The 57,671-nt window shown below is 40.8% G+C and carries 50 protein-coding genes and 1 pseudogene (1 of these 51 cut by a window edge); 29 read left to right on the top strand and 22 right to left on the bottom strand.

Going from position 1 to position 57,671, the window contains the following annotated elements; translation table 11 throughout:
• Positions 1 to 217, top strand: the 3' portion of a protein-coding gene (rho, locus tag QMA00_RS07785; RefSeq protein ID WP_013463749.1) for a transcription termination factor Rho. The gene continues 1,043 nt to the left of window position 1, outside the view; 217 of the gene's 1,260 nt are visible here — the last part of the coding sequence; its start codon lies off the left edge, out of view; the stop codon is at positions 215 to 217.
• 79 nt (positions 218 to 296) lie between these two features.
• Here the strand turns inward: rho and QMA00_RS07780 are convergent, their stop codons facing one another.
• On the bottom strand, positions 297 to 3,119 hold the full coding sequence (locus tag QMA00_RS07780; protein ID WP_076922615.1) for a tetratricopeptide repeat protein: 2,823 nt from the start codon (positions 3,117 to 3,119) through the stop codon (positions 297 to 299).
• A gap of 170 nt (positions 3,120 to 3,289) precedes the next feature.
• On the opposite strand from QMA00_RS07780, the gene QMA00_RS07775 reads away from it, so the two are divergent.
• On the top strand, positions 3,290 to 3,871 hold the full coding sequence (locus tag QMA00_RS07775) for a DNA-J related domain-containing protein (RefSeq protein WP_024601995.1): 582 nt from the start codon (positions 3,290 to 3,292) through the stop codon (positions 3,869 to 3,871).
• Between the two features lie 9 nt (positions 3,872 to 3,880).
• Here QMA00_RS07775 and dbpA read toward each other — a convergent pair whose 3' ends face one another.
• Complete coding sequence (gene dbpA / locus QMA00_RS07770; RefSeq protein WP_076922614.1) at positions 3,881 to 5,269, bottom strand: ATP-dependent RNA helicase DbpA; 1,389 nt, start codon at positions 5,267 to 5,269, stop codon at positions 3,881 to 3,883.
• Positions 5,270 to 5,463: 194 nt separating this feature from the next.
• Between dbpA and QMA00_RS07765 the strand changes: the two genes are divergently transcribed.
• The 3 genes from QMA00_RS07765 (at position 5,464) to QMA00_RS07755 (ending at position 10,127) form a co-directional block, all read left to right on the top strand.
• Positions 5,464 to 7,539, top strand: coding sequence for a TonB-dependent receptor (locus tag QMA00_RS07765; protein WP_076922613.1), 2,076 nt, complete (start codon positions 5,464 to 5,466; stop codon positions 7,537 to 7,539).
• 156 nt (positions 7,540 to 7,695) lie between these two features.
• Positions 7,696 to 9,099: a M20/M25/M40 family metallo-hydrolase gene (locus QMA00_RS07760; RefSeq protein ID WP_076922612.1), complete on the top strand. Its 1,404-nt coding sequence runs from the start codon at positions 7,696 to 7,698 to the stop codon at positions 9,097 to 9,099.
• Between the two features lie 86 nt (positions 9,100 to 9,185).
• Positions 9,186 to 10,127 (top strand): tetratricopeptide repeat protein, encoded by a 942-nt coding sequence (locus QMA00_RS07755; RefSeq protein ID WP_076922611.1) that lies wholly within the window; start codon positions 9,186 to 9,188, stop codon positions 10,125 to 10,127.
• Positions 10,128 to 10,142: 15 nt separating this feature from the next.
• Here QMA00_RS07755 and QMA00_RS07750 read toward each other — a convergent pair whose 3' ends face one another.
• A complete protein-coding gene (locus QMA00_RS07750; protein ID WP_076922610.1) occupies positions 10,143 to 11,063 on the bottom strand; it encodes a DUF808 domain-containing protein in 921 nt (306 codons plus the stop codon).
• Between the two features lie 122 nt (positions 11,064 to 11,185).
• On the opposite strand from QMA00_RS07750, the gene QMA00_RS07745 reads away from it, so the two are divergent.
• The 5 genes from QMA00_RS07745 (at position 11,186) to QMA00_RS07725 (ending at position 16,746) form a co-directional block, all read left to right on the top strand.
• Positions 11,186 to 11,464 carry an MliC family protein gene (locus QMA00_RS07745; RefSeq protein WP_036980861.1) on the top strand — a complete coding sequence of 93 codons (279 nt, stop codon included), beginning with the start codon at positions 11,186 to 11,188 and terminating at the stop codon, positions 11,462 to 11,464.
• A 67-nt stretch (positions 11,465 to 11,531) separates the two neighbouring features.
• Positions 11,532 to 13,562 (top strand): methyl-accepting chemotaxis protein, encoded by a 2,031-nt coding sequence (locus tag QMA00_RS07740; protein WP_076922609.1) that lies wholly within the window; start codon positions 11,532 to 11,534, stop codon positions 13,560 to 13,562.
• A gap of 71 nt (positions 13,563 to 13,633) precedes the next feature.
• Complete coding sequence (gene ubiD / locus QMA00_RS07735; protein ID WP_290156707.1) at positions 13,634 to 15,100, top strand: 4-hydroxy-3-polyprenylbenzoate decarboxylase; 1,467 nt, start codon at positions 13,634 to 13,636, stop codon at positions 15,098 to 15,100.
• An 86-nt stretch (positions 15,101 to 15,186) separates the two neighbouring features.
• A complete protein-coding gene (gene fre / locus QMA00_RS07730) occupies positions 15,187 to 15,900 on the top strand; it encodes an NAD(P)H-flavin reductase (RefSeq protein WP_069438769.1) in 714 nt (237 codons plus the stop codon).
• 432 nt (positions 15,901 to 16,332) lie between these two features.
• Positions 16,333 to 16,746, top strand: coding sequence for a CBS domain-containing protein (locus tag QMA00_RS07725; protein ID WP_013463737.1), 414 nt, complete (start codon positions 16,333 to 16,335; stop codon positions 16,744 to 16,746).
• A 46-nt stretch (positions 16,747 to 16,792) separates the two neighbouring features.
• Here the strand turns inward: QMA00_RS07725 and add are convergent, their stop codons facing one another.
• The 8 genes from add to cyaY form a co-directional block, all read right to left on the bottom strand.
• Positions 16,793 to 17,794, bottom strand: a complete 1,002-nt coding sequence (gene add / locus QMA00_RS07720) for an adenosine deaminase (protein ID WP_076922608.1) — start codon at positions 17,792 to 17,794, stop codon at positions 16,793 to 16,795.
• Positions 17,795 to 17,916: 122 nt separating this feature from the next.
• Entirely contained in the window at positions 17,917 to 20,607 is a 2,691-nt protein-coding gene (locus QMA00_RS07715) for an ATP-binding protein (RefSeq protein WP_076922607.1), read from the bottom strand.
• Positions 20,608 to 20,655: 48 nt separating this feature from the next.
• Positions 20,656 to 21,765: a heme biosynthesis HemY N-terminal domain-containing protein gene (locus tag QMA00_RS07710; protein WP_076922606.1), complete on the bottom strand. Its 1,110-nt coding sequence runs from the start codon at positions 21,763 to 21,765 to the stop codon at positions 20,656 to 20,658.
• On the bottom strand, positions 21,762 to 23,600 hold the full coding sequence (locus QMA00_RS07705; RefSeq protein ID WP_076922605.1) for a uroporphyrinogen-III synthase: 1,839 nt from the start codon (positions 23,598 to 23,600) through the stop codon (positions 21,762 to 21,764). The genes QMA00_RS07710 and QMA00_RS07705 overlap by 4 nt, the downstream gene beginning before the upstream one ends.
• The gene (hemC, locus tag QMA00_RS07700) at positions 23,600 to 24,538 is read right to left on the bottom strand and encodes a hydroxymethylbilane synthase (protein ID WP_069438765.1); all 939 of its coding nucleotides are present in this window, start codon (positions 24,536 to 24,538) and stop codon (positions 23,600 to 23,602) included. The genes QMA00_RS07705 and hemC overlap by 1 nt, the downstream gene beginning before the upstream one ends.
• Positions 24,539 to 24,609: 71 nt before the next feature.
• Positions 24,610 to 25,515, bottom strand: a complete 906-nt coding sequence (locus QMA00_RS07695; RefSeq protein ID WP_076922604.1) for a DUF2914 domain-containing protein — start codon at positions 25,513 to 25,515, stop codon at positions 24,610 to 24,612.
• Between the two features lie 23 nt (positions 25,516 to 25,538).
• The gene (locus QMA00_RS07690) at positions 25,539 to 26,195 is read right to left on the bottom strand and encodes a dienelactone hydrolase family protein (protein WP_076922603.1); all 657 of its coding nucleotides are present in this window, start codon (positions 26,193 to 26,195) and stop codon (positions 25,539 to 25,541) included.
• Complete coding sequence (gene cyaY, locus QMA00_RS07685; RefSeq protein ID WP_013463729.1) at positions 26,192 to 26,515, bottom strand: iron donor protein CyaY; 324 nt, start codon at positions 26,513 to 26,515, stop codon at positions 26,192 to 26,194. Before cyaY ends, QMA00_RS07690 begins: the two co-directional genes overlap by 4 nt.
• Positions 26,516 to 26,663: 148 nt before the next feature.
• On the opposite strand from cyaY, the gene QMA00_RS07680 reads away from it, so the two are divergent.
• The 7 genes from QMA00_RS07680 to QMA00_RS07650 all read left to right on the top strand — a co-directional run bounded on the left by QMA00_RS07680 (position 26,664) and on the right by QMA00_RS07650 (position 31,719).
• Positions 26,664 to 26,843: a lipoprotein gene (locus tag QMA00_RS07680; protein ID WP_013463728.1), complete on the top strand. Its 180-nt coding sequence runs from the start codon at positions 26,664 to 26,666 to the stop codon at positions 26,841 to 26,843.
• Positions 26,844 to 28,097: a diaminopimelate decarboxylase gene (lysA, locus tag QMA00_RS07675; RefSeq protein ID WP_024601982.1), complete on the top strand. Its 1,254-nt coding sequence runs from the start codon at positions 26,844 to 26,846 to the stop codon at positions 28,095 to 28,097.
• 64 nt (positions 28,098 to 28,161) lie between these two features.
• A complete protein-coding gene (gene dapF, locus QMA00_RS07670; RefSeq protein WP_013463726.1) occupies positions 28,162 to 28,992 on the top strand; it encodes a diaminopimelate epimerase in 831 nt (276 codons plus the stop codon).
• Positions 28,989 to 29,600 (top strand): DUF484 family protein, encoded by a 612-nt coding sequence (locus QMA00_RS07665; RefSeq protein ID WP_076922602.1) that lies wholly within the window; start codon positions 28,989 to 28,991, stop codon positions 29,598 to 29,600. Before dapF ends, QMA00_RS07665 begins: the two co-directional genes overlap by 4 nt.
• Positions 29,597 to 30,541 (top strand): tyrosine recombinase XerC, encoded by a 945-nt coding sequence (locus QMA00_RS07660; protein WP_076922601.1) that lies wholly within the window; start codon positions 29,597 to 29,599, stop codon positions 30,539 to 30,541. The genes QMA00_RS07665 and QMA00_RS07660 overlap by 4 nt, the downstream gene beginning before the upstream one ends.
• A gap of 10 nt (positions 30,542 to 30,551) precedes the next feature.
• The gene (locus QMA00_RS07655) at positions 30,552 to 31,262 is read left to right on the top strand and encodes an HAD-IA family hydrolase (RefSeq protein WP_013463723.1); all 711 of its coding nucleotides are present in this window, start codon (positions 30,552 to 30,554) and stop codon (positions 31,260 to 31,262) included.
• Positions 31,263 to 31,359: 97 nt separating this feature from the next.
• Entirely contained in the window at positions 31,360 to 31,719 is a 360-nt protein-coding gene (locus QMA00_RS07650; protein ID WP_076922600.1) for a HopJ type III effector protein, read from the top strand.
• A 14-nt stretch (positions 31,720 to 31,733) separates the two neighbouring features.
• Here the strand turns inward: QMA00_RS07650 and QMA00_RS07645 are convergent, their stop codons facing one another.
• Positions 31,734 to 32,153, bottom strand: a complete 420-nt coding sequence (locus QMA00_RS07645; RefSeq protein WP_076922599.1) for a GNAT family N-acetyltransferase — start codon at positions 32,151 to 32,153, stop codon at positions 31,734 to 31,736.
• Between the two features lie 41 nt (positions 32,154 to 32,194).
• A complete protein-coding gene (locus QMA00_RS07640) occupies positions 32,195 to 32,500 on the bottom strand; it encodes a DUF6482 family protein (protein ID WP_076922598.1) in 306 nt (101 codons plus the stop codon).
• 91 nt (positions 32,501 to 32,591) lie between these two features.
• Between QMA00_RS07640 and QMA00_RS07635 the strand changes: the two genes are divergently transcribed.
• The 3 genes and pseudogenes from QMA00_RS07635 to QMA00_RS07625 form a co-directional block, all read left to right on the top strand.
• Positions 32,592 to 33,281: a pseudouridine synthase gene (locus QMA00_RS07635; protein WP_076922597.1), complete on the top strand. Its 690-nt coding sequence runs from the start codon at positions 32,592 to 32,594 to the stop codon at positions 33,279 to 33,281.
• A gap of 112 nt (positions 33,282 to 33,393) precedes the next feature.
• Positions 33,394 to 33,768, top strand: coding sequence for a BlaI/MecI/CopY family transcriptional regulator (locus QMA00_RS07630; RefSeq protein ID WP_076922596.1), 375 nt, complete (start codon positions 33,394 to 33,396; stop codon positions 33,766 to 33,768).
• A 21-nt stretch (positions 33,769 to 33,789) separates the two neighbouring features.
• Positions 33,790 to 34,524, top strand: a pseudogene (locus tag QMA00_RS07625) (M56 family metallopeptidase); the annotation flags it as partial.
• A gap of 2 nt (positions 34,525 to 34,526) precedes the next feature.
• Here the strand turns inward: QMA00_RS07625 and QMA00_RS07620 are convergent.
• Entirely contained in the window at positions 34,527 to 34,910 is a 384-nt protein-coding gene (locus QMA00_RS07620; RefSeq protein WP_033103663.1) for an MAPEG family protein, read from the bottom strand.
• A gap of 243 nt (positions 34,911 to 35,153) precedes the next feature.
• Here QMA00_RS07620 and QMA00_RS07615 point away from each other — a divergent pair, with 243 nt between their 5' ends.
• Positions 35,154 to 36,035 carry a DMT family transporter gene (locus tag QMA00_RS07615; RefSeq protein WP_083703532.1) on the top strand — a complete coding sequence of 294 codons (882 nt, stop codon included), beginning with the start codon at positions 35,154 to 35,156 and terminating at the stop codon, positions 36,033 to 36,035.
• A gap of 43 nt (positions 36,036 to 36,078) precedes the next feature.
• Here QMA00_RS07615 and QMA00_RS07610 read toward each other — a convergent pair whose 3' ends face one another.
• From QMA00_RS07610 to QMA00_RS07595, 4 genes are all read right to left on the bottom strand, one after another.
• Positions 36,079 to 36,396, bottom strand: a complete 318-nt coding sequence (locus tag QMA00_RS07610) for a multidrug efflux SMR transporter (RefSeq protein WP_016900225.1) — start codon at positions 36,394 to 36,396, stop codon at positions 36,079 to 36,081.
• Positions 36,396 to 37,928, bottom strand: coding sequence for a bifunctional GNAT family N-acetyltransferase/carbon-nitrogen hydrolase family protein (locus QMA00_RS07605; protein ID WP_076922595.1), 1,533 nt, complete (start codon positions 37,926 to 37,928; stop codon positions 36,396 to 36,398). The genes QMA00_RS07610 and QMA00_RS07605 overlap by 1 nt, the downstream gene beginning before the upstream one ends.
• An 88-nt stretch (positions 37,929 to 38,016) precedes the next feature.
• Positions 38,017 to 38,865: an MBL fold metallo-hydrolase gene (locus tag QMA00_RS07600; RefSeq protein ID WP_036980826.1), complete on the bottom strand. Its 849-nt coding sequence runs from the start codon at positions 38,863 to 38,865 to the stop codon at positions 38,017 to 38,019.
• Between the two features lie 76 nt (positions 38,866 to 38,941).
• Positions 38,942 to 41,230, bottom strand: a complete 2,289-nt coding sequence (locus tag QMA00_RS07595; protein WP_076922594.1) for a penicillin acylase family protein — start codon at positions 41,228 to 41,230, stop codon at positions 38,942 to 38,944.
• Positions 41,231 to 41,386: 156 nt separating this feature from the next.
• Here QMA00_RS07595 and ycaO point away from each other — a divergent pair, with 156 nt between their 5' ends.
• The 7 genes from ycaO (at position 41,387) to folX (ending at position 49,992) form a co-directional block, all read left to right on the top strand.
• Positions 41,387 to 43,147 carry a 30S ribosomal protein S12 methylthiotransferase accessory factor YcaO gene (gene ycaO / locus QMA00_RS07590; protein WP_036980823.1) on the top strand — a complete coding sequence of 587 codons (1,761 nt, stop codon included), beginning with the start codon at positions 41,387 to 41,389 and terminating at the stop codon, positions 43,145 to 43,147.
• 118 nt (positions 43,148 to 43,265) lie between these two features.
• The gene (locus QMA00_RS07585) at positions 43,266 to 46,616 is read left to right on the top strand and encodes an ATP-binding protein (RefSeq protein ID WP_069438756.1); all 3,351 of its coding nucleotides are present in this window, start codon (positions 43,266 to 43,268) and stop codon (positions 46,614 to 46,616) included.
• A gap of 47 nt (positions 46,617 to 46,663) precedes the next feature.
• Entirely contained in the window at positions 46,664 to 47,296 is a 633-nt protein-coding gene (locus QMA00_RS07580) for a YceH family protein (RefSeq protein ID WP_175416126.1), read from the top strand.
• 72 nt (positions 47,297 to 47,368) lie between these two features.
• Positions 47,369 to 48,205, top strand: coding sequence for an ammonia-dependent NAD(+) synthetase (gene nadE / locus QMA00_RS07575; RefSeq protein WP_036980816.1), 837 nt, complete (start codon positions 47,369 to 47,371; stop codon positions 48,203 to 48,205).
• A gap of 127 nt (positions 48,206 to 48,332) precedes the next feature.
• The gene (folM, locus tag QMA00_RS07570) at positions 48,333 to 49,052 is read left to right on the top strand and encodes a dihydromonapterin reductase (RefSeq protein WP_013463706.1); all 720 of its coding nucleotides are present in this window, start codon (positions 48,333 to 48,335) and stop codon (positions 49,050 to 49,052) included.
• Positions 49,053 to 49,077: 25 nt separating this feature from the next.
• A complete protein-coding gene (gene folE, locus QMA00_RS07565; RefSeq protein WP_008108996.1) occupies positions 49,078 to 49,632 on the top strand; it encodes a GTP cyclohydrolase I FolE in 555 nt (184 codons plus the stop codon).
• Positions 49,633 to 49,635: 3 nt separating this feature from the next.
• Positions 49,636 to 49,992 (top strand): dihydroneopterin triphosphate 2'-epimerase, encoded by a 357-nt coding sequence (gene folX, locus QMA00_RS07560; protein ID WP_013463705.1) that lies wholly within the window; start codon positions 49,636 to 49,638, stop codon positions 49,990 to 49,992.
• Here the strand turns inward: folX and QMA00_RS07555 are convergent.
• The 4 genes from QMA00_RS07555 to QMA00_RS07540 form a co-directional block, all read right to left on the bottom strand.
• Positions 49,969 to 50,409, bottom strand: coding sequence for a YqaA family protein (locus tag QMA00_RS07555; protein WP_036980806.1), 441 nt, complete (start codon positions 50,407 to 50,409; stop codon positions 49,969 to 49,971). The genes folX and QMA00_RS07555 overlap by 24 nt on opposite strands.
• Before the next feature lie 90 nt (positions 50,410 to 50,499).
• On the bottom strand, positions 50,500 to 50,865 hold the full coding sequence (locus tag QMA00_RS07550; protein WP_010392586.1) for a DUF4870 domain-containing protein: 366 nt from the start codon (positions 50,863 to 50,865) through the stop codon (positions 50,500 to 50,502).
• 159 nt (positions 50,866 to 51,024) lie between these two features.
• Positions 51,025 to 53,196, bottom strand: coding sequence for a S9 family peptidase (locus QMA00_RS07545; protein WP_076922593.1), 2,172 nt, complete (start codon positions 53,194 to 53,196; stop codon positions 51,025 to 51,027).
• Between the two features lie 128 nt (positions 53,197 to 53,324).
• A complete protein-coding gene (locus QMA00_RS07540; protein WP_076922592.1) occupies positions 53,325 to 56,792 on the bottom strand; it encodes a S8 family serine peptidase in 3,468 nt (1,155 codons plus the stop codon).
• Positions 56,793 to 57,025: 233 nt separating this feature from the next.
• Between QMA00_RS07540 and QMA00_RS07535 the strand changes: the two genes are divergently transcribed.
• The gene (locus tag QMA00_RS07535; protein ID WP_008108981.1) at positions 57,026 to 57,496 is read left to right on the top strand and encodes a DUF2721 domain-containing protein; all 471 of its coding nucleotides are present in this window, start codon (positions 57,026 to 57,028) and stop codon (positions 57,494 to 57,496) included.
• Positions 57,497 to 57,671: the final 175 nt, after the last annotated feature.

The raw sequence follows: 57,671 nt of genomic DNA, 5'->3' as shown, positions 1-57,671 counted from the left end.
AATTGCGGAAAAACGTGTATTCCCAGCTATCGACTTTAACCGTTCTGGTACGCGTCGTGAAGAATTACTTACTAAGCCTGATGAGCTCCAAAAGCTGTGGATTTTACGTAAGATAGTCCATGACATGTCAGAAATTGATGCCATGGAATTTTTAATTGATAAACTATCGATGAGTAAAACCAACGATGAGTTTTTTGATTCGATGAAACGTCAGTAATCTGAACGCTGGTGAAATAAACATTTTTAAATAAAAAAGACACCAGATGGTGTCTTTTTTATTTTTAGAGTAAATCAGCTTATCCGTATTGCTTAAGCAGTACCAGCAAGCCATTTACTAATGTTGTTAACTTTTGAGTGTTAATTTGTGACTGAAGTAATTCGTCATCTAGTGCTTTTGCCGCTAAGGCTATTTCTTTAAACTCAAACATTTGTGCCGCACCTAAAACTCGGTGGCTATCTTTTTGCAGCGATTTATAATCTCCAACTTTAAAATGCTGTTCAATTAGCTCACTTTCTGTAATCAGGCTTTGTTTAAAACTCGCTACTAAATCACTCATATCTACATGGATACTTTCTGTCGATGAATCCTCATTTGCTGAGCTTAAGTATTTAGCTAAAACAGTGTAAAAAGATTCTTTGTCTATTGGTTTTGCTAAATAATTGCTAAAACCAAGTGATAAGTAGTGGTCAATCTCGTGGCTCATGGCATTGGCCGTTAACGCTAAAATAGGCGGCTCATAGCCACATTGTTTGAGTAGTTCAAACGCAGAAATACCATCCATAACGGGCATTTGAATATCTAAAAGCACCAAATCCGGATACAGTTTTAAACTTTGCTCTACGGCTTGCTCACCATTTTCAACGGCAATCACTTCAAGTCCTAGGGAGTGTAAATAACGACTGATCAGTTTGCGGTTATCACTGTGATCCTCAGCAAGCACCACCTTACCGGATAACAACCTATGCCCTGCAGCCGATTTAGCCTGCATATCATCGTGGCAAACTTGCTCTTCAACTTGTATACAGGGCAAATAGAACGAAAACTCACTGCCCTTTTTAAACTCACTCTGCACGCTAATATAGCCACCCATCATCGCTGCCAATTGCTGCGACAAGCTCAAACCTAGTCCTGTACCGCCAAAACGTCGGCTAATGCTGTTATCTGCTTGGCTAAAGCATTCAAAAATAAGCTTAAGCTGTGAGGAGCTCATGCCAATTCCGGTATCTTGAATACAAAAGAGCAGCCCTTGATCCGTTTTGCTAACAGCAATTGTTACGTGCCCCTTATGAGTAAACTTAATGGCATTGGCGCATAAATTAATAAGTATTTGTTTTACTCGAGTTAAATCTAGCCGCGTAAAATAGGTATCACCTAACTGACTCTCTAATATCAGTGACAAGCCTTTCGCTTTAGTTTGTGGAGAAAACATAGCGTGAATATCGTTGATAAGCTTCACTACATCAAAACAACTAATATTAAGTTCTAACCGGTTTGCCTCTATCTTACTTAAGTCCAACACATCATTAATCAAGCTTTTTAAATGCTCACTTTGTCGTTGTATTACCCTAAGCTCATCTTGTAATTGCTCAGCCTTGTACTGGCCACTAATAAGATCGTCAGTTTGCGCCAAAATAGCGGTTAATGGCGTTCTAATTTCATGGCTTATATTCGCTAAAAACTGGCTTTTAACCTCGTTAGCTTCACGCAGTTCTTGCGCCACACTTTGCAGCTCTTTGGTGCGCTGTTCAACTTGCTCACTCAGCTTTAACTTCGCTTGTTTTTCTGTTCGGCGTTTATAAACAGCAATTACCGTAATTAAAATTAATATGGCAACAATCACCAACAAAAACGTTAACTGTGAACGTTTAGCTATTTGCAATTCTTGTAAGTATTGTTGTTGTTTTAATTGTTTAATTTCTTGGTTTAGCTGATTCGATTCAAACTGGATTTGAAATTGACTGACCGCTTTTGAGGCTTCTTCGGTATTAACACTGCGCTGATAATCAACATACTGTTGATGCAAACTTAACGCTTTTTCATAATCCCCTAAGCTAGCATGGATAAGCGCTTCAACCCCCAAACCGTCTTTTATGCGCATGCCATTATTGTACTCTTTGGCAAGCGTAATTGAACGCTCTGAGGTTTCTTTGGCATTTTCTGTATTGCCTTGCACAAATTGAACAGTCGATAACACGTGTAAGGCAGCCGCTAGTAACGACTTATTATCAGCCTCAAGTGCAAACTGTTGCCCTGCATTAGCATGATATAACGCGACATCAAATTTATTTAATTTAAGATTAATTGTGGCTAAATTGGTGTGCTTAGTCGAAAGCTGAAAGGCGTTATTAACACTTTGATAGTAGCGCAAAGCTAATTGGTTGTAATGCAACGCTAACTGGTACTGCCTCGATTCAGTGTACGCCACACCCATGTTACCGTATACCTGTGCAACGCCATCGTCATCACCAAGCTCTTGAAAAACTTTTAAAACCTCACGATACATCTCAAGCGCGGACTCATACCGAGAGAGACGAATATAAATACCGGCGATATTATGTAATATATCGGCTTTATCTTGTGCGCTCCCCTCTTTTTCATAAATGACTTTGGCCTGCTGATAATAATCGAGGGCTAGCTCCATGTTATACATATCAAAGTAAGCGAGCCCAATATTACTGAGTAAGTTAGCCTGTTTAATCGGGCTTTTAAGGGTAATGGCAATGTTTAACGCGCGATTATAATCAACGACCGCTTGTTGCACTAACCCTTGATAATAAAGCACCACGCCTTGCATTTTAATTGCACGAAAATAAAGTTTTGGCTGTTCTTTAAGGGTGTTATTCGCCTCTAGTAATTTAAAATACTTTAGTGCATTAGCTAAATCACTCTGTGTAAACGCCAGCTCCGCTAAGTCACTGTAAATGGTCACGCGTTGTAAATTTGGAAGATCAGGGTTAGCTAATATGTCTGTTGCAAGGCGGTGCTTTTTAGTCCATGTTTGCTCAAGATCGAACTGCTCAAACAAACTTGTCTGCTCATTGGATAAAGCGTCGTTTGATGCACCACTCAGTACAACCAAAAGACCAATAAAGCAGATGCGCTTTAACCGAGTCAGCATAAAAATATCCTTTAATCCTTGCTAGCCATAATAAAATGACACCCAAACAATATGTAAACATCTAATTTAGACCAATATAAAACAGGCATTCACGCCCACTCCTTGGGGTTTAATGTTACTTAGGTGTATGATAATTTGTTCAAGATACACCAATTAATAGATTGTAAACAATGCTTAACCCACTGATAGATGAGATTTTTGAACTATTAATCAATAATAAAGTGTGGATGGTTCATACTTTAGCATCGGAACTAAAAGAACGTGGGTTACTTGATACCTTAGCAGCTGATCCTGGGCGTGATTTATTTAAACGTAATTTTTTAATTATGAATGCACTTTATCAGCTACAGCAGCAAGTTATGCCAAAACAGCAGCTACTGATTAAAAGTTTACACATTGAGCTGGTAAGCGACCCTCGCCAAAACCAACTTCACCCAAACGATCCGCTGCGTGACTACTACTTAAACTGGCAAAACTTTGAAACATCAACAGCAGAAATTAACGCATTATTAGATAGCTTTTGGCAACGTTTCAGTAAGCCTAAACAACATGAAGCGCCTTTAAGTGCTCAGCAACATCAGCAATTAATCGCTCGCTGGCAATTAGTACAACCAATTACATTAAAAACATTACAAAAGCGTTGGCGACAACTAGCCGTTCAGCATCATCCAGACAAACAAGGGGGTGATAATGAAGTGTTTAAACAATTAAAAATGGAATATGAGCAACTCAAGGCGAGCTGCTCATCTTAAAACGTAAAACTAGCGCGTCAGGCGACGAGCACGGATTTTACGCCCTTTAATATTGCCTTCGGTTAATTTACGTAACGCGGGTTTAGATGAGTTACGCTCTACCGCGACAAAAGCCACGTTATCAAGTACATTAATTTTACCCACTTGGCGCCCTGCTATACCATCTTTACCTGTTAATGCCCCTAAAATGTCACCGGCACGCACTTTTTGTTTTTTGCCTGCATCAATCATCAAAGTCACCATTTCTGGCTTGTAAGGAGGCTTATCAAGTAGGTTATATGATGGCATTGGCTCAGGGGTAAAATCACGCTCATAGTGGTCACCAATTTGCGCTACTTTAAATTGCTCAGCATCACCGTAAATAGAACACGCAATGCCTTTTTTGCCCGCTCGCCCGGTACGCCCTACGCGGTGAACATGCGTTTGTGGATCATGCGCTAAGTGATAGTTAATTACCATGTCCATATCATCAATATCTAAGCCCCGTGCTGCTACATCGGTTGCCACTAAAATAGACGCACTCTTATTGGCAAAATGAATCAGTGTACGCTCACGGTCACGCTGCTCTAAATCGCCATGCAATGCAACGGCGCTGAAGCCTTCATCGGCTAAATCATCACATACTTGCTGTGTTTCTACCTTGGTATTACAAAACACCACACAACTTTGTGGGGTAAATTTAAGTAATAGTAATTTAAGGGTTGGATAACGTTGCTTATTATTATCCATTTTATAGAAGTATTGCTTGATAGTGCTTTTTTCTTGCTGCTCTTCTACTTTAATCATTTCAGGGTTGCTCAGAACACGCTTTGCAATGGCTTCTATTGATTTTGGAAAAGTCGCGCTAAATAACAATGTTTGACGATTTGTTGGAATACACTCAATTATGGCATCGAGGGTGTCTTGAAAACCCATATCAAGCATTTGGTCAGCTTCATCAAGTACCAGCGTTTCAACATCATCTAAGCGCAATGTACCTTTACGAATATGGTCGTCAACTCGCCCTGGTGTACCTACAATAATATGCGCACCATGTTCAAGTGAGCCAATTTGAGGACCAATTGATACCCCGCCACACAAAGTTAAAATTTTAATATTATGAATACCGCGTGCTAATTTGCGCATTTCAACCGCTACCTGCTCTGCAAGCTCACGGGTTGGGCACAGCACTAACGACTGAATACGAAAGCGTTTAACATTCAGCTTGGCTAAAACGCCTAAACTAAATGCCGCTGTTTTACCTGAGCCTGTTTTGGCTTGAGCAATAATATCTTTGCCATTTAAAACGGGTGGTAGGCTTTGCGCCTGTACAGGCGTCATTTGGGTGTAGCCGAGCGTTGATAAATTATCAACTAACCCTGAAGGTAAGGCCAACGATGAAAAAGCAGTTGCAGTCACAGTAAATTCCATAGCAAAAAAATAACTTGAGAAAAGTCTCAATAAATATGCGGCTAATAATAGCAGATTTAACAATTAGCAACCATTAACAACGCACGATAAAAAGTGCAAATAAAGATATTGCAAATGATAGTTATTTTTATTAAGATCCGCAGCGTTTTACTATTCTAATAACTCTAAGCCGGAAGCTACTAATGAAACTTAACCCACTTTTTATCGCACTTTTAGCCAGTACCTCTGCAAATGTATTCGCCAACACCGCAAATATAGAGCGCATTGAAGTAAAAGGCAGTTACTTCAACGACTACAAAGTAGATAATGCCAGTGGGCCAATGAGAACCTCAACCTCATTACTCGATACCGCACAATCAGTCACTGTTATTACAGATACAATTGTAAATGAGCAACTAGCAACCACCTTAGGTGAAGTACTAAGTAACGATGCGAGTTTAACGCCAGGATCTAAGCAACGTAATCGTGAAGTATTTAACTTACGTGGTTTTGAGTTAAGTTCATCAACCGGCTACCTGCGTGATGGCCACCAGCATTGGTCGCACTATCAACAACCCATTGAAATTTTAGAGCAAGTTGAAGTAATTAAAGGACCATCGAGTATTTTGTACGGCCAATCGGGCCCTGGCGGCTTAGTAAATATGGTGACCAAAAAGCCAACCGCACAAACGTTATTTAATGCCAGTGCCGATGTCGATCAACATGGCTCAACTCGCTTTATGCTTGATGCTGGCGGCGCATTGACTGAAGCTGAAGATTTACGTGCCCGTGGCGTATTAGTAAAACAAGACGTTGAATACTGGCGTGAGTATCAAAACGGTGATAACCGCGAACGCGATCGTTTTTTAGGTGCATTAGTGGTTGATTACGATATTAGCGATAACGCCTTAGTACGTGTTCACTATGACCGTACTGATGACGAAGCAGGTCTAGATACGGGTGCTTGGATCGATAATGATGCCAATATCATTGGTAACGATAAAACAATTCGTGACATGTCTTGGGCCTTTACCGACATCACCGTTGAAAACATGGGCATTGATTTTAAGGTGTTTTTAACCGACAACTGGCACGTAAATTTAGGCTACAACGAGCAAACATTTGAACGCCAACGCTTTGAGTCAGCACCACGTAAGCCAAGTGACTTTATCGAAGGCGATAGCTATCAGTCACGCCCTTACGATCGCTTTGATGATTGGCAGTTTAAAACTGCTTTTATCGACTTTATTGGCGAATTTGAAACCGTGGGTGTGCATCATCAATTACTTGTAGGCGTTAACTCACTGGATTATTACTACGGCCAATTACGAACCTCTGCTGATGCAATTAATTTTACTGCGGGTCAAAATGAGCCTAATCGCCCTAATATAAGTTACAAATCAGATGATACTATTAGCTCATCTGCCTACGACTACTTCGGGATTTATATTCAAGATTTGATTTCGTTCTCGCCTAAATGGCAACTATCACTAGGTGGTCGTTACGATAAACAAAGTAAAGAAAACAGCAATAACGAATCGTTCGTACCTAAGGTCGGCGTACTTTACCATCCAAATGCCTCAGCAACCGTATATGCAAGTTACTCGGAAGGGTTTGAGCCGCAAAACGAAACATTAGAAAATGAAAATGATGTTAATAATGGCATGAAACTCGATGCCATTACCTCTGAGCAACGAGAAGTTGGGGTTAAATGGCAACTATTTGATGACCGATTAATGCTCAGCGGCGCCTTATTTGATATTAGCAAAACAGGCACCTTAGTGAGCGAAGATCTGATTAACCCTATTGGTGATATAACCAGCATCACTACGCAAGCAGGTGAGCAACGCCATAAAGGCTTTGAGCTTTCTGCTCAAGGTGCTGCTACCGACCGTTTATTTGTTATGGCATCAACCATGTATTTAGATGCCAACTATGAACGAGATGAAGAATTAGAAGGTAAGCGCCCTACCGATGCACCAAAGTGGTCTGCCTCACTTTGGACCCGTTATGAACTCAATGACGCCATCGCTTTTAATGCCGGCGCTTTTTATGAAGGTGAACGTTTTGCCGATAATGCCAATACTGTAACAAAACAGGGATATACCCGTGTTGATGTTGGCGCAACCTACGCACTTAAGGTAAGTAATACAGATATTAACCTGCGTTTAAACATTGAGAACTTATTCGATAAAAACTACCTAGCCGGTGGTGGATTAAATAACGTGACGGTAGGTGAAGGCACAAACGTGCGTTTAGCAGCGCAATTTAGCTTTTAAATACAAACTTTAAAAATCCATAGCCCACCTTAATTTGAGGTGGGCTTTTTTTGAACTGACTTTTGAACCCACTGAATAGCCTACTCATCTCATCTATTTTTTATCCTCTTTGTTACATGCTTTAATGGTGTTAATCATTACAAAGGCTCTCTGAATATGAAACAATTGCTCACAGCACTCCTATTTACCACCAGCATGACGGTAAGCGCCAACAACAGTGAATTCACTGCAAAACAGCTACAACAAGTAGATGAGGTGCGCACCACCGCCCTTAAAAGTGATTTAAGCTATCAATTACTAGAATTACTCACCACTGAAATAGGCCCGCGCCTACCAGGCACCGAAAACGATAAGAAAGCCGTTGCTTGGGCAAAAGCAAAGTTTGATGAATTGGGTTTTGATAAAGTCTGGTTAGAAGAAGCAACCTTCCCTGAATGGCGTCGCTATAGCGAAAGCGGAAAAATACTCACTCCAAGCGAGCAACCTCTGCATTTAACAGCACTGGGTAACAGCATTAGTACACCCAAAGAGGGGATCAGCGCACCTGTCGTCTTATTCGAAACCCTTGACGAATTAAAAGCTGCACCGGCGAATAGCTTAAAAGGTAAAATTGCTTATATTAATTACCGTATGAACCGTGATATTGACGGCAATGGTTATGGCCCCGCGGTAAAAGCCCGTGCTACCGGAGCAATTGAAGCGGCTAAAAAAGGCGCTGTTGCCTATATGATGCGCTCAGTTAGCACTGGCCACCATCGCTTTGCACATACCGGCGGTAGCTATTATAAAGAAGGGGTAACTAAAATACCTAACGTGACTATTGCCAATCCTGATGCTGACCAAATAGCACGATTAGTCGCATTAAACAAAGACGTGTCGGTTAATATTAATGTACAAACCGAAAACCTAGGCGAGGGCACTGGTTATAACGTCATTGGCCAATTTAATGGTACTGAAAACCCTGAGCAATATGTACTTATTGGTGGACACTTAGATTCGTGGGATTTAGGTACTGGCGCTCTGGATGATGGCGCTGGCGTTGCCTTAACCATGGCAGCAGCAAAGCATATTAGTGATGTAAAACGTCCTAAGCGCAGTATTCGCGTTGTGCTTTTTGCAGCTGAAGAACTCGGCCTTTGGGGCGCAAAAGCGTATTTTGCAAAGCATAAAAATGAGCTTAATAACATTGTAGCTGCTGCAGAGTCTGACTTTGGTGCTGATGTAGTTTATGGCTTTGAATCAAATGTAAACGCAGCTTCACTGCCAGTAGTGCGCGCGATTGCCAAAGAGCTTGCGCCATTAAATATTGAATACATTGGCCAAAATGAAGCTAGAGGCGGACCCGATCTCATCCCATTTAAAAATGCAGTTTCTGCACCTATTTTTGAACTGGCACAAGATGGTACTGACTACTTTGATTACCACCATACAGCGGATGACACCCTTGATAAAGTGACACCCGCTAAACTTCGTCAAAACACCGCTGCTTATGCTGTATTTGCGTTAATGGCCGCCGACGCTAAAACGACCATTAAACCAAAAGCACGCACTAAAGAGTAACTGACATAATTACTTACAGTTTGCTGCTTTAACTAATACGCTCATTGTTTTAACTTAAAGAGAATTAAAACAGGGAGCGTATTTTCATGCTGCTTTTCAATACCAGTCAGTCTTTTCCTCATTTTACACAAGTACAGTGCTGCCCTAATTGCAAAAGTAACAGCTATCACTTAGTTAACCAAAGCCGCTTTTTGCGCTTTACTATTCTTCCTATATTTCCGATAAAGTTGAGCTATAAACGCGAGTGCTATCAATGTGGACATTGTGAGCCTACAAGCATTAAAAATTTACCCCTGTTCGAAAAGCTAAGCCTACCCAAATACTGTATTGGGTTAGTTTTATTGCTGTGGGTATTGTTATTTTTTTACCAAAAACACCTTAATGCTGAGGCGCTAAAACAAAGTTATTTAACCAACCCCAAAGCCTACGATACCTATTTAGTAAAGGCCGATAAATTCACTCATGAACCGTGGACACTGACTAATTTAAAAGTAGCGCAAGTGCTGAGCTTTGATCAGCAATTTATAACGTTTCAGGTGAGTAATTACAGCTATAAGCGCAGCAGCGCTATAACCACAGCAATGCGTGCCAGTTTATTAGTGCAAAGAGATTACTTTTCGTCTAAAACCATCACCCTACCTCGTAATGAAATAAAACGCTTATACAAGGATGACATCATATTCGACGTGCTGCGCCCCTATGCAAATAGTTTATATGGTGGATTTGTGATGTTTCCGCCACAGCCAAAACCTTTATATAAAGGAGTAAAGCTCGATAAAAATAATCAACAAGGAATTATGTACCACAAAGATGGGCAATACGATGAAGCGCTAGAAAGCTTTACTCTTGCAGCGCAAACAGGTTCTCAATGGGGGCAACTAAATCTGGCGCAAATGTATCGCGACGGGCAAGGCACAGAGAAAAACGCCCCACAAGCTATTTATTGGTATAAAAAAGCCATTGCTCAAGGTAATAGCAAAGCTAAACACGAACTTGAGCAATTATGTAAAAGTGCACAATGTGAATAATGTAAAGTAGCGCGATTACGCCGCGCTACTATGGGTTTTAAAGAGCTTAGTATAGGTTACATGCATAATAACAATAACCAACCCCGCAACCACACCAAGTAAGCCATCAAATACTAAAGGGGCTAGCATCTCACCTACCCCACCTAAAGTTGACTGGGCGTAATGTGTGATATCAATCTGCGTATGATGCAGTAACTCAACACCATGCACTAAAATTCCACCCCCAACTAAAAACATGGCGATTGTACCTGCAAAGGCTAAAAACTGCATAAGTCGGGGAGCTGCTGCAAGTAGGCCTTTACCCAGTAATTCTTTAAATTTATTTGCAGAGAGTTTTGATTGGTTAAGTAAATACAATCCAGCATCATCAAGTTTTACAATTCCAGCTACCAGTCCATAAACACCAATTGTCATGATGATGGCAATAACACTTAGCACCAGTGCTTGATTCATTAACGTAGCCCCAGCCACAGTCCCTAAGGTAATTACAATAATTTCAGCAGACAGAATAAAGTCAGTACGAATAGCGCCTTTTACTTTTTGCTTTTCATATTCAACTAAATCTAACTTTTCATCATCATCTATCGTTTCCTCATGGTGAGGTAAAAAGCGAGCAAATACTTTTTCAGCGCCTTCAAAACATAAAAATAAACCACCCATCATTAAAAGTGGCGTAATTAGCCAAGGCAACCACACACTAATTAATAACGCAGCCGGGACTAATATCGCTTTATTTAAAAACGACCCTTTTGCTACCGCCCATACTACCGGCAGCTCTCTATCGGCAGTGACCCCTGTAACTTGCTGCGCATTGAGCGCCAAGTCATCTCCTAGTACGCCTGCCGTTTTTTTAGTCGCGACTTTACTCATGGTCGCAATATCATCAAGTAAGGTCGTTATATCATCAAGTAATGTTAAGAGGTTAGTGCCAGCCATGATATTCCCTAGCTAAAAATAAGAGCTTAAACATAACGTAAAGCCTTATTTTCACCAACGGTTAATTTAGCTTTGCTAAGCTCTTAATTAACCAAGCGACCAAATAAGTAAAACACAACCTAATGAAACACTACGCCATTACTATTACTTTAATAGCCCTGGTTGCATGCAATGAGCAACCCATTACAACAAACTACATGTGCGATAACACCGCTGCACAGCTGGATATTATTAGCAACAAACAGGCGACGCTCCGCTTTAATAAGCATGATTATTTATTAACTCATGAGGTGAGTGCTTCTGGTAGCAAATATATTAATACCAAGGTACTGTTTTGGAGTAAGGGCGAGCAAGCTATGCTAATAATTGACGGTAAAAAATATCAATGCACAAGCAATTAACCATTAACTAACAACATATTAAAAAACTTGCTACACTAACAAAAGTCTTAATATTGTTGATAACGTTATGCATTCTATCGCTATAAAACATAAAATAATTTTAGCCTTTTCAGCTATTGGTCTATTAATGCTCACCAGCTGCATATTTTTTTACTGGTCACTCCATCAAATCAGTACCACTAACTCGCGCATAGAAACGTTAGCGGTTCCGGTACAGCAAGCAAGTAAAGACCTGCGTTTATCGCTACTTTCAATTACTAAATTTAATGCCATTGCTTACAGCCAAACTAAACTTGATTTACTACTGCAAAATAAAAAGCAAGCACACGCAGAGCAAACACAGTTTTTTAATAAATTAGAGACGCTAAAAGCGCAAGTTGCCAAACAACAAAGTATGCAAACATTACTTGTTACTATTCATAATGACTTCACTAAACTAAATACAATAAGCAACGACATGCTTGCAGTAAAAGAGCAACGCTTTAAGGCACAAAGTACCGCCGCAGCACTGACAGTTACCTTTAATGAACAGCTACGCGATCTGAGTAACCAATTACTTGATATAGAGCTCATAAACGTAGCAGGCAACCAGCAATCGCTTTTAAATGCAGTCTTTGGCACAGCGACTCGAATTGATGATTTATTATTTACTCTAAACAATAATGTCAAAGGCATTGGGCAAGTAACCACCTCAGAAGATATCAATGCCCACCAACAAGACACTTCTTTTTTACTCGATAATATTCAATCTAATCTTAGTTATTTAGAGCAACAAGCCTCTCCTATTACAAATAAGCTCAACGCCAATGAGTTAATAGCGGCGTTTAACGATTTAAGCAGCCTATTAAATAGTCCTGATGGGCTGTATGCATTGCAGAACACTGTACTCAATAGCAAAGACAAGGTTGATCAGCGGTTTGAAAGTTTTCAACATGCCTTTATCATTATAGAAAATCAGCTAATTGAGCTTAATAAACTTGCAGACACGCGCTTTGACTCCCTGCAAGAGAGCGCTAAGTCAGCAATCAATACCGGCTCTAGCTTAGTTATTATTATTGCTTTTGTTTTAATTGTTTTGCTGGTTATTATTTCAGTGTTTACTACTAACGCCATGCTAAAACCACTTAAAAAGGTAAATAAAGAACTCGCACGCATAGCCTCAGGTGACTTTTCACAGCGTAGTAATCCTCTAAGTAAAGACGAATTTGGTACCCTACTGCATAATACTAATAAGCTTTGTGATGATTTAACTCACCTAATAAAAGGGATTAGTAACGACGCCTACGAACTCGATAACTCAGCCATTCAAACCAGTGAAAAAGGGCAGCAAATGACCATCGTTGCTAAGCAACAGCTGGAACGCAGCGCACAAGCAACCTCATTAGCGCAACGTATGCTACAAAGCTCACAAGCCGTTTACAAACAAGCGCAGAGTACCTCAAATGAAATAACGAATGCCTCGCAGTTTGCAAATGATGTCAATGACATTGCAAACAACAATAGCCAAAGTATTGAATCTCTTTTAAGCCGCTTAGATAAAGCCGTCACCAGCACCGAGGAGCTTGCGCAATACACCCAACTGATTGGCGCTATTGTTGATACGATTAGCAGTATTGCAGAGCAAACCAATTTGCTAGCGCTTAATGCGGCCATTGAAGCAGCAAGAGCCGGTGAACATGGTCGAGGATTTGCCGTAGTGGCCGATGAAGTGCGTTCGCTTGCAGCACGAACACAAAGCTCCACTAGCGAAATAACCACCATGATCAACACACTACAACAACATACTCAGACTACCCAAGCTGAAATAAATGATGGTCAACAACAAGCCAAGCATTGTGTTGAAAACAGTACTGAACTAAATGCAGCCGTTGAGCGTATCAAAAGCACGTTAGTATCGGTCAATGCAATGAGCAAAGACATTGCCCATGCATCGCATGAACAACTTGCAAACAGCACTGATATCCAACAAATAATGGCTAAGGTAACCGATCATGCCACCTTAAATGCCGACAATGCGACGACCCTAGCAAGCGAAAGTGAAGATGTTAACCAACTTGCACACTCTTTAAAAGATGCGGTAGAGCGCTTTAAGTTTTAAGTGCAAGTAATGACTTGGCTTGCATGAACTGGGTATAATACTTTTAACTTTTTGCTAAGTAACGGCCCACAATGAAATACAAAGATCTACGCGATTTTATCGATTTACTTGAAAAACGAGGCGAATTAAAACGCATCAGCCAAGAAATCGACCCGTATCTTGAGATGACCGAAATTGCCGATCGCACACTGCGTGCTAAAGGCCCCGCTTTATTATTTGAAAACCCGAAAGGGTATGACATGCCTGTTCTAGCTAACTTATTTGGTACACCTAAGCGTGTAGCAATGGGTATGGGCCAAGAAGATGTCAGTGAATTACGAGAAGTTGGTAAGTTATTGGCATTTTTAAAAGAGCCAGAGCCACCAAAAGGCATTAAAGAAGCCCTTGAACAAATTCCGGTATTTAAGCAAGTCCTTAATATGCCAGCCAAAGAAGTAAAAAAAGCGCCCTGCCAACAAGTTATTTTACAAGGTGACGATGTTGATTTAACCAAGCTTCCTATTCAGCATTGCTGGCCTGGTGATGCTGCGCCTTTAATTACTTGGGGTTTAACCGTTACCAAAGGGCCTTATAAAAAGCGTCAAAATTTAGGGATTTATCGCCAGCAGTTACTTGGCAAAAATAAAATTATTATGCGTTGGTTATCTCATCGTGGTGGCGCGCTTGATTTTCAAGAGTGGTGCAAAGAACACCCTGGTGAGCCGTATCCGGTATCAGTGGCATTAGGGGCAGATCCTGCCACAATTTTAGGGGCGGTTACTCCGGTCCCCGATACATTAAGCGAATATGCTTTTGCCGGTTTATTGCGTGGCAGTAAAACGGAAGTGGTTAAGTCTATTTCGAATGATTTACAAGTACCGGCCAGTGCAGAAATCGTGCTTGAAGGGCATATTATGCCGGGAGAAATGGCACCTGAAGGCCCCTATGGCGACCATACGGGTTACTATAATGAAGTCGATGACTTTCCCGTTATGACGGTCACTCATATTACTCATCGTAAAGACCCTATTTATCACAGTACCTTTACGGGTCGTCCGCCTGATGAGCCAGCTATTTTAGGGGTGGCTTTAAACGAGGTATTCGTACCAATTTTACAAAAACAATTTCCAGAAATTGTCGATTTTTATTTACCGCCAGAAGGTTGTTCGTATCGTATGGCCGTGGTTACCATGAAAAAACAATACCCAGGGCATGCCAAGCGCGTAATGATGGGGGTTTGGTCATTCCTACGACAGTTTATGTACACTAAATTTGTTATTGTCTGCGATGATGACATTAACGCCCGAGATTGGAACGATGTCATATGGGCTATTACCACCCGTATGGATCCTGCACGCGACACCACGTTAATTGAAAACACGCCAATAGACTATTTAGACTTTGCATCGCCTGTCTCTGGCCTTGGTTCAAAAATGGGCATGGATGCAACCAACAAATGGCCTGGCGAAACAACCCGTGAGTGGGGCGAACCTATTGTTATGGATCAAGCCACTAAAGATCGCGTTGATGAACTTTGGGATAGCCTAGGTATTCTTTAACGACTTTGGTCTAGGCTATAAACTCACCCTGCGGATATGCTACTATTGCTCAAATAAAGTGCGTATCCGCTAATTTAAGGTAAAACATGCAAACATTACACGCTGACGTTGTTTCTATCAGTCCACTAACAGAATTTGTTCATAAAGTTATTTTAAAGCCGCAGCAACCCGTCACATTTGAAGCTGGCCAATATTTACAATTGGTTTTAGGTGAAAAAGATAAACGTGCGTTTTCAATTGCAAGCCGTCCTTCACAAACGGATGCTTTAGAATTACACATTGGTGCTTCAGTTGCTGACTCATATGCTATGCAATCGCTAGAGCACCTTCGTAGTGCTCACAATAATAATCAAACCGTGACTATTGAAGCGGGCTTAGGTGTTTCTCAACTACGTTTGCAGTGCGAGCGCCCCATTATTTTACTTGCTGGCGGCACAGGCTTCTCTTACGCAAAATCAATGGCCGATCACCTTGCTGAAATAAATTGTCAGCGCCCAGTGCTATTTTATTGGGGTGTTAAAGAAGAGTCTGCGCTGTATGCACACACCGAAATGAAAGCTTGGGCAGATAGCCATAAGCACTTCGAATTTATTCCTGTGGTAGAAAATCCTACTGACAGCTGGACTGGCCATACTGGTTATGTGCATAAAGCGGTAATGGACGATATCATCTCGCTTGAACCTTACGATATTTACATGGCAGGTCGTTTTGACATGATAGGCATAGTGCGCGATGACTTTATTAGCCACGGAGCCATTCGCGAAAACATGTACGCAGATGCATTTGCTTTTATCAAATAAACGCTAGGGTCTGTTTACCTTTCAAGGTTAAATTTGCAGCAGTCTGTTTGGTATTTAGGCAAGGCAGAGCCTATGTAGTGTGGTTATTCCCCATAAATAGGCGATAACGCAGCATCAATACCAAACAGGCGCCGCCCGAAGGGTTCTGCCTAGGGGCGATTTACTCTTTGTTGCTCGGCTTTTACTTAGCCCACTAGGTTACAAACCTCACGCCGCGATTAAACCGCCTCTAGTTTGAACAAATTTTAATCCGCAAAGGTAAACAGACCCTAATATTTTTAAGGCACCTTAGGGTGTCTTAATTGTTTTTATTACCCGCCATTACCGCTGCGATGATTGTTATTACCTATTAAACTCATCAACATAAACAATTTCCTAAAATCCAATCTATAAACCATACTTTGTATAGAACATTCAGCGGGAGAAACCTAAATGCTAAATACAAAAGTAAAAGATTTTATGCAACACAAGTTGCCTCATATTACCCCTAATACAGAAATGACGACCGCCATTGCAGAACTACAAAAATTTAAATTGCTTGGTGCCCCAGTATTTGACGATAACAAGTTGCTAGTAGGTTTTATCTCTGAGCAAGAGCTACTTAAACCCCTAATGCAAAGCAGTTATTTTTGTGACGGTATGGTAAAAGTGTCGCAGTTGATGCAAACAGAAGTTGTGACGGTCAGCGGTGATACTAATATCATGGAATTAGCAGAACAAATGCAACCTGGTAAGCCAAAGAATTATCCCGTGGTTGATGGTGACGTTGTAGTTGGCATGATCAGCCGTGCCGATATTTTAAAAGCACTTTATGATAATTACGTTAGCTGTCAAACTCACATATAAACAAAAATGCCACTGTAAACAGTGGCATTTTTAATCGTATGGGTGATTAACGCTGTGCGACTTTGGTTTTGAGTGCCTGTTTATCTGCATCACTTAAATACGCAATTTCAAGTGCATTGGCTTGCGCTTTTTCCATATCAGCTTGCGATAAACCAGCTTGTGGCGCTGCAGTTGCATATTCGTACTCAATTTCAATCCCTTCAACAGCCGGATCATCGGTATTAATGCTGGCCAAAATGCCATGATCTAAAAACTGTTTTAGCGGATGCTTAGTTAAGTCATTTACTGTGCTGGTTTGAATATTGCTGGTTAAGCACGATTCAATACCAATACGGTTATCACGTAAATAATCCATTAGCGTTGAGTCTTCAATCGCTTTAACGCCATGCCCTATTCTGCTTGCACCAAGCTCGTTTAATGCTTGCCAAATACTGGCAGCACCCAATGCTTCGCCAGCATGCACGGTAACCGCTAAATACGCATCACGTACTTGTTTAAAGTGATCAACAAACAGCTCGCCAGGGTAACCAATTTCGTCACCGGCTAAATCAACCGCGACCAAATCATTTTTAAAAGCAAGTAAAGCATCCAGCTCGTGTTGACAGGTTTTAACACCATAAGTACGAGACAAAATACCAATTAAGTTTGCTTTAATATCAGCATCTTTTGTTGCACTTTTAATACCATCGACCACAGCTTCAACAACGCCCTGAGGATGTAAACCTTGGCTTTGTGCCATGTAGTAAGGGCTAAAACGTAGTTCTACGTAATCAAGGCCTTGCGCTTGTGCATCTTCAATGTTTTCTATCGCAATTCGTCTACAAGCATCATAATCACCCAGTACCGTGACCCCCCAATCAAGCTTTTGTAAAAATGCTATTAGGTTTGGCTCAGGATCAATAACCTGAACATGAGGAATAAGTGCCTCAACATTATCTGCTGGTAAAGCTATATTAAACTGACGACCAAGTTCTAATATGGTTTGCGCGCGTACATTCCCATCTAAGTGACGGTGAATATCTAGCAAAGGTATTTTTCTATTAATCATAGTAGCTACTCGGTTGAATTAAAATTGCGCGAATGATACGCAGGTACATTAATATTTCAAGTGTAGAATATTTAAAATGGCGCTTGGAGGGCTTATGTCTGCCTTTTGTACAAAAATACGTGTTACTTATCTAAGCGAGATAAATAATACCAAAGCGTTTTAAATAGCTCATCAGCTTCAATAGGCTTGGTCATGTAGCTATCCATTCCAGAGGCAATCGCTTTTTGAGCGTCTTGTTCGTGAGCGTTGGCGGATAAACCAATAATAGGTAAATCAATAAAACCTAACTCATTACGAATCACTTTTGTTGCTTGTAAACCATCCATATTAGGCATTTGAATATCCATAAATACTAGATCGTAGTTTTTTTCGCTAAGCATCGCAATCGCTTCTAAGCCATCTTTTGCGATATCAGCAATACCGTGTTTAGTTTCTAAAATAGCACTTACAACATGTTGGTTTAATGGGTTGTCTTCCACTATAAGTAATTGATATTTTTCTAAAGAAATATTACTGACATCAATTTTTGATAAAGCATCAGCACTGTATTTGGCTTTTGGCAGCGATGAATGAACTGGTAAGCTAAAAGTAAACGTAGATCCATGCCCCTCACTGCTTTTTAAATCAATAGCCCCTCCCATCAATTCGACCAATTTTTTACAAATACTCAAACCTAAACCAGTACCACCGTACTGACGCGACGTTGAGCTATCGGCTTGAGAAAAGGGTTTAAAAAGCTGTTTTTGAGCTGCAGAGCTAATGCCAATCCCGGTATCGTTAACGCTAAAGTATGTCATTTTTGATGATTGCCAAATCTTTAACGTAATACAGCCCTTTTCGGTAAATTTTACTGCATTATTTAATAAATTAAGCAGAATTTGCTTTAAACGAATAGGATCGGTATTGAGAGTTAAATGCGCATCGCTGTCATACTCTAATTTTAAAGAAAGCGATTTACTCTCCACCTCAAATTGCATTAAACCGACGATGTCCTCGGCTAATTGTTTGAGGTTCACAGGCTCTTGCATTAACTCAAGTTTACCGGCTTCCATTTTAGAAAAATCGAGTACATCGTTTAACACTCTTAATAATACACTTAGAGCACCATCAGCTTGCTCTATATAGCCTTTTGCTTGCTGCCAATCCTGTTGTTGTAGCGCTAGATAGTGCATACCCTTTATGCCATTTATTGGCGTACGTATTTCATGGCTCATGTTGGCTAAAAACTGACTTTTTATAGCACTGGCTTCATCGGCCTTTTGTTTTTCTTGGCGTAGCGTGAGTGTTTGCTTTGCCACTTGTTCGCGAATTCGAATATTGGTAGCCGTCACAGAGATCAAAAATATAATCAACAACCACACAAATAACATACCCACTATTTGCGCCAGCCAGTATATTAACCACGATGATTTTAAAACGGGTTGATGCAGCTCAACGCGCCACATTCGCTGACCAATTAACAACTGATATTTTTTTAGTAACACCATAGAATGATGCTCTGCAATATAAAGTGCCTGCTGTTTTTCAGTATTATTAATATCAAAAAAACTAATCGCAATACGCTCATTAGAGTCAAACAACAGCGACTTAGAAAGTTTAGCTAAGCTAACCACGGCAACAACAAATCCTTTAAAATCGCCTTCTGTTACCACATTTCCAAAAACGGGATACATAAAGAGTACACTTAATTCATCGTTATTCGGTATCAGTGCTGTCGGTTCACTGATCACCAATTCATTAAGTACTTTAGATTTAGTGAGTGCTGTACGCACTTGCTCGTTTGAACCTAAATCAAATCCAACAATATCTTTCATACCCCTAAGTGGATTTATATATTTTACAGGGTAATACAACTCTCGATAGGGGGCTTTTTGCCATTGCCCATTCGCTGATTTTTGTTTGATAAACGGGTTTTCGCTATCAACTTGCTCAATCCATGATTGATACTCGGCACGAGAATCATCAGTAATAGCAGGAACCCATTTAAAAGCGAGTATTTCTTCACTGTAGCTTAATTGTTTAGCCGTAAACTGCGTAAACTCACTAAAACTAACGTCTTCACTATTTGCTAAAAAACCACTTAATAAAGATAGATGTGCAATGATCTCATCTAACTTTTGATTTATAGCGCTTTGAGTCGCAAGCACTTCCGTTTCTTGTTTTTGAGTGTCTTTTTGTTTTTTTACACTCGCTGCACCATAAAAACTAATACTAATAATCGCATAAATAAGTAATGCAGGAGCAATAACTTGTAGCCGATGGCGCATCTCAGAATAGTGAAATACAGCTAATAGTAATGGGGTAAAAATTAATACGCCAATACTGTCACCTATCCACCAAGTAATAAAATTATCCAGCGCATTCGCAACAGGGATGATCTGGTTAAATACTAATAAACTCGTACCAGCAATAGCGCCTATGACACAGCCGACAGGACCTGCGATTGCTAAGCTTTGAATACTTAATTTTAACGATGAAAGGTCTAGAGGGGCTTTTATTACTTTTGTAATTATTTGCGCGCCAAGCCATGCTTGCAAAAAAGCAGCGCCGCTGAGGCCCACTGCATGTAACAAAATTTGCCAGTTAAAAATATCTGTAACATGGTCTAAATGAATTAAATTAATCAGTAAAGAACCAGCAATAATGCCTAAGTAAGCGCGATGGCGCCATAATAAAAAACTGGCTAGTGCAATGCCTGCAGGTGGCCAAGAAGCCACGGCATAACCGTCTACTGCGAGTAATAAATTACTAAGATAACCAGTAAAAAAATAAGCGCATGCAAGACTAAAAGAGAGTGTAAACACATTTTTCATAGCCTTCGCTCCTGCACTTTTAATTATTGATTTATAAAATATAATCCACTATTGGTAGAGCACAAGCGCCTTATCTAATTGTGCGCTGTGTTTATAGCTTAGTATAGCTTGTTGTCGATACTGTGATTTGTTATCGCTATTAAGCGCCTTGTCGAATACTCGTGCAGCTAAATCATAATCACCTTGGGCATTCGCTAAACACGCCAATGCTAATAATAACGCGTTATTGTGCTCGTCTTTTTTCAACCGTTCTTGAATGCTTGATTGCAACTTATATGCATTACTTGGCGCAGCTTCACGTAAAATGTCGGCAAGTTCAGTGTGGTGCTTAGCATGTTTGAGCATTTTAATTAACGCGTTTTCAATACTCGCCAACTGCCCTGTTTTTGCCATTTGAGTTAAGTACGCAGTGTGCGCATGTGCTTGCAATTTCTTACCTAATTGCTGGTACTTACTTGTTAGCTCATCACTTGCTTGAGCAGCAAAATAAGCTAAAAACACCTGTTGCCACTGCTTATCGCTTAATGCATCTTTACGTAATAAGCGCGGTAAAAAGTCTTCTAGTATTTTAAAGTGCTGCTGTTGCACCAACACTTCAGTGTACAATTTTAGCTCAAGTACCGTGGCTTTTTTAGACTCAGCCGCCATCCGTATTTGCGGTTCAATAACACTGCTGTCGCCACTGGCTAACCACAGTTTAGCCACTTTTAGTTGCTGCTCAGGGCTTATTTCAAACAAGTATTCCAGCGCTTTATCGGGTTGATTATTTGCCAGTGCAGCTTTTGCTAGTAACGCCAAACGTATGTCTAAAAATTTAGCTGGCACACTGTTACTTGATAACGCGCTTTCCACTTGCGCGTAATCGTCATTAATCAAGCTCCACAGCGCTTGCTCTATAGCTGCATGCTTGCGCTCTTGGCTGCGAGCAAAAAATCCATGTTTGGTATTTCTGTAAATAGATAGGCAGTAGCGTATGAATTTGTAAGTTAAATACAAAGCTGCTGCGCTCAGTGCCGCCAAAATACAAAACGAAACAATCGTACCTTCTATGGTCGTGTTATTAAATGAAATCAGTACATAGCCTTTTTCATCTAACACGAAAGGAGTGATCGCTAATACCAATACAATAGCGACAATAAAAATGATCAACCCTATCATTGTGCCCACTCCTTAACTTGCTCAGTACTTTGCAATGTCACCTCAGGGTTAAAGTTAAGCGGCTCTTTTTCAAGGTTTACTAAAGTTTGTAGTACCACTTTTGTGACATTATCATCTTGCTTAAAGTATTCATTAACCAAACGTTTTGTGTCGTTTAAGGCGCTAAAATAGATGCTGGCTTGCTTGCTCATTAGCGCATCTTGCGCCTGAGTAATATTGAGCTTTATGCGCTGATTAATTAGGTGGCGCTCTCTATCAGTTAATAGCGGCTCTATTAATACCCCTTCGTGATGGCGAATTGTAATAAAGCTATCAACTATTTTATTCCAGCTATTTCGGATGTTTTGTTGCCAATCACTCATATTTTCAGAGAGCGCGTTTTCGTCAATTACTGACGCTTCTTCTGGCAAATTAACCGCATTAAATACCAAGTTATCGATACGATCTCTTACACTATTTAACTGCAAGTAAATCGCCTCTGTTGCAACGGGTTTAATGCTATCGAGCGTTTGTATGTCTTGTATAATTGCTTGGCGTAACTCAAGCGTGCCTGGGTGGTCGCTTAAAAGTGAATCTAAACGTTTAAGCACTGCACTTGTGCCTTGATAATCTTGTTCAGCCCACAATTTAAATTCAGCCATACGTTGTAAGCTGGTCACTTCTTGTGGGTTTAATGTGTTACCACTTTGCTGCACTTTTTGCAGTGCTGCTTTTAATGCTTGCTGATTTTTTACAGAGTTTTCATTGAGCGCCATAGCAATTTGCTCTTCGCTCTTTTGTAACGCTTGCTGTAGACTGAGCTGCTCAGACTTAAGCGCTTGTAGCTCTTGCTGCAATATCTTATTTTGCTCTGTTAATGCATTAACCGCTAAATTTTGCACTTTACCGGCATTGAGCTTTTGATAAAACTCATAACCCACGCCACTGGCAACAAGTAACGAAATCACCAACGCTAAACTCCCCACCTTACTCACTTTATGGGTATTATTTTGCGTTTGATTATTGGCTTTTGCAGTGTCATTTTTAGCGGTGTTAGACGTGTTATTGGCTATTGGCTGCGCTGCTTTTTCTACTTTTGACGTCGCTGACTGTTCACTCATTTTGCTACCTTGCTGATTAATGCAGGCAAACATAGCGTGGTCGCTAGCCCCTGCCGCAGTATGTATATGTGTCGAATTTATTTTTTGCTGTTGTAAATAATCGCCAATACGCTCACTGGCAACATAAAATTCGCACTGTTGTAACCATGTTAGTTGCGCCGCGGTAAGGGTATTAAAAATGGCATCAACGGCGGCATTACTAGTAATGACTATACCGTGTACATTCTGGCTTTGCCAGTGGTCAATCCAGTCAGCGGGTTGTTGCGCTAACGGCTCGCGCTGATACACTACACAATTATTTAAAAAAGCACCGCGTTGTTTTAAGGTTTTTGCTATCTCAGGCCGCCCACCAATACCTTTAACTAACACAATATTACTGCCATCAACCTCAGCCAATGACTTAAGGGCCAGCAACCCCTCAGAGTCATGTTGTTTTGGCAGAGCCGCACGTACACCAAATACTTCATAAATGGTGTCGGCTGTTTGTTGGCCAACACCATAAAACTGCGCTTTGGTGTTAATTGCAGGCTTAAGGGCACTCAGTGCATGTACTGCATCTTGCGAAACAAAAATAATTTTGTCGGCATTAACCAACGGGCTTAGCTCAACGCTTGTTGGGGTTAAATACGTTATTTTTAAAACAGGACATAAAGACGCTTGATAACCCGCTTGCTCAAGTTGCTGTGCAAGGGCTGCGCCTTTTCCTTCGGGCCGAGTTATCAAGATGTGTTTCATTATGCGTCTCGATATACGTCAGCAAGGATTTTATCTGCGCCTTGTGCTAAGAGTTTTTTAGCCAGCTCAATCCCTAATTTTTCCGCATCATCAACATGCCCACTAATTTCATCGCGTAAAATTTCGCTGCCATCAATAGCCCCAACTAAACCACGTAAATGCACTTGCTCGCCATCAACCAGTGCATACGCACCAATTGGCACTTGGCAGCCCCCTTCTAAGTGGCGGTTCATTGCGCGCTCAGCATTAACACGAATACGAGTTTCACTGTGCTCCAGCGGTGCTAATAAGGCTTTAGTAACTTCATCATCTATACGGCATTCAATACCGACAGCACCTTGACCATTAGCAGGTAACGACACTTCTGGCTCAATAAAGTCACGAATACGTTCACCCATTTCTAAACGAATTAGCCCAGCCGCTGCGAGTATAATCGCATCGTATTGACCACTATCAAGCTTTGCTAAACGTGTATTTACATTGCCACGTAAGTCACGAATTTCTAAATCTGGACGCAACGCTCTAATTTGGCATTGGCGACGTAAACTTGAGGTGCCAACAATGGCGCCTTGCGGTAACGCATCAATATTGGCAAAATTATTTGAGACAAACGCGTCACGCGGGTCTTCACGCTCACAAATAACGTGTAACTCTAAATCATCTGGAAATTCGACTGGCACGTCCTTCATTGAATGCACTGCAATGTCTGCTCGCCCATCAAGCATGGCTTGTTCTAGTTCTTTTACAAATAAGCCTTTACCACCAATTTTAGCCAGTGGTGTATCTAAAATAATGTCACCTTGAGTCGACATAGGCACCAGCTCTACACGCACGTCATCGTGAAAATGCTCTAGCTGCGCTTTTACAAATTCAGCCTGCCACAGTGCCAATGCACTTTTACGAGTAGCAATGCGAACTAACTTTGTTTTTTCAGTCATAAAATATCCATTAATAATTACTGGGGTCTGTTGACCTTCCAGGATTAAAACCTGTTCTATCTGAAGGCGATTTAATCAGCTAAAATTCTAAATTTTTTTTGCGCAATGAGTAAACCTCGCTCATCAACCACATCAACGCGCCAATTCCCTAGCTGGGAATCCATAATATTTTTAGTTGAGTAAGTTCGGTAGCGCGGAGAAGTAACTTTGAGCGACACTTCCGCCATCACTTCCCCTTCAAATAACCAAATGTGCTTTACCTGCTGACCTTGTAAGTTTTTAAGCTCACTAAAAAATGACAATGATTCTTCAAATTGGCTTAAACGCACATCGGCGGCAAATACATTGGTTGGTTCACGATTACTCACACTGCGCGTCAATACGGCGCGGCTAATAGTAGCTGTATCTATTTTGGCACCTATGGCCACACTCGCAATTTGTGCTGATTCAGCAAATACTTTTTGCTCAGCCGGTTTTTCACTGGCCGTTTCGGTTTCAGGCGTTTGGTTATCTGTTGCAGCCATGGCTGCTTCTTCAGGCTCAGCAGTGAGCGTTGGCTCTACTTCTTGCTCAATATTACTTTGTTGAACTTTAGGCTCTGATGTTACTTGTTCGGTAATAGGAGCTGATCTTTGCTCATCTGGGGAAAGGATTTTAGGTGCTCCAATTGCGACACCGCTCAGCGGCTCCTCACCAGCATCTGTTGCGTTTTCACTTTCTGCTGATGCTACAGTATCATCGCTTAGCGACACAATTGCGGTTTGTTGCTCAGTAAAATCGAGCTGCTCATGAGGATGCGGCGCCCCTTGATCAGCATTCACAGCGCTAGACAGGCCGTAAATAACCGCTGCAGAGGTCATAATCACCAACATAGAAATACTCACAATCCGACGCCAATGCCACTCATAGCTCACGCGGGGTTCACTAACCTGTGGTTCACGTTTTACATTTGCTGTTATTACTATTTTTTGACTCATTTTGACCCTCAGCGGCTCCTAAACTAACTTAAGCGAGAAATTAACCATTGGCGCACAGCTTGTAACTCTTGTGTACAAACCTGATGCCCCATAGGGTATTCTTGCCAACTTACATCCATGTTATGCGTTGATAATACTTCAAACGCACTTCTACCCGCGCTATGCGGTACAACGTCATCTTGGCTCCCATGAGCCATAAATATATTTAGCTGTGTTTGCTTTGCTTCATCAGCCAATTTATGTGGCACACACATATAGGTTGATAGTGCCATAACGCCAGCAAGCTTTTGCTCTAAACGCGGGGCTAAATGTAGCGATATGACGCCACCTTGTGAAAATCCCGCTAAAATAATTTTGTTCGCCGGTATGCCGTTAGCAATTTCTTGCGTTATTAATTGCTCAACTTTTGCTGCAGATTCCCTAACCCCCTGTTCATCTGCACGTTTGTCTAAATCCATCGATTTAATGTCATACCATGAGCGCATTTGCATACCGCCGTTAATAGTAACAGCCTGCATAGGCGCATGCGGAAAGATAAAACGCACACCTAGTTCACTGGGTAAATCGAGCTGTAGCGCTACTGGGGCAAAACCATCACCTGAATCACCCAAACCATGTAACCAAATAACCGTGGCTTTATGCGTCCCCTGAGCTGGGTATTGAACAAACTCTAAACTCATAGCGATGATTGCCACTTAATTTCTTGACCCGCTTGACGTGTTGACGCTTCATTGATGAAACTCCAAAACTCTGCGCCTGAGCGGTTATCAATCCATTGACCATCACGCATTTCAAAATGGTGACCATTAAATTTTGTTGCCACCCACACTTGATGCAACGGTGCTTGCTTATTAATCACAATTTTACTGCGATCTGGAAAAATAATTTCTAAAATACCTTGAGCCGATTCATAATCTAAATCTGCTTCACAATCATCAACTTGTTCTTCAATTGTGAACATAAGAGCTTCTGCTAACTGGTGATATTCGTGATCAGTCATCGTTAATTTCCTTTGCAGGCAAGACGCCTAAATAATGGGTGCATGTTTGTACAGCTAGTGTAACAGGAATAAAATCATCCGCGAATAGCTGCATTTTTTAGATATTCTGTTACTCTGCGATTATAAAGCCAGCAACCGTATTAATCTAATGAAAGCGACATATACCTTACAATTAAAACAACTATTAATCAGCACCGTTTTGTTGTGTGCGTTAGCTGGCTGTGGTCAAAGCGGCCCGCTGTACTTACCAGAGCAGCCTACTGAACAAAATCAGCCAACAGACACCCCCAACAAGCAAACACCTATTGAGCAAAAACAGGAGCAGTAAATGGATTTTTTTAATTATAAAAACAACCAACTATTTGCTGAAGATGTCAGCGTAGCAACGATTGCACAGCACTATGGTACACCGTGTTATGTGTATTCAAGAGCGACGTTTGAACGCCATTATTTAGCGTTTGCCAATGCAGCTCAAGATCATAAAAGCCTAGTGTGCTACGCCGTTAAAGCAAATTCAAATATTGCAGTATTAAATATACTGGCGCGACTTGGTGCGGGTTTTGACATTGTTTCAAAAGGCGAGCTCGCGCGGGTCATTAAAGCGGGAGGCGCAGCCAATAAAGTGGTGTTTTCTGGGGTTGCTAAAACCGCTGACGAAATTGCTTATGCGTTAGAATTAGGTATTAAATGTTTTAACGTTGAATCAATCTCAGAGCTTGAGCGCATTTCAGAAGTAGCCTGTGAGCTTAATCTAGACGCGCCAATTTCTATTCGTGTTAATCCTGATATTGATGCTAAAACGCACCCGTATATTTCTACTGGCCTAAAAGAAAACAAATTTGGCATTGGTATCGAAACCGCGTTAAGTGTGTACCAACATGCTGCGTCGTTACCTGGCTTAAATATAGTTGGGGTTGATTGTCACATTGGCTCACAGCTGACACAAACCAAACCGTTTTTAGAGGCGCTTGATAAACTACTGGCATTAATTGATGAGTTAAAAAATGCAGGTATTGAGTTAAGCCATTTAGATATTGGTGGAGGCCTTGGAGTAACCTACGACGACGAACAGCCTCCCCACCCGAGTGAGTATGCAGCACAAGTAACACAGCGCCTTACCAATTATCGCCACCTTGAACTGATTTTTGAACCAGGACGGGCTATTGCCGCCAACGCTGGGATTTTAGTGACTCAGGTTGAGTTTATTAAGCAAAATCAAGACAAGTATTTTGCGATTGTTGATGCGGGTATGAACGACATGTTGCGCCCATCACTTTATCAAGCTTGGCAAAAAATTATTCCTGTCTCGGTGCGTGATGACGAAACACCTACCCACAACTATGATGTAGTTGGGCCGGTGTGTGAAACCGGTGACTTTTTAGGTAAAGACCGCCCTCTAGCACTCAAGCAAGGTGACTTGTTAGTGCAGCGTAGCGCTGGAGCGTACGGCTTTACAATGAGTTCAAATTATAACTCACGCCCACGGGTTGCCGAAATAATGGTAGATGGTGAGCAACATCATCTTATTCGCGAACGCGAAACCATCGAAAGCCTATACCAAGGTGAGAAAATTTTACCATAAACGTTTTTGTTACCTAGCTGCTCTGTGGCATGATTAGCACAGAGCAAAACCGAATTAGAGCGCTATGTTAGTTAATTTTTCCAAAATGCACGGCTTAGGTAACGACTTTGTTGTGATTGATAATATTACACAAAACGTTTTTTTATCCCGTGATCAAATCAAAAAGCTGGCCGATCGCCATTTCGGCATTGGGTTTGACCAATTACTGATGGTTGAAGCCCCTTACTCACCCGATCTCGATTTTCACTATCGGATTTTTAATGCCGACGGCCACGAAGTAGAACAATGTGGTAATGGCGCCCGTTGCTTTGCCCGCTTTGTACGCATGAAAGGCTTAACCAATAAACATAAGATTAGCGTGTCGACTAAGTCAGGTAATCTCACCCTGTATATTGAAAAAGACGGCCAAGTAACGGTTAACATGGGACACCCTAATTTTGAGCCGAGTAAAATCCCGCTCAAAGCAACCAAACGTGAGCTGACTTACATTATTCGTGCAGAAGAGCATACCGTTTTTAGTGGTGCTGTTTCTATGGGTAACCCGCATTGCGTAATGGAAGTAGACGACATTGAAACGGCACAAGTGAGTACCCTTGGCCCGTTGCTTGAAAATCATGAACGTTTTCCACAGCGCGCAAATATTGGCTTTATGCAGGTTATTTCTCAAGAACACATTAAACTCAGAGTGTGGGAACGTGGTGTAAGCGAAACACTTGCTTGTGGTACCGGTGCATGTGCCGCTATGGTGATTGGCTTTATTCAAAACAAGCTCACCAGCACAGTGCAAGTTGATTTACCAGGCGGTAGCTTACAAGTTCGCTGGAGTGGCGAAGGCCACCCAGTGCGTATGACAGGCCCCGCTGAACATGTATTTGATGGGCAAGTTGCACTATGAGTGAATTAACTAAACAGCAAGTAATAGATTACTTACAACAGCACCCTGATTTTTTAATAAATCAACCTGCGCTATTAGCGCAACTTGAGTTACAACAGCAAGTTCAGGGTGCGACTTCGTTAGTACATATTCAGCAACGTCAACTACGTGAACACAATACTCAGTTAAAACATCAAATCGAGACGATGACCAAGCATGCCACGCAAAATGAACTCGTGTACCGCTTGTTCAGTCAATGCCATCGTCAGCTTTGGAGTAATTACGACTTTAATACTTTGGCAAGTAACTTACGCAACATTATTTGCATGAGCCCGACTATCAATGAATGCAAACTCGTAAGATACGACAGCGCGTTTGAGGGCTTAGTAGAGCATAGATTGTCAGATAGTAATCATTATTTAGGGCGGGTAAATCAGCAAGAGCGCGACTTACTCTTTAACGATGATACCCAATCGGCCGCCCTGTATTTAATTGGCGAACCCACTAACCCCTACGCAATTTTGGCTTTTGGCAGCCACGATGAGAACCACTTTGAGCCCTCACAAGATAACTTATTTGTGTTAGATTTTGTACGCTCATTACAAATACGGTTACTGGAACTGGCATGAGCGACGACACGCCAAATATTAGCGACTTAAGCGATAACTGGCGTACACCCATCACGTTATTTAGTGATTACTTAAAATTTGAACGCCAGTATTCAGCGCACACCGTTAATCAATATGTTAGCCAATTAGGTTTTGCCGCCTTGTATTTTAATAAGCTATGCGACAATTGGTTTGCGGTACAAAGTGAGCACATTCGCCGTTACAGCATGGCGCTGCGCGCCAAGCAACTGAGCAGTAGAACAATCAGCTTAAAGCTAAGCTGCATTCGAAGTTTATATAAGTTTTTAAAAGCAAAAAATATTACTGAGCAACCGCATTACCATAACCCCGTGCAAGGGATAAAAGGCCCTAAATTTGCCAAGCCTTTACCTAAAAATCTTGATGTTGACCAAATGGCACGTTTACTCGAAATACCCGATGACGATCCACTTGCCATTCGAGATAAAGCCATGATGGAACTCATGTATTCATCAGGTCTGCGCATTAGCGAGTTAGTTGGTGCTAACATGCAGGATGTAAACGCCCGTAATGGTGAAATACTGGTACGTGGTAAAGGTGCAAAAGAACGCCTAATACCGGTTGGCTCTAAGGCCCTTGAGGCATTAAAGAAATGGCTCGCGGTTCGGCCGCTATTTATGGGCGCAGACGAACACGCGGTATTTTTAAGTAGTAAAAAAAACCGTATCTCTGTGCGCCAAGTCCGTTTGCGAATGCAAGAATGGGGCATTAAACAAGGTATAAGCTCACAAGTGCATCCGCATAAATTACGCCATTCATTTGCGTCGCATATTTTAGAATCGTCTGGCGATTTACGAGCAGTACAGGAGCTATTAGGCCACAGTAGTTTATCTGCAACCCAAGTTTATACTCATTTAGATTTTCAACACTTGGCTAAGGTGTACGACAACACCCATCCACGTGCTAAGAAACGGACCGATTAGGGTAATAACCATGATCCGATTTAATCGCGCAATTTCTCCTTTTTCTGTACTAAGCTTTGACTTAGACGACACCTTATACGACAACCGCCCAATCATAACCGCAGCCGTTCAGGCACAAATTGATTATTTAAATGCGCTGCCAGGCTATAAAAAACAGGGGCCACAGTTTTGGCAACAATGCCGTGAGCGAGTTGTTCAACACCAACCTGAACTCATTGATAACGTCACTCAGTGGCGTAAACATACCCTACGCTTAGTTTTGTCTGAGCTTGGTTTTAAAGACGATGAAGTAGAGCATCATGCACACAGTGCTTATCAAGCATTTGCTGATGCGCGCAGTAATATTGAAGTGAGCGAAGACGTACTAACATTGCTCGATAAACTAAGCCAGCACTACAAATTAATTGCCATTACTAACGGTAATGTAGAGGTTGAGCGATTTAATTTAAAAGATAAGTTTGAACTGGTGCTGCAAGCTGGCTTGCACGGTAAGGCTAAACCACATACGACCTTATTTGATCAAGCTGCAACACATTTGCGTATTAACAACAGTGAAATTTTACACATAGGTGACAGCCTTGATAGCGATGTGCAAGGTGCTAATAACGCTGGCTGCCAGTCTGTGTGGTTAAATAATCAAGCACAAGCCTATGCCTACAAAGGACTTGCTGATATTGAAATAACCAACATTCATGCGTTAACCCACTTAATTGGTAAATAAACTATGCTTGTTTTATTGGCTCAATTGAATATAAATCAATCACAAGATAGGTTAGGGGTAATTACTTAACAATATCTTATAATAACAAGGACAGCGTATGACGCTCACAAACTACTTAACAACGCTCGCGAATGAGCCTAAGAGCATTGGTTTTGCTGATACTATGGCCGTTATTGATGCGCATTATACTTTTACAGCGTGCAGTTTTAGTAACCATGGGTTATTGAGCTCTGCGAGTGAAAATAACGGTTCATGCAAAATTTTTGCGTTTGCTAAGCTCAATGGTATTAGTAAGCAAAATACATTAGATTGTTTTGGGGCATTTTATCGCGAAGACGTACTAAACAACCCAGATGCAGACGATCACATGAATATTCGCACCTTTATGTTAGCGCCTGAAGCCACCCCATTTTTAGGTATTACCTTTGATGGTACGCCATTAACAGCAAAAAAATAACGCTCCAATCAGCGTTATTTAGCCACTATTAGCGGTTTTTCCATAAAGTAACGAGTGCCATTAAGTGGGTAATTATCAAGTTGATATTTAACTTGGTAACCCCGTTTTTCATAAAAAGGCTTGGCTTGAAAATCTAAGGTGTCAAGCTGAGCCTGAACGGCACCCATTTCAATTGCTGCATTTTCAAGTGATGTTAATAACGAATCAGCCAAGCCATTGCCTCGTGCAGATTCATCGCACCATAACCAGCTTATTAGCAACCAGTTACCAAATACATGACCGCTTATGCCTGCAACTAACTCACCTTGTTTATCGAGATATTTAAAGCCAAGAGGTAGACGCTGTGCGTCGAAGTGCTGAGCATTAAACTCAAGCATGTGCTCGCGCAGTGCTTGATTTAATTGCTCATAATTATCGGGATGTAATAGGTACATTGGATGATTTCAAATAAACCTATATTAGCAAATACCTGACATTAAAACAGGTTGTTTTGCCCAAAGGGCACTTCGAGCATATTACTGGAAATTTTTTCTGGTTGACCACACATTTCATCATAAGCACTGGTGTGCCTTAGCATCATTTGTGCATAGGCGATATCTTCAAAGCGTTTTTGAATATGTAATGGGCTTAGTGCCTTCATAAATTCACCATTACTTTCTTGTACGTAGTATTCAACATTATTTATGACAACAGACACTTGGTACAAGGCCATTTCCAGTGAATGAACAACCACTTTTTGTAATGGCTGATGCTTTGTTAGTTCTGAAAATTGAATACCCATAGTAACCTACCTACTGTTAAATTAACTGTCCAAGTAATCAATACGCAGCTTTGCTATAATCGCGATCAATATTTTTTAATTACACGGCATTATGGATACAAAAATTCGACTCGCTAAATACATTGCCCATGCCGGTGTTTGCTCACGAAAACAAGCGTCGCGCTTGATTGATGAAGGCGTTGTCATGGTTAATAATCGCCCCGCTAATCATATTGATCATGTGGACAAAAACGACCGTGTTATCGTTAATGGTCACGCCATTAAAGGCCCAGCCGATTTAGTGTACTTTGCCTATCACAAACCGGTAGGGATTGACTGTAAACTCAATCAGCACGACCCAAGCAGCCTTATTCATCATTTACCGCAACTAACACGGGTATACCCTATTGGTCGCCTTGATAAAGACTCACGCGGATTGCTTATTTTGACCAATGATGGAGATTTTTGTAACCAGCTGATCCACCCAGACTTTCATCAGCCTAAACGCTATTTAGTCACTGTGAATAAACCATTAGACGCGCATTTTTGCGAAAAAATGGCTGCAGGCGTCCCTGTCGATAAGCAAATGACTTTGCCGTGTGAGGTGACTAAAATCACTGACAATCAGTTTAGTATTATTTTAAAACAAGGGCTCAACAGACAAATTCGTAAAATGGCGCATTACTGTGGTTACAAAGTGATTGATTTATACCGCGTACAAATAAGTGAATTACTGTTAGACCATTTAAATTTACCTGAAAACCAGTTTATAAAAATTAATAAAAGCGACATTTTAGGCTAACAAGCTCACGCTACCCTCCCTCACTTTAATGCGATAAAAAATATAAAATAAACGTGCAAAAATAGATTACAAATGTAGTCTTAAATTAAAGATTACACTTGTAGGCAATAAAATGATCGAATTATCAAAAGCAGAATTTGAAGTGCTGGACGCACTCTGGATTAACTACCCCGCCACAGCCAGCCAAATTATTGAGCGTTTAAGTGACGATAAACAATGGTACGAAAAAACCATTAAAACCTTATTGGGTCGTTTAGTAAAAAAAGGCGCGCTTAGCTTTGAAAAAGACGGCCGCCAATATATTTACACCCCCTGTATAAAGTGTGCTGATTACACTTTAAAGGAGAGTAAGAACTTCATAGAGCGCTTTTTTAGTGGTCGTATTGCCCCTTTGGTAAGTGGCTTCGCTAAATCGGAGCAACTCTCTCAGCAAGATATAAACGAGCTTAAAAAAGTCATTGATGACTGGGAAAATAATCAAAAGTAAGGAGTTTGCATGGTAATTTAAATAGGATTTAATTGGCTCATTGAACAGCAGCTATTATTAAGTCTGTTGTTTGCAGGGTTTGTTTTACTTGAGCGCTTTGGCTTAAAAACCCTTGGTTCACACTTTGTGTATAAATTAGCTTGGTTAATACCTGTATCAGTTCTGTTGGCTAATTTACCTAGTGCAATTAAGCCACTACAAAATAGCAGCATTAGTTACTATTTAATTACACCTAATCAGGTACTTACAAACGACTTGAGTGTTAGTTTGGCGCTACTGTATGTCATTATTACTACGATCTTATTAATTGCCGCTGTTGTTACCCATACCCGATTTGTCAAAGGCCTACAGCTCACTGAATTAGCGCACTTTAAGCAAGTAACAATAGGAGTACAAGCTTATACCAGCGCTCAGGTGGCTACGCCCATGGTCATTGGTGTTTTTAATAGCAAACTGGTATTGCCGCACAATTATAATACTCTGTTTGATAAAGCTACATTGGCGCTTATTTTAGAGCAAGAAAATGTGCATATAAAACGCAAAGATAACCTAACAAATGCGCTGCTATTACTGGCTACAATTTTAATGTGGTTTAACCCTTTAGCTTGGATGGCTTACGCAAGCTTTAGACGCTTACAAGAGCTGACTTGTGATGAACGGGTACTAAGCAATAAAACCACAAAGCAACTGATTTTATACAGCAAAGCCTTAATAAACTGCGCTGCCAATGCGCCAGCGGGTCTGATGGCTTATTCTCGTTATAAACTGACGGCGATCATGCCAATAGCGGCTCCCATGCCTACCAGCCAAGTGATCGAGCGAATAATATCGAGGTTTAAATAATAAAAAGTACAAAATAAAATACGCGCTACAATATGCGTCATCGCTAAAGTTTCGGTTACGGCATTAACATTGTTTGTGCCTAATACAGCAGCCAAAGCAACGGCAAAAACCGCTAACGATTCAAAACAGTTTTGATGAGCAGCCAGCGCCCTTGCTCCGAGCCCTGTAAGTTGTGTTTGTTGTTGCCGCGGATGTTTATTATCGTAACCACCGAGCTTATTCATTTCTATAATAGCTGGGATCCTTGCAACATAAGGCATGATCACTGCAATTAAGGCGCAAACCAGTAAAATCGTCATTATCATTCTCAAGTTATTATTTATGACCCAAAATAACACAGCAAATAGAAAAAAGCCGCCAAATATAAATAACCTGAGCTCTGGCGGCTAGCAGTAACATCCCTCACACTATAGCCGATTTAAGCAGTGCGTCACTGTGGCAAATTGTCGCAGGTGATGAATATTCATTATGCCTTTTTGATGGTCGCTTTCATGTCACAGTACTGCTAAATTACTCCTCCGCTTTTTTGTATGTTATTTAAGATGATTTGGATTTTACTGACTATTTTTGCCGCATTTATGCAGTCATGGCGTAATGCGCTGCAAAGTAAATTAAGCGCTCATGTCAGCGTTGCTGGCGTTACTCTAGCCCGCTTTATTGTCGCAAGCCCTATTGCAGGGCTGTATTTATATGCGCTTTATTATTACCAAGATGCGCCTCTCCCTTCGTTTAACCCTTTATTTATTAGCTATATTATTGGAGCCAGCATAGTGCAAATTATTGCCACGGGGCTCATGGTGAAGTTGTTTAAAATGAACAATTTTGCAGTAGGCGCCGGCCTTGCTAAAAGCGAAGCGCTAATGGCGGCCATACTCGGGTTACTGTTTTTTGGCTCAACGCTTTCATTACTTGGTTGGTTTGGCGTGTTTATTGGTGCAATTGCGGTATTGCTATTAAGTGGTATCGCCAATGTGAAACACTTTAGCTTAAAAACAGCATTAACAGGACTTGCCTGCGGCACTTCGTTTGCGTTGTCATCGTCATGGATCAGAGAAGCCAGTTTAAGCTCAGGTATAGCTTTTCCGTATGCGCCTGCATGGGTTTTATTGCTTGTTATTAGTTTACAAACACTGATGCTGTGTATTTATATTGCCTTAAAGGAACGCGATACATTTAAAACTATGTTTCAGCATAAGGGCATGACTTGTACGGTGAGTATATTTAGTTGCTTGGGATCAATAGGTTGGTTTAGCGCAATGAGCTTGCAACATGTTGCCTATGTAAAAACGCTCGGCCAGATAGAAGTATTTTTTACGATATTGATTGCTGTTTTATGGTTAAAACAACCGCTAAAACGCCAAGATAGCGCTGGGCTATTATTGATTGCAGTGGCTGCGATATTGGTAATGCTGCCGAGCAGCTAAAAAAGCGCAGGTATAAACCTGCGCTTGTTTTTTAATCTAACAATTAATGACTAATTTTTAAGGTGATAACACCACAAATAATCATTAATACACCAGCAATACGGCCAAACGTGGCTGCATCACCGTAAAATAATATGCCAACTAAAAACGTACCAGCGGCCCCAATCCCCGTCCATACCGCATATGATGTCCCCATAGAGATTTGCTTTTGCGCTAACCAAAGCATAAAGCCACTTGCGACCATAAACGCGATTGCAATTGCAATGCCTTGCCAACGAGTATCTGGGTTTTGTGAAATTTTTAGGCCTATTGGCCAACCAATTTCAAGTAACCCTGCAATTATTAAGTACATCCACGCCATTAAACATCTCTCTTTTTCAATATCACTTCATATAAATCACTGCGGCGGTCTTTTAAGTTACGCACTGTCCCTTCACTGTGAAGAATTTTTAACTTATCCATATCTAAGTCGCTAAATAATAACATTTCTGTATTGGTGGTGGCTTCATTTAGTGTGGCATCGTGCGGAAATGAAAAGTCCGATGGGGTTAGTACCGCCGACTGTGAAAACTGCACATCTAAGCTTTCTACTTCAGGTAAGTTACCCACAGAGCCTGCAATAACCACATAACATTCGTTTTCAATGGCACGTGCTTGGGCACAATGGCGTACACGCAAGTAACTATTTTTAGTGTCAGTCCAAAATGGCACAAATAAAATATCCAAACCTTGGGTGGCCAAAATACGTGACAACTCAGGAAATTCGACATCATAACAAATTTGAATACCTACACGGCCTGCATCTGTATCGAATACAGCAATTTTATCACCGCCTTGGATCACCCAGTCATTTTGTTCATGCGGGGTAATATGAATTTTACGTTGCTCGTCTATTTTACCGCTGCGATGACATAAATAACTAACGTTATATATTTTATCGTCTTCGGCAAGCGGCATTGAGCCAGTAATAATGTTGGCGTTGTATTCTATCGCCATACGCGACATGGCGTTTTTAAAGGTCTCTGTGTATTCGGCTAAATACCGAATTGCCTCGGTTTGATTACTTTGCTCGGTTAATCCCATCAGTGGCGCATTAAAAAACTCAGGGAATAAAATGAAATCGCTTTTGTAATCAGATACCGTATCAACAAAGTATTCAACTTGCTTAAGCATTTCTTCAACCGATTCAACACAGCGCATTTGCCATTGCACAGCTCCTACGCGCACGATTGATTTAGTTGACTCAATAACGGTGTCGGTTGGCTCATACATAATGTTATTCCACTCAAGTAATGTGGCATAACCGACCGACTCCTGATCTTCAGGTAAGTATTTTTTTAATAATCGTTTAACCTGAAAGTCATTGGCTAATTGAAAACTGAGTATGGGGTCATACAGCTCTTTTTGATCGACCTTAGCAATGTATTCCATCGGGGTCATTTCACTGCTGTGATTGTAATAACGCGGAATACGCCCACCCGCTAAAATAGCGCGTAAGTTATACTGGCGACACAATTCTTTTCGCGCATCATATAAACGGCGCCCTAAACGCATGCCTCGGTATTGCTCACTAATGGCAACATCCAAGCCGTATAAAGCATCTCCTGTGGTATCGCTAAATACACGGTCGTGGCCATCGGCAATGTCTTCATAGGTATGCGGGTTTGAAAAACGTGCATAATCCACTTGGACACTCAGCGCTAAACCCACCAGCACGCCATCATCAACAATACCAATTTGCCCTTCAGGGAACTGATCTATAAGTCTAAAAATTGTATGGCTTGGCCATGCGCCGCCTAAATCAGGGTACGCTTCGTCCATCAAGGTTTTAATTTGTGGGTATTGTTCTCTGCTTAAGTTACAAATTTCAAGATGGGTTTTTTCTGCCGACATATACAACTCCTTTAGGCACGTAAAAATCAAAAAAGCTGAACAAATGCTCAGCTTAATTAGGTTTATGCGTTTTTATTCGCGCTAGGCGCTACTTTAAACTGCGATAAAAAAGGGTGGTTACACGCTCTTTTGGTAACCAGTTTGCGTATTCAAGGCCAAGTTCTGATAATGGATCGGCTTTGAGGACTTGCTCTAAACTGGCATCGTTTTGCATAGCATTAAGCATAACATCTTTCGCTTTTTGTACCAGCTTACGATACGTCATTAGCCCTGAACGGTCGCTTATCGGGCCATGCCCTGGAATAACGGTTGTTTTTTCATCAATTTGTTTAATCACATCATCAACCGCCGCTAAAACACCATTAACACTACCGCCACTATCTACATCAACAAAAGGTAAGCTTCCAAAGTTAAAATATATATCGCCCATGTGCACTATGTTGTCGTTACTAAAAAAGATAACCGAGTCGCCATCTGTGTGTGCATTTGAGTAGTGCACAACATGCGCATGCTCATTGTTAAAGTGCAGTTTTAAATCATGGCCAAAACTAATACGCGGTAAGTAATCAGAACCCTCACCATGTTTTTCTTTTAAGCGTTTGTGCACATTGTCGTGAGCAATCACATGTGCGCCCGCTTTGGCAAAGTTCTCGTTACCCCCAGTATGGTCACCATGATGGTGTGTGTTAATTACAAACTCGGCACTGCCTGGCTTTAATTCGCTAATGGTTTTTTTAATATCGTCGGAAAGCTTGGCAAACTGATCGTCAATAATATAAATACCATCATCCCCCACGCTTGCGGCAATGTTACCGCCTTGGCCAAATAACACGTAAACATGTTCACTTAATTGTGTAGCCGTAACAGGGTTTTCATCCGCAAATGCATGATTGCTTAACAGTAAACTGGTGATTAATGCCGGTAGTAATTTTTTCATTTTTGTTTTCCTATAATTGCTTTATCTGGGTTATAAAACGTTATTACTACTTATTTAGCTCACTTTGCATCCAAGGCTAGTCGTTCATTGGTGTAATTTCAATTTGGTGCATTAATGCTTGCGGTAATAATGGCGTGTGCTTACCTTTTACATATTCATCAAAGCCAGCTCGGTAAAATTCAGAAAGTGGGTGCCCTGATTGCCCACCCGGAATCGTTAAAATAGCATTCTTTAAGTGCCCAGGCTGAACAATAAAACGCTGTGATGCGCCAAAACTACGTTTTTGCACCGCTGGCATATAACTGTCACCAAACCCGGGCGCTGTTGGCATGTTAAGTAACTTACTTAGTATGGGCATTTGTTTAGCAAACGGGTGCTCAATCGCTAATTCGTTTACTTTTCCCCACTGCCAGTTTTGTATGTTACTACCAAACCGTGATGTTAACTGCGTGAGTGTTTGCTCAAAGGCACCCTGTAATTGCTGCTCCCAATTAGTAAACTGCGGATTAACCCAACTTGTTGGCTGAGCCTTTATTAACTGCCAAACAGCAGGCTCTAAATCACGTTTCACATATTTTAATGTGCCATCTTGCTGGTTGAGTGTTGTCTCAATACTGCTAAATAGAATATTAATCAGTTCATCACGATACGTCTTTACTAAGGTATACCCTATTGATTGCGGGCAAGCGCATTGCTGCCAGTTTTCGAGGGCATTTATGTGATCTTTATAGCGCGTGGGCTGCTTTTTTAACTGCTCAAGCAATAAGGCATGCCAAGGCATTAAAAATCGTGCTTGGTTATCTAACTGCAACTGATAAAAATCACTTTCATTAAAGCGTTGTTTTTCAAATAACCTATCACGAATTTGCGTTGCACGGGCTCCAAGCGCATAGCCGCCATTACCAAAACGGACGTTATCATCAGCAGATACCACTCGAGAATTACCTGTCCATAATCGCCCGTTTTCAGGATTTTTAATAAAAGGTCGATCGATTTCGTTTTGCTGCCAAAGCGCGGAGTAATCTTCTTCTTTTACGGCTAATTCATTGGGTACTTTTCGCGCAGGAATGCCGCCCATATTTTTCCATGCTGCATTTCCTTGGTCATCGACCACCAGCAGGTTTTGTACTGGAATACCTACGTCACTTGCAATATCAAGCGCATCATCAACAGTCTGTGCTTGCTCAAGCTGTAATAGCTGCATATTAACGGCGTATGGTTGATGTGCAGCCCAGCTCAGTGCGTAAGGCTTTTCATTGATGTATTTTACCGGACCGTATTCACTGAGCGTAAGAAAGTAACTTTCTACTTTGCCACTGGGTAATGCAATAGACTCATCTACTTGCCACATTTTGCTATCGCTATTAAGCGCAATCCAATCAGCGGTATCTAAATACCCGTTGGTAAACCCCCATGCAACGTTGTTATTTGTGCCTACTACAATCGCCGGCGCTCCCGGAAGCGAGACACCCGTTACCTGCATGGGTTTATTATTTAATGAATAGTTTAATTGGGCTCGATACCAAATAACCGGCACAGCTATTGATAAATGCATATCATCAGAGAGCATCGCAGCCTGAGTGTTGGTTAAATTTGAGGTGACAGCCCAATTATTACTACCCACTTCCGAGTTAGCGGTAATGGGTTTAATCGCGGTGATTGGTTGCGATAAAAGTTCGGGGATTGGGTTATGCAAAAGAGCGAGCTGACTGCCATCCAATGCGGCTTGATATTGGCTAGGCTGAGTTAAAAAACTTACCATTTCAGCCCCGTACTGCTGCTCTATTTGAATTAAAGCTTGGTCGCGCTCAAATGTAGATGACTGTAAATCAAGGTACATGCTAAAAATAACTAGTAAACTGTCTTCACTTTGCCAAGGCTTCTGCTCAGCCCCCGTGAGTAAATATTCAAAACTGGGGTACCCTACTTGTGCAAGGCTTTCATTTACACCTTGGGCATAACTGCGTAGCAGCTGTTTGTCGGCCTTCGGGAGGGTTTTTAAAATAGCTTGGCTGCGTTTACGTAATTGGTGAAAACGCATTTTTTTATCAAGCCCAAGCGCGGATTCACCAAATAGCTCGCTTAGCTCACCTGCGGCATTACGTCTAAGTAAATCCATTTGAAAAAAGCGGTCTTGCCCGTGAGCATAACCTAAGCCATAGGCAGCATCGTGGCGAGTTGCTGCAGTAATAACAGCTTGGCCAAGCGTATCACGAGCGACTTTAACGGGCTGTGTCACTGCATCGCTTCGGCCTTTGCCATCAAGGGTAGGTAAACTTAGAGTCAACACGCCGTAAACAATTGCAGTACTGGCGAGCGCTAAAATCACAACAATTAATAGCAACCGTTTGATTACTTTAAACATAAACATACCCTTCAACTTTTTCAATAAACTATTATTAGCATATATTCATATTCATTCTATTAAAAACACTACGAAAAGCGGGTAAAGGGTGAAATAAACATCAAAATCCACGATAATACACAGTTCATGTATTGTGCAGACCTAGTTGAGATCAAAATGACTGAAAAAACATTTATTAAAGGTAAAGACCGCGATTTAGAATCGTCTATCTCTACCATGCAAAACAAGCTAAAAGCGCTAAATATTAATATTGAAGAAGCGCTGTGGCTTAACCCTGTAGCAAACTGTTATTCAGTTCATATAAAAGATAGCGACTGCGGTGTGATGTTTACTAATGGTAAAGGTGCCACTGATAAAGCCTCTATCGCCTCTGCGCTAGGTGAATATTTTGAGCGTTTAAGCTGTAACTACTTTTTTGCTGATTTTTACTTAGGCGAAGAGTTTGCCAATGATGACTTTACTCATTACCCAAACGAGAAATGGTTTAAAGTTGAAAACGATGAAATACCACAGGGTATTATGGATGAAAGCTTATGGGATTATTTTGACCCAGAGCGTGAATTAACCGCATCACACCTTTATGACTTTAACTCTGGCAATTTTGAACGTGGTATTTGTTCTGTACCGTACACTCGTCAGCGCGACAACCAAGACATTTATATTCCGGTGAATGTGATTGGTAATATTTTTGTTTCTAATGGCATGAGTGCCGGTAATACTAAATTTGAAGCCCGTGTTCAGGGGTTATCTGAAGTATTTGAGCGCGCTATTAAAAACCGCATTATTGCCGAAGGTATCAGCTTACCAATCGTGCCTGAAGAGGTGGTAAAACAATACCCTAAAATTCATGAAGCCTGTGAAGAGCTGCGTAGCCATGGCTTCCATTTACGCATTGCGGATGCATCACTAGGCGGTAAATACCCAGTAATGAGCGTCACGCTTATAAACCCTGTTGATGGGTCAGTATTTGCCTCTTTTGGTGCTCACCCTTCATTTGAAGTAGCGCTAGAGCGTACCGTTACCGAATTACTGCAAGGTCGTCGCCTAGATCAACTTGACGTATTCCAACCTGCTACATTTGATAACGACGAAGTCGCTACTCCTGAGAACATTGAACTGCACTTTATTGATTCAAGCGGTTTAATTTCACATGACTTTTTCCGCTCTGAAGCAGATTTTGAATTTGTACATTGGGACTTTAGTGGTTCAACTGAGCAAGAATACAACTTCTGTACTGATTTAATTCATAGCATGGGTCACGATATCTATATTATGGATTACACCCACTTAAACGTGTATGCATGTCGTATTTTAGTTCCTGGTATGTCAGACATTTATCCTGTAGATGAGCTAATTTGGCGCAACAATAATGAAGGCGCTAAATTCCGCGAAGACTTCTTATCGCTTGATCAGTACGATAGCAAACAATGGATGGAAATTTACGACAACCTCGAAGAAGCAGGTCACAGCGATATTATTCGCGCAGCTGAATTCATTGGCTTAGCAACCGACGCCGATACACCTTGGCACACACTACGCATTGGTGAGCTTAAAGCACATTTATGCTTAGCGGCGGGTAATGAAGAAGCTATTGACTGGGTTGATTGGATTTTGCATACCGGCCAAGTAAACGACGAAGCGATGCGTCACTTTCGTTGCTTAAAAGCAATCCTTGAAATTAAATATGATGACGAGCGCGAATATGCAAGTTATCAAGATGCATTAGGTTTAATGTTTGGTAGCGACAATGTCACGCTTGCTATTGAAATTGCTGAAGGTCGTAAATTATTTAACGGCTTAACTTTCCCAGGCTTATCGCTTGAGGGCTTTAAAAAGCATGCAGCACTTCTTGATGGTTACCGCAAATTACACGTTGCAAAGCAACAACATTGGGCGCGCGAAATTAGCGACTCATAACCACACCTAAACTACTAATTATAAAAATAAAATGGCGCACTTTTAACTGCGCCATTTTTATTTCTTCGATAAATTGACTATAGTTAGCCAGTCTTGATTAACAACTTAATTACATTCTATGTCCCCGCAGCGCAAAAACAAACGCACCCGAATTAATAACGCTAAGCTGGCTTTTTTATTATCGCTGGTGTTGATAATCACTATCAGCTTGGTGCTTGATCACGTCAATTATCACCGTGAGAAAGATGCTTATCGATTACGCACTCTGTCGCAGGTAAGTACCTATAGAGCACAACTTGAAGCTGTATTAGTGTCTAATATTCAACTCATTCGTGGCTTAGCTATTGCTGTTGCCGCTGAGCCAAACTTAGATCAAACTCGCTTTGAACAAATTGCAGCTCCCCTTTTTGAAACCTCAAATGAGCTACGTAACATTGGCGCGGCGCCAGACATGGTAATAAAAATGACCCATCCGATTAAAGGTAACGAAAAAGCGATAGGCCTTAATTTTTTGGAAAATAAAGCACAGCGCGAAGATGCCATTAAAGCAAGAGACACGAATACGATCGTGATGGCAGGTCCACTTCAGCTTATCCAAGGCAACGAAGCTTTGATTGCGCGCGTACCAGTATACTTGCCAGAAAATAACGCCTTTTGGGGATTGCTCTCAGTGGTACTCGATATAGAAAAAGTTTATGAAAATTCGGGGATCATTGAACTACAGCAAAATTATAATATAGCAATACAAGGACGTAATGGATTAGGTAAGCAAGGTGGTTTTTTTTTCGGTGACCCCTCTATTACTGATCAAGACCCTCTAGAATTTACTTTAAACTTTCAAGGAGGTGCTTGGCAGCTTTATGTTATACCCAAGCAAGGCTGGCAACCAGTGAGTTCTTCGGTCTGGCCTTTACGGTTCATTATTTTAACCGTGTTAGGCTTGCTCATTTCTGCCTTTTTGTTTTATCTAAAAATACTCAACCGTGAACAAGAAAGCGAAAGAATGCTTGAGGTGATGAGTAATTTAGCACAAGTCGGTGCATGGTCGTTTAACTTAGAAAAAAAACACGTGTTTTGGTCAGATATGACTAAAAAAATACTTGAATACCCATTAGATGAGCAACCAAAATGGTCAGAAAATTTAAACTATTTTAAAGAAGGTGAAAGTAGAGAAAAAATCGCTAAACTGGTTGAAAGAGCAATTAAGCATGGTGAAAGTTACGAAACTGAGCTTGAAGTGATCAATGCAAATGGTCAGCCTGTATGGGCACTTGTTCACGGTGAAGCTGAACATAAAAATGGCCGTTGTATAAGAATATTTGGTTCATTACAAAATATTGATGCCCGTAAAAAAGTAGAATTAGAAAATCGTAAAATTGCTCGTTTTAACGAAACCTTGGCCTCCTTAACGGTGAGTGATGAAATATTAAATGGCAAACTAAGCCAATCTAAAGAATTAATCACGCAGTCTATTTGCCAAGCCCTTGAGGTAAACTGCGCCAGTATAAAATTGTTTAACCAACAAAGAACCCAGCTAATTCAATTTGCGAGTTTTAATCGTTCAGGTAGCGAAAATAATATTCCGTGGCTGCAAGAAACTATTCCTGACTTTTTTACCGCAATAGAACGAAAAGCGATATTTTGTGTTGATAATGCTCAACAACATCCCTACTTAGCCCCCATCAAAGAAAGCTACCTTCAACCGTTTTCAGTCAAGGCGATGCTGTGTGTTCTTATTCCTGCAAGCAGTGGCTCTATTGGAATAGTATGTGCTGAGCAAGATATAGTTAGAACATGGAGCCATAATGAAGAAAGCTTTTTAATTGCTGTAGGGGCTTTAATTGGCAGCCTTTACGCTAGCCAACAACGTATAGAAACAGAGGCACAACTAGTCAGGGCAAAAGAAGCCGCAGAACAAGCTGTGATTGCAAAAAGTGAGTTTTTAGCCAGTATGAGCCATGAAATTCGCACACCCATGAATGGGGTGTTGGGAATGCTTAATATTGTTAAAGCAACCCAATTAGATCAACAACAAAAGCGTCATATTAAACTTGCGCAATCATCTGCAGAGTCATTATTAGAAATTATTAATGATATTTTAGACTTTTCTAAAATAGAGGCTGGCAAGTTAGACATTGAAAATATTCAATTTAATTTACCTCACTTACTGGGTGAAGTGGTTGAGTCATTTGCATTAAGAGCCGAGCAAAATAACACCACGTTAATTTTGGATGCAACACATATCACTAGCAGCGAATTTATTAGCGATCCAAATAGATTACGTCAAATTTTAAGTAACTTAATTGGTAATGCCGTTAAATTCACCCAAAACGGTGAAATATTGATAACCGCTAAAATTGCCCACACACTTGACGCCACAGTTTTAGAATGTGCAATCGCTGACTCAGGTATAGGAATCAGCGCAGAAAAACAGCCCCATTTATTTGATTCATTTACTCAAGCAGACACATCAACCACACGCCAATATGGTGGCACAGGCCTGGGTCTTGCTATTGTCAAGCAGCTGTGTGAGCTCATGGGTGGCGAAGTGAATGTGAGCAGTACACCAAATAAAGGCAGTACATTTTCCTTTTTTATAAAGATAACCCCTCAATTAGTTCAACAGCACGAAGCATATCAAGCAATTAAAAATAAGCGTATTTGGGTTATTGATGATTGCTTACTTAATACCACTATTGCCAAAAAACAATTAACTCGCTGGGGGGCTAAGGTCAGCACGATCTGCGATTACCTGTCTATAAGTGCCTACATTAATAGCCATGAAGATACCCCACCAAACATTGTGCTTGTTGACAGTGCTTTATTTGAACCATTATACGAAGCTCAAGCACTCGCACTTAAGCAGTTTTTAACAAAAAGTAATAGCCATTTAATTATTATGGCTCCCATGAGTTATACAAATAAAAGTGCCACATTTTTAACCGAAGAAACCCTCGTATTTAAACCACTCACCCCTCTTGATTTACAAAATGCGCTGACTGCAAAAAGCTCTATCGAGCAAACACACGTTGGTACACAACTAAAGTCGCTTGCTGCCACTGAGGTTATGACAGATACACTGGCGGCGCATGTTTTATTAGTAGAAGATAATAAAATTAACCAAGTTGTTACCGCTGCTTTTTTAAAACAGTTGAACGTGACATTTGAGATTGCTGAAAATGGTGCTGAGGCAATTGAAAAGTTGAATCAAAACCCAGCTAACACTTATCAATTAATATTAATGGATTGCCAAATGCCTACGATGGATGGCTATCAAGCAACTATTGCCATCAGAGAAGGCAAAGCAGGCAAGGTAAATAAAAACATAACAATAATAGCGCTTACCGCAAACGCAATGCAGGGTGATAAAGACAAATGTTTGGCCACTGGTATGGATGACTATTTAACTAAACCCCTCAATGCCACAACTCTTCATTCTAAGCTCCAGCAATGGCTTACAAGCAAATAACAGTGTAAGCTAAAAATAGGATTTATTAGGTGAGATAAGGTATGCAATTGCAATTATCAATGGAGCAACAACGCGTTATTGGTTGTTTATTAGAAAAACAAAGCACAACACCTGAGCACTACCCTTTATCGTTAAATGCATTAACAAATGCCTGTAATCAAAAATCGAATCGCGCGCCAGTTGTTAATTATACAGAAGAGCAAGTTCAAATAACCGTTGATGAGTTAATCAGTATGCGATTAGTCACTGTAAATGAAGGGCTGTCTGGGCGAGTTAATAAATACGATCATCGTTTTTGTAATACTGAGTTTAGTCACCTGCAATTTGATCAACAGCAAAGGGCGATTATTTGTTTATTATTATTGCGAGGCGCACAAACACCTGGCGAATTAAAAACACGTAGTAGCCGCCTTGCCGACTTTGCTCGTATTGATGATGTTGAAAAGTCACTTGAACAACTAATTCAAAGCAATCATGTTAAAAAGATGCCGCGCGAATCAGGTAAACGGGATTGTCGATATATTCATTTATTTGCAGATCAATCATCTGTGAACGAGGCTTCACTTGAGGCACAAACACACACTGATGATATAAAAAACACTGAGCTAAATGACTTACTTGCAGAAATTGATGAGCTAAAAGCCCAGCTTAAACAAATAAAAGCTCACTTAGGGCTTTAATTCATAAATATGAAATCACATAATAGTTGTTCTATGTAGAGCGTAAAAATTATTTAACTAAAGGAGCGGGCCATGCGCGCCGAGATTATGGCTGAAATGAAAGTTCAGCCTTCGATTGATGTAAACGCTGAAATTAAACGCCGAGTGGATTTTATTAAAGCACGTTTAAAAGCGGCATATTCAACCTCACTTGTACTAGGGATCAGTGGTGGTGTAGATTCAACGACCTGTGGCCGTTTGTGTCAACTTGCTATTGATGAGCTAAACCAAGAACACCCTGACACTCATTATCAATTTATTGCTGTGCGCCTACCTTATGGCGTTCAAGCTGATGAAAGTGAAGCGCAAATGGCGGTTGATTTCATTAAGCCGAGCACCCGCATGACGGTAAACATTAAACCCGCAACCGATGCACTGCATGAGCAGACAATGGCAACTCTCGCGGGTACCGAACAAACACTCCCTTCGCAAGATAAAATCGATTTTATTAAAGGTAATGTCAAAGCTCGCCAACGCATGATTGCGCAATATGAAATAGCCGGCTTTTGCCAAGGCTTAGTGGTCGGTACCGATCATAGTGCTGAAAATATTACTGGTTTTTACACTAAATTTGGTGATGGTGCATGCGATTTGGCTCCTTTATTTGGCCTATCAAAACGCCAAGTTCGTGCATTAGCAACCACATTGGGTGCGCCTGCGTTTTTAGTTGAGAAAGCACCAACAGCGGATTTAGAAAGTGATAGACCAGGACTAACAGACGAAGAAGCACTTGGCTTAAGTTATGAAGAAATTGATGACTTTTTAGAAGGTAAAGCAGTTTCAAGTTATGTAGAAGAAACGCTAATTGCAATTTACCAGCGCACGCAACATAAGCGCCAGCCTATTCCAACAATATACGATGCTTTTTAAATCAATATTATGAGCGTGATTTAACTGATCGAGCCGCTTGTATTTTACGTAAACATGACGTGAAAATAAGTGGCTTAAATTTTTAAACGTTAACCTTAACGCTTGCCAACAGAGAGTTTTATATTTTATGACCCCCCCTATTTTGATTACTGGTGCAGCACAACGTATAGGGCTTGCGCTGGCAAAGCACTTTATAGCCCAAGGGCAAGCGGTCATTATTACTTATCGGACCCGTCATGAGGCTGTTGATTCGTTGGAACAACAAGGGGTTACCTGTCTTTATGCTGACTTTAGTACTGATGAGGGCATTAATACTTTTATTACGTTGCTTAAATCACACACTGACTCACTCAGGGCAGTTATTCATAATGCATCAAGCTGGGACTGTGAAGCTAACAACCCTCACTTTGAGCAGCTGTTTGACAATATGATGCGCATTCATGCAAAAACACCGTACTTGGTAAACTTACATTGCGCAGATTTACTATTAAATTATCAGGCGTCGCATGCTAAACCCGCTGACATTATTCATTTGACTGATTATGTAGTGGAAACAGGCAGTCCAAAGCATCTTGCTTATGCGGCCAGTAAAGCCGCACTGGATAACTTAACTAAATCATTTAGCGCTAAATACGCACCTAACATAAAAGTGAATTCAGTCGCGCCATCATTAATTATTTTTAACCAACATGATGATGAGCAGTACCGCGCTAAAACTTTAAAAAAATCATTAATGGGTATCGAACCTGGATGCCAAGAAATTATCAATAGTATAGACCTACTACTGAACAGCCATTACATCACAGGGCGTGCTTTACCTGTTGATGGTGGTCGCCATCTTAAGTAAGTCATCTAATAAAACTGAGAAACTTATGCATAACGAATTAAAAGAAAGCTATCAAAAAATTATAACTGCTGTAGGTGAAGACGCTGAACGTGAAGGGTTACTTGATACCCCAAAACGCGCTGCAAAAGCGATGGAGTACCTTACTCAAGGATATCGTCAAACGCTTAACGAAATCACGAACAATGCGGTATTCACCTCTGACGCTGACGACATGGTATTGATACAAGATATCGAGCTTTACTCTATGTGTGAACATCATTTACTCCCTTTTATTGGCCGTTGTCATATTGCTTATATCCCTGATGGCAAAGTATTAGGCTTATCTAAGTTTGCGCGTATTGTTGATATGTTTTCGCGCCGTTTTCAAATTCAAGAACAGCTTACCCATCAAATTGCAAAAGCGGTTGAGGAAGTAACTGGTGCAAAAGGTGTGGGTGTAATTGTTGAAGCAAAACACATGTGTATGATGATGCGTGGTGTAGAAAAGCAAAACTCAAGCATGCGTACCTCGGTAATGCTAGGAAACTTTAGAGCCGATCCGAAAACACGTAATGAGTTTTTACAGCTGATCAAAGGATAATGTATGGCAAACGCAATTATTAATGTGACTAATTTACGACTACGCACATTTATAGGTTTTAATCCTGATGAGCGTGAAAAAAAACAAGATGTGGTCATTAACCTTGAAATTCACTACCCTGCTGATCAAGCTTGTGAAACAGATGAAGTAGACCAAGCACTTAACTACAAAGTGATTACTAAAGAGGTGATTAGCTTAGTAGAGCAAGGACACTTTTTATTGTTAGAAAAACTAGTTGCTGAAATTCTTGCTGTTTGCCACTCACACCCAAGTGTTAATTATGCTAAGGCTCGAGTAGATAAACCTCATGCGTTGCGCTTTGCCGATTCGGTTTCTTTAACCCTCGACTGGCACAAATAATCCAACGGCAAGGGCTATTACCGCTAAATAACGTAACCCCTTGCCGAGCGTTACCAGCACTAAAAATGTAGTAAAGCGAACTTTAAACACGCCGCCAATAACGGTTAGTGGGTCGCCAACGATGGGCAGCCAAGCAAACAACAGGCTATAAACACCATATTTATTAAACTGCTGTTGTGCTTTTTTAAGCCCTTTTTCAGATACTGGAAACCATTTTTTATCTTTAAAACGCAATGCCTGCGTCCCTAACCAATAGTTAACACAACTGCCCAGTACATTACCCAAGGTTGCTGCAAACCAAATCAGCCATAAGTTAGTATTGCCTTGCATGATCATGCCACTCATCAATACTTCAGACGAGCTAGGTAATAACGTGGCAGATATAAATGCTGTAAAAAATAATGTTATATAGAGCATTTTTTCCTTATGACTAAAAACTAAACCCAGCAATTAGCTGGGTTTAACGATTTTTTAACTTAAAACCAAAGCGCTGAATAATAAAAACAGTTATTTTATCAAATTTAAGCTAAGGGGATAATTAAACTCTTTGCCATCGTTGGCTTTCACGCTTGCGATAACCACCATCACAAATGAAAAAATAGCCACCATAGGTAACAGTAGTAAACCAACCGCTGCAAAAATTAGTAAAAAACAAACAAAATAAGCTATAGCCATAGTAATTTGAAAATTAAGGGCTTTTTTTCCATGTATATCAACAATTGGCATTTCATCTTTTTTAATTAACCAGATAATAAGAGGGCCGAGTACCGACCCAAATGGCACAATAAACCCCGCTAATGCACTTAAATGACATAACATTGCCCAGGTGCGGTCATCTTTATTGACGACTTTAATCTCTTGATTTTGTTCCATTACACTCTCCCTTCTCGTTTTTATTTTGCGCTAAAATGATATTCACACTCATTAGCCACCTTAATGTAAATGCTTATTTATCCAATGCAAAGCATTTGTGTATATTTAAAAATAAAAAAGCGCAGCAAATAGCTGCGCTTATTGATATTGCCAGACCAGTTACTTATTCACACCCGCTAAATCAAGCATAAAAGCATAATTTAAGGCAGTATCTTCTAAGCGTTTGAAGCGACCTGATGCACCTCCGTGCCCTGCTTCCATATCAATTTTAAACAGTAGCTTATTATCATCTGTTTTGTAATCTCGCAGCTTAGCCACCCACTTTGCAGGCTCAAAATATTGTACCTGCGAATCATGTAAGCCAGTAGTAACTAACATATTTGGGTAATCTTGCTTACTGACCTGATCATAAGGTGAATACGATAACATATACTCATAGTATTCTTTCTCGTTAGGGTTACCCCACTCACCGTATTCGTTGGTTGTAAGTGGAATACTTGCATCAAGCATCGTGGTCACTACATCAACAAATGGAACTGCAGCCACCATACCTTTATACAACTCAGGAGCTTGGTTTGCCACTGCCCCCATTAACAAGCCACCCGCACTGCCACCTTGAGCAAATATTTTATCTTTTGCACCATACTTTTGCTCAACCAATGCCTTGGTAACATCTACAAAGTCGTTAAAGGTGTTCTTTTTAGTCAGTAGTTTACCGTCCTCATACCAAGGGCGACCTAGCATTTGTGAACCACGAATATGCGCAATGGCAAATACAAAACCCCGATCGAGCAAACTTAAGCGAGCGCTAGAAAAGGTAGGATCCATGGTCGCGCCATACGAGCCATAACCATATTGTAGCAGCGGATTAGTCCCCTCTTTTTTAAACATGTCTTTGCGATAGACTAGGCTTACCGGTACTTTAATACCATCTCGTGCAGTGACAAAAATTCGCTCTGATGCGTAATTATCTGCACTAAAATCACCGAGTACTTTTTGTTGTTTAAGTAATGTTTTATTGCCAGTAGCTAAATTAACATCATACGATGAAGCGGGTGTTGTCATACTGGTATAATACACACGTAATGTATCGCTATTTAAATCATTGTTACCGTAGGTGCTAATTGTATAAGCACTGTCGTTAAAACTAAGCGGTATCTCTTTACCCGTGGTTAAGTTACGAGCAATAATAGTCGACTGACCCATTTCACGCTGCTGATACACTAAGTAGTCGTTAAATAAGTCGATGCCTTCTAATTTTATATTATCGCGGGCAGGGATCACACTTTGCCAATTTGCTTTATCACCGGCTTTATCAATATCAACTTTCATAAGCTGAAAGTTAACCGCATTTAAATTAGTGACAATGTAGTAAGTATTACCCAGCTTAGAAATTCCATACTCCAGATCCGCTTCACGTTCAATCAAGCGTTTTGGCATAGCCTTAACATCATCAGCACTTAAAACCGATACACCTGACGCAGTTGTACTGCTGTGCCAAATATAAATTTCTGAATCGTCTTTGCTTTTGCTTATACCAGTGTAATAGCTTGTGTCTGTTTCTTCGTAAACCAGCTCATCATCGCTTTGTGGGGTACCGAGCGTATGACGATAAACTTGATAACCTAGTAAAGTTTGTAAATCTTTTTTTATGTAATAAAGCGTTTTGTTGTCGTTTGCCCAAACAACACTGCCATTCGTACCTTTAAGCGTATCTTCGAGTAATTTACCAGTGCTTAAGTCTTTTATTTTTATATCATAAATACGACGACTTACGGTATCTTCACCATATGCCATTAAATTGCCGTTTGGACTTACATCTAAACCACTTACGGCATAATAATCATGTTCCTTAGCTAGCTCGTTTACATCTAAAATAACCTGCTGGTCAGTGCCTGCAAAATCACTACTACGTACATAAGTTGCGTATTCGTTATCACCGCGAGTTTGTGATGAATAATAATAGTTACCGTTTTTAACTGGCACTGAATCATCGTCTTTTTGAATTCGCCCTTTTAGCTCTTCAAATAACCTAGTTTGTAACGTTTTTGTGTGCGCAAGCATTGCATCTGTATAAGCATTTTCAGCCTCAAGGTAACTAAGTACCTCAGGATCTTTTCGCTCATCATCACGCATCCAATAATAATTATCGATACGCGTGTCGCCATGGACTGTCATTTTATGCGGTACTTTCTTCGCAATAGGCGGCATTACCGCGATTTGAGATACAGACTGTTCAGTAGGCGTGTTTTGTTTAACTTCAGGCGCTTTGTTACATCCACCTAAAATAGCTAAGGAAATAAAAGTAAGAACAAATGGGGTATGTTTCATTGATTGGAATCTCTGTAAGTTTTATTTTTATTAAATATACCTAATATTTAATAACACGGAGATTTAGTTTGTGAAGCTATGTAAAAAGGGAGCCGAAGCTCCCTTTAAATAACATTTAAGTTAATACACTACTTTTGCTTACGACGACGCATAAAGGCAAACGGCGCTACAAGTAATGTTAACCAAGCTAACGAACCTGAAGAGCTTTTCTTAGTAGGCTCTGGAGTAACAACTACAGGTGGTACTACTTTAGTAACGGTTATTGTTACCATTGCAGGCTCTGACACATTACCACGAACATCAATCGCAACAACTTCCATTTCTGCAGATGTATCACCCGCTAATAAAGTGGTATCTGCAACCACAATTTGACCTTCTGCATCAACAGCAAGACCAAGGTTTGTATTAGATTGAACATAGTACTCTGAAATAGCTAAGTCTAAGTCTGATTCTTCAATAGTAAGCGCACCTACTACAGTTCCATCAGCTGCATCTTCAGAAACACTAAACTCACCACCAACCAGCGTTGGAGCTTCAACGTCTGGTAACTCTAGGTCTTCAGCTGCCATTACTTTAATAATGTTAGTACCTGAACCTTGCGATAATGCAAACGGGCCGCTTGCAGAAACAACCGCTTTCTCACCAGGTTTAAGTGAAGAAATTGCTTCACCTGTCTCATAAGAGGTCATTTCAACTGCTGGTTGTACGCCAAATACTGTTGAACCTGTTACGCTGTCTGTTTCACTGTAAACACCAGTTTGGTAACTAGGGTAGCCTACCGATACTTTGAAGTTCATTTGCTCACCAAGAAGCGAAGCATCAATATTCATTAACTCTGAACAACCTGAGAAAGTAACTGTGTCTTCTCCTGCAGCATGGAAAAGCGGCGTACCCCATTGCCATGCATCATTACCAGCGCCATCAGTTGTACCAATTAATGTGCGGCTACGACCTGGGAATGCAGTTGTGCGACCACGGTCATTTAAGTTTTGCATGAACTGATCAGATACACCGTCATTGTTGGTATCTATTTCAATTCTATAACCCGCTTGGAAAGTATGAGTTAACGGATCTCGTAGTTGTATTGATGACGTAATATAAATTCCTGAATCACAGAAATCTGCATTGAATGCAGAGAATGTAGTAGACAGGATATTAAATTCAGCATCTTCAACTGATTTTTCTGTCCCCATTGCAACAATACTTTCAGCTTGTGGAGAAATTTCAGTTTGACCTGTATTTTCAATAACCAATGCCATTTCATTGTTAACAATTTCAGGTGAGTAGCTCAACTGAGTCGCAGCTTTTGGCATTGCATGATAAACAACATGTAAATCGTGATCGCCATCTGTAGATGCATCATCAAATACTAACGCACCATCAAACTCTACTGATGTTAATGCAGCACTTCTTGCTGCAATATCCTCTTCACTGAATGGATTTTCTAATTCCCATGCAGGTAATTTACTTGGATCAACCGTCATTGTAATATCAAAGTTAATCGCTTGACCTGCCGGTACTGTTATAGATTCAGGGAAATCCCAACTAACTGCGCCCGTATCAATATCATTTTGGTAGCGCGCTTCTGTGCGAAGATTATAAGTTTTTGCATCTGCAGAGAAGTTCTTAACTGTTACTGTTTTAGTAATTGAACCTGTTTCCGCTAAACTTACTAAACCATAAGATAGTGCAGCTTGTTTTGTGTCAAACTCACTATTATGGACCCATGCAGCAACTGGCAAGTTAGCCGCCTTAGTCACATCAACTAAACCAGCACCTATCATACTAATTGGCGCAAGCTCTGAATCAGGATTAATAGCTAGAGGCTCATTTGTTACGTTTAAGTTTGCTGCATTCATGATTGTTGCTTTAATCTCAAACGCATTACGCTCAGGATGCGCTTCACGGATCATTGCAACAGCGCCTGCTGTAATTGGGCCAGAGAAAGATGTGCCTGAAACAGGGTTTGTGCCTGTTTGCGTGCCTGCTGCTGCTACATCAATGCTCGTACCTGGCGCTGTAATTTCTGGTTTTAATAACCCATCCATAGAAGGACCACGAGATGAGAATGTTGCAACCGCACCTGCCGTTGTTTTAATTTCAACGCTAATATCAAATGTTGCAGGGCCGCCAGCTGCTAATTGTGCTTTTAAAGCAGCGCCTGCAGCAAAATTAATACCTACGTTTTTAATAGTTACGTCCGCATCAGAACCACCCATAGGTGCTGGGGTACCATCGTCGGTATTATTCGCGATCATTACAAACTCGGCACCATTTGCTTGTGCATTCAATACTTTTTGCGTAAAGGCACATGCACCACGGTCGATTAATACTGCTTTGCCTGTAAAGTCAACATCTGCAGCAAATTCAGTACAACCATCCTGGTTTGTATCAGGATAAACTAATTCAATATCTGCACCTGAAATAGCAAAATCTTCTTGAGGACCAAAACCTGATGCCTGGATATTACCTTCAACGCCAGCAACAGTACCTGATGCCACACCGATTTCAGTTGTTGGGTGAGTCATAGCGCCAACAGATAGTGCGTTAGGTGTAGTACTTGGACCACCAACACGGAACGGATTATCACCATCGTTACCAGCAGAAATAACCATATTCACACCTAAATCAACTGCACGTTGAACTAAGTACTGTGTACCACCACCCGTGTAAGTGTCACCAAATTCACCACCAAGAGACATATTCATTACATCAACACGGTCTGAAATATCGCCATCACCGTTAGGATCCATTGCAGCTTCTAGAGCAGCCGCTTGCGCATCGCCAGGACAACCGCCGCCACATACTGAGTAAGCGTAAAGTTCAACGTCAGGCGCAATACCATTTACAGAGTTTGCAGATGATGTACCGTGATTAGTTGGATCACCCGTTGATGGCGAGTTAGCGGCATCATTTTCAATAGGGTCGGCATCATCACGTATAAAGTCGTAACCACCTTGTACAATGCCTTGTGGCCATGCAACTGATGTTGGATCTGCCTGTGCGGCTAGGTAAGCTTCAACAGTGCCTGCGCCACCGAAAGCAGCATGAGTGTAATCGATACCCGTATCAAGTACAGCAACACGCTGACCTTTACCACTTGCAATACCATCAGTAATTAACGGCTTGGCATTAATATATTCTGAACTGGCTGCAACATGTAACTCACGATCGAACATTGGTAAAACTCTAGCAACACGATCATCTTTTGCAATTTTTGCTAACGCTTCAGGGGTTGCTTGAACAATTAACGTTGGCGCTAAAATTTTAGTTTTGCCAATTACCTTAGCATTAAAATCTAGGCTGCTAAGCTCAAGCGCCATTATGTCCTGTAGCTGCTCAACCTGAGCCGTTACTTCACGGTTAGATGATACTTGGTAGGTTCCAGCAGCAACTGCATCAACTGAGGTTTTTGCTTTTAAAACAATCATGTGGGCTGAAGGCGCTTTTTTATCAGCTGCCAATTCTTTTATTTGCTCTACTTGCTTGTTAGTCATTGTAGTATTTGGCAAAGTCGCAGCATTGGCAAATGTTGCCACAAATGCACCCGATACAGCTGTCGCGATTGCTGTTCTTTTAATTATATTATTAGACATCGTTTCCCCTAGGATAGTTTATGTATTATTGTATTTACTAGTTTCAATTCCATTGATTGATAACTACGAATATAAAGCGTCAGCCTTTGCGCCTGCAACAGCATTGCTACATTAAAGTTACACAAAAAAACAACCACCTTGAAAAATCACCATAAAATATTGATTTAAAAGGAAAATAAAACACATTCAGTTTGTAAAAAATTGTAAACAAAAAGATTTAAATTGAGAGATAAATGAACAACGATGTAATTAATATTTTAACTATGGCCAAAGTCATTCAAACAGCCGTTGCCCCTGTTTTTTTAATTACAGGTATTGCGGCAACACTTGGGGTGCTATCCAACCGTTTGGCACGTATTACAGACAGAGCCAGGCAGTTAGAGCGAAAATTAAAAGTTAGCACCGATGAAGAATTTAACTTGTCTCTAACTACTGAACTAAGGGCGCTTCTTAAGCGCTCCCGCTGCATACATATTGCCTTTAGTTTAAGTGTATTAAGTGCATTATTAGTCTGTGCTGTGGTTATGCTGTTATTTTTATCGCACATACAATCGATTAATTTAGGCGTCACTATTGGTAGTTGTTTTGTTGGTGCAATGGCATTGCTAATATGTGCATTTATGTCATTACTTGGCGAGGTATTTTTAGCAACCCGCAGTATGCGTCGAGGAATGATATTTGCTGATATTGATATAAACGACTAAAGGCATTGCTTTAACTTGAATTAAAGCGTTAGCTAATATACAAATACAATCAAATAACCGTCAAAGGAGTAGAGTAAAGTGAAATTGAAGCAAGTATTTATCGGGGCATTACTATCTACATGGCACGTATTACAGACAGAGCCAGGCAGTTAGAGCGAAAATTAAAAGTTAGCAC

Source organism: Pseudoalteromonas sp. APC 3694 (assembly GCF_030407565.1).
In the GTDB taxonomy this organism is placed as follows: Bacteria; Pseudomonadota; Gammaproteobacteria; order Enterobacterales; family Alteromonadaceae; genus Pseudoalteromonas; species Pseudoalteromonas tetraodonis.
The sequence above is the reverse complement of the archived record's forward strand: the minus strand, read 5'-3'. Positions and strand labels throughout refer to the sequence as shown.

Excerpts from the sequence above, each read along its gene's own strand:
- QMA00_RS07780 (WP_076922615.1), bottom strand. The coding sequence starts at position 3,119 with ATGCTGACTCGGTTAAAGCGCATCTGCTTTATTGGTCTTTTGGTTGTA.
- QMA00_RS07775 (WP_024601995.1), top strand. The coding sequence starts at position 3,290 with ATGCTTAACCCACTGATAGATGAGATTTTTGAACTATTAATCAATAAT.
- QMA00_RS07765 (WP_076922613.1), top strand. The coding sequence starts at position 5,464 with ATGAAACTTAACCCACTTTTTATCGCACTTTTAGCCAGTACCTCTGCA.
- QMA00_RS07760 (WP_076922612.1), top strand. The coding sequence starts at position 7,696 with ATGAAACAATTGCTCACAGCACTCCTATTTACCACCAGCATGACGGTA.
- QMA00_RS07755 (WP_076922611.1), top strand. The coding sequence starts at position 9,186 with ATGCTGCTTTTCAATACCAGTCAGTCTTTTCCTCATTTTACACAAGTA.
- QMA00_RS07750 (WP_076922610.1), bottom strand. The coding sequence starts at position 11,063 with ATGGCTGGCACTAACCTCTTAACATTACTTGATGATATAACGACCTTA.
- QMA00_RS07745 (WP_036980861.1), top strand. The coding sequence starts at position 11,186 with ATGAAACACTACGCCATTACTATTACTTTAATAGCCCTGGTTGCATGC.
- QMA00_RS07740 (WP_076922609.1), top strand. The coding sequence starts at position 11,532 with ATGCATTCTATCGCTATAAAACATAAAATAATTTTAGCCTTTTCAGCT.
- ubiD (WP_290156707.1), top strand. The coding sequence starts at position 13,634 with ATGAAATACAAAGATCTACGCGATTTTATCGATTTACTTGAAAAACGA.
- fre (WP_069438769.1), top strand. The coding sequence starts at position 15,187 with ATGCAAACATTACACGCTGACGTTGTTTCTATCAGTCCACTAACAGAA.
- QMA00_RS07725 (WP_013463737.1), top strand. The coding sequence starts at position 16,333 with ATGCTAAATACAAAAGTAAAAGATTTTATGCAACACAAGTTGCCTCAT.
- add (WP_076922608.1), bottom strand. The coding sequence starts at position 17,794 with ATGATTAATAGAAAAATACCTTTGCTAGATATTCACCGTCACTTAGAT.
- QMA00_RS07715 (WP_076922607.1), bottom strand. The coding sequence starts at position 20,607 with ATGAAAAATGTGTTTACACTCTCTTTTAGTCTTGCATGCGCTTATTTT.
- QMA00_RS07710 (WP_076922606.1), bottom strand. The coding sequence starts at position 21,765 with ATGATAGGGTTGATCATTTTTATTGTCGCTATTGTATTGGTATTAGCG.
- QMA00_RS07705 (WP_076922605.1), bottom strand. The coding sequence starts at position 23,600 with ATGAAACACATCTTGATAACTCGGCCCGAAGGAAAAGGCGCAGCCCTT.
- hemC (WP_069438765.1), bottom strand. The coding sequence starts at position 24,538 with ATGACTGAAAAAACAAAGTTAGTTCGCATTGCTACTCGTAAAAGTGCA.
- QMA00_RS07695 (WP_076922604.1), bottom strand. The coding sequence starts at position 25,515 with ATGAGTCAAAAAATAGTAATAACAGCAAATGTAAAACGTGAACCACAG.
- QMA00_RS07690 (WP_076922603.1), bottom strand. The coding sequence starts at position 26,195 with ATGAGTTTAGAGTTTGTTCAATACCCAGCTCAGGGGACGCATAAAGCC.
- cyaY (WP_013463729.1), bottom strand. The coding sequence starts at position 26,515 with ATGACTGATCACGAATATCACCAGTTAGCAGAAGCTCTTATGTTCACA.
- QMA00_RS07680 (WP_013463728.1), top strand. The coding sequence starts at position 26,664 with ATGAAAGCGACATATACCTTACAATTAAAACAACTATTAATCAGCACC.
- lysA (WP_024601982.1), top strand. The coding sequence starts at position 26,844 with ATGGATTTTTTTAATTATAAAAACAACCAACTATTTGCTGAAGATGTC.
- dapF (WP_013463726.1), top strand. The coding sequence starts at position 28,162 with ATGTTAGTTAATTTTTCCAAAATGCACGGCTTAGGTAACGACTTTGTT.
- QMA00_RS07665 (WP_076922602.1), top strand. The coding sequence starts at position 28,989 with ATGAGTGAATTAACTAAACAGCAAGTAATAGATTACTTACAACAGCAC.
- QMA00_RS07660 (WP_076922601.1), top strand. The coding sequence starts at position 29,597 with ATGAGCGACGACACGCCAAATATTAGCGACTTAAGCGATAACTGGCGT.
- QMA00_RS07655 (WP_013463723.1), top strand. The coding sequence starts at position 30,552 with ATGATCCGATTTAATCGCGCAATTTCTCCTTTTTCTGTACTAAGCTTT.
- QMA00_RS07650 (WP_076922600.1), top strand. The coding sequence starts at position 31,360 with ATGACGCTCACAAACTACTTAACAACGCTCGCGAATGAGCCTAAGAGC.
- QMA00_RS07645 (WP_076922599.1), bottom strand. The coding sequence starts at position 32,153 with ATGTACCTATTACATCCCGATAATTATGAGCAATTAAATCAAGCACTG.
- QMA00_RS07640 (WP_076922598.1), bottom strand. The coding sequence starts at position 32,500 with ATGGGTATTCAATTTTCAGAACTAACAAAGCATCAGCCATTACAAAAA.
- QMA00_RS07635 (WP_076922597.1), top strand. The coding sequence starts at position 32,592 with ATGGATACAAAAATTCGACTCGCTAAATACATTGCCCATGCCGGTGTT.
- QMA00_RS07630 (WP_076922596.1), top strand. The coding sequence starts at position 33,394 with ATGATCGAATTATCAAAAGCAGAATTTGAAGTGCTGGACGCACTCTGG.
- QMA00_RS07620 (WP_033103663.1), bottom strand. The coding sequence starts at position 34,910 with ATGACGATTTTACTGGTTTGCGCCTTAATTGCAGTGATCATGCCTTAT.
- QMA00_RS07615 (WP_083703532.1), top strand. The coding sequence starts at position 35,154 with ATGATTTGGATTTTACTGACTATTTTTGCCGCATTTATGCAGTCATGG.
- QMA00_RS07610 (WP_016900225.1), bottom strand. The coding sequence starts at position 36,396 with ATGGCGTGGATGTACTTAATAATTGCAGGGTTACTTGAAATTGGTTGG.
- QMA00_RS07605 (WP_076922595.1), bottom strand. The coding sequence starts at position 37,928 with ATGTCGGCAGAAAAAACCCATCTTGAAATTTGTAACTTAAGCAGAGAA.
- QMA00_RS07600 (WP_036980826.1), bottom strand. The coding sequence starts at position 38,865 with ATGAAAAAATTACTACCGGCATTAATCACCAGTTTACTGTTAAGCAAT.
- QMA00_RS07595 (WP_076922594.1), bottom strand. The coding sequence starts at position 41,230 with ATGTTTAAAGTAATCAAACGGTTGCTATTAATTGTTGTGATTTTAGCG.
- ycaO (WP_036980823.1), top strand. The coding sequence starts at position 41,387 with ATGACTGAAAAAACATTTATTAAAGGTAAAGACCGCGATTTAGAATCG.
- QMA00_RS07585 (WP_069438756.1), top strand. The coding sequence starts at position 43,266 with ATGTCCCCGCAGCGCAAAAACAAACGCACCCGAATTAATAACGCTAAG.
- nadE (WP_036980816.1), top strand. The coding sequence starts at position 47,369 with ATGCGCGCCGAGATTATGGCTGAAATGAAAGTTCAGCCTTCGATTGAT.
- folM (WP_013463706.1), top strand. The coding sequence starts at position 48,333 with ATGACCCCCCCTATTTTGATTACTGGTGCAGCACAACGTATAGGGCTT.
- folE (WP_008108996.1), top strand. The coding sequence starts at position 49,078 with ATGCATAACGAATTAAAAGAAAGCTATCAAAAAATTATAACTGCTGTA.
- folX (WP_013463705.1), top strand. The coding sequence starts at position 49,636 with ATGGCAAACGCAATTATTAATGTGACTAATTTACGACTACGCACATTT.
- QMA00_RS07555 (WP_036980806.1), bottom strand. The coding sequence starts at position 50,409 with ATGCTCTATATAACATTATTTTTTACAGCATTTATATCTGCCACGTTA.
- QMA00_RS07550 (WP_010392586.1), bottom strand. The coding sequence starts at position 50,865 with ATGGAACAAAATCAAGAGATTAAAGTCGTCAATAAAGATGACCGCACC.
- QMA00_RS07545 (WP_076922593.1), bottom strand. The coding sequence starts at position 53,196 with ATGAAACATACCCCATTTGTTCTTACTTTTATTTCCTTAGCTATTTTA.
- QMA00_RS07540 (WP_076922592.1), bottom strand. The coding sequence starts at position 56,792 with ATGTCTAATAATATAATTAAAAGAACAGCAATCGCGACAGCTGTATCG.
- QMA00_RS07535 (WP_008108981.1), top strand. The coding sequence starts at position 57,026 with ATGAACAACGATGTAATTAATATTTTAACTATGGCCAAAGTCATTCAA.